At 34.7% G+C, this 57,671-nt stretch carries 57 protein-coding genes and 1 tRNA gene (2 of these 58 cut by a window edge); 22 read left to right on the plus strand and 36 right to left on the minus strand.

What is annotated here, in order from left to right; genetic code table 11:
• Positions 1-465 carry the 5' portion of a TrmH family RNA methyltransferase gene (locus H5V42_RS10290; RefSeq protein ID WP_185783086.1) on the minus strand. 261 nt of this gene lie to the left of the window's left edge, so only the first 465 of its 726 coding nucleotides appear in the window; its start codon is at positions 463-465; its stop codon lies off the left edge, out of view.
• A 24-nt stretch (positions 466-489) separates the two neighbouring features.
• Here H5V42_RS10290 and tamL point away from each other — a divergent pair, with 24 nt between their 5' ends.
• The 9 genes from tamL to H5V42_RS10335 all read left to right on the plus strand — a co-directional run bounded on the left by tamL (position 490) and on the right by H5V42_RS10335 (position 11,112).
• On the plus strand, positions 490-3,072 hold the full coding sequence (gene tamL / locus H5V42_RS10295; protein ID WP_185783087.1) for a translocation and assembly module lipoprotein TamL: 2,583 nt from the start codon (positions 490-492) through the stop codon (positions 3,070-3,072).
• Between the two features lie 52 nt (positions 3,073-3,124).
• Positions 3,125-4,192 (plus strand): class II fructose-bisphosphate aldolase, encoded by a 1,068-nt coding sequence (fbaA, locus tag H5V42_RS10300; protein ID WP_185783088.1) that lies wholly within the window; start codon positions 3,125-3,127, stop codon positions 4,190-4,192.
• 17 nt (positions 4,193-4,209) lie between these two features.
• Entirely contained in the window at positions 4,210-5,085 is an 876-nt protein-coding gene (gene accD / locus H5V42_RS10305; RefSeq protein WP_185783089.1) for an acetyl-CoA carboxylase, carboxyltransferase subunit beta, read from the plus strand.
• A 107-nt stretch (positions 5,086-5,192) separates the two neighbouring features.
• Entirely contained in the window at positions 5,193-5,462 is a 270-nt protein-coding gene (gene rpsO / locus H5V42_RS10310; protein ID WP_185783090.1) for a 30S ribosomal protein S15, read from the plus strand.
• Between the two features lie 204 nt (positions 5,463-5,666).
• Positions 5,667-7,907, plus strand: a complete 2,241-nt coding sequence (locus H5V42_RS10315) for a polyribonucleotide nucleotidyltransferase (RefSeq protein ID WP_185783091.1) — start codon at positions 5,667-5,669, stop codon at positions 7,905-7,907.
• Positions 7,908-8,075: 168 nt separating this feature from the next.
• Entirely contained in the window at positions 8,076-8,939 is an 864-nt protein-coding gene (locus H5V42_RS10320) for a sigma-70 family RNA polymerase sigma factor (protein ID WP_185783092.1), read from the plus strand.
• Positions 8,940-9,115: 176 nt separating this feature from the next.
• Positions 9,116-9,775 carry a ribulose-phosphate 3-epimerase gene (rpe, locus tag H5V42_RS10325; protein ID WP_185783093.1) on the plus strand — a complete coding sequence of 220 codons (660 nt, stop codon included), beginning with the start codon at positions 9,116-9,118 and terminating at the stop codon, positions 9,773-9,775.
• Positions 9,775-10,752, plus strand: a complete 978-nt coding sequence (locus tag H5V42_RS10330; protein WP_185783094.1) for a YpdA family putative bacillithiol disulfide reductase — start codon at positions 9,775-9,777, stop codon at positions 10,750-10,752. The genes rpe and H5V42_RS10330 overlap by 1 nt, the downstream gene beginning before the upstream one ends.
• Positions 10,753-10,824: 72 nt before the next feature.
• Positions 10,825-11,112 carry an EF-hand domain-containing protein gene (locus H5V42_RS10335; RefSeq protein WP_185783095.1) on the plus strand — a complete coding sequence of 96 codons (288 nt, stop codon included), beginning with the start codon at positions 10,825-10,827 and terminating at the stop codon, positions 11,110-11,112.
• Here H5V42_RS10335 and H5V42_RS10340 read toward each other — a convergent pair.
• The 16 genes from H5V42_RS10340 to H5V42_RS15350 all read right to left on the minus strand — a co-directional run bounded on the left by H5V42_RS10340 (position 11,109) and on the right by H5V42_RS15350 (position 28,679).
• On the minus strand, positions 11,109-12,242 hold the full coding sequence (locus tag H5V42_RS10340) for a glycerate kinase (RefSeq protein WP_185783096.1): 1,134 nt from the start codon (positions 12,240-12,242) through the stop codon (positions 11,109-11,111). The genes H5V42_RS10335 and H5V42_RS10340 overlap by 4 nt on opposite strands.
• A 406-nt stretch (positions 12,243-12,648) precedes the next feature.
• Positions 12,649-12,722 (minus strand) — tRNA-Arg (locus H5V42_RS10345).
• A gap of 5 nt (positions 12,723-12,727) precedes the next feature.
• Positions 12,728-13,177: a GatB/YqeY domain-containing protein gene (locus H5V42_RS10350; protein WP_185783097.1), complete on the minus strand. Its 450-nt coding sequence runs from the start codon at positions 13,175-13,177 to the stop codon at positions 12,728-12,730.
• Positions 13,178-13,281: 104 nt separating this feature from the next.
• Positions 13,282-15,249, minus strand: a complete 1,968-nt coding sequence (ftsZ, locus tag H5V42_RS10355; protein ID WP_185783098.1) for a cell division protein FtsZ — start codon at positions 15,247-15,249, stop codon at positions 13,282-13,284.
• 32 nt (positions 15,250-15,281) lie between these two features.
• Positions 15,282-16,607 (minus strand): cell division protein FtsA, encoded by a 1,326-nt coding sequence (ftsA, locus tag H5V42_RS10360; RefSeq protein ID WP_185783099.1) that lies wholly within the window; start codon positions 16,605-16,607, stop codon positions 15,282-15,284.
• Between the two features lie 2 nt (positions 16,608-16,609).
• Complete coding sequence (locus H5V42_RS10365) at positions 16,610-17,329, minus strand: cell division protein FtsQ/DivIB (RefSeq protein WP_185783100.1); 720 nt, start codon at positions 17,327-17,329, stop codon at positions 16,610-16,612.
• On the minus strand, positions 17,319-18,671 hold the full coding sequence (gene murC / locus H5V42_RS10370; protein ID WP_185783101.1) for a UDP-N-acetylmuramate--L-alanine ligase: 1,353 nt from the start codon (positions 18,669-18,671) through the stop codon (positions 17,319-17,321). The genes H5V42_RS10365 and murC overlap by 11 nt, the downstream gene beginning before the upstream one ends.
• A gap of 5 nt (positions 18,672-18,676) precedes the next feature.
• Entirely contained in the window at positions 18,677-19,765 is a 1,089-nt protein-coding gene (murG, locus tag H5V42_RS10375) for an undecaprenyldiphospho-muramoylpentapeptide beta-N-acetylglucosaminyltransferase (RefSeq protein WP_185783102.1), read from the minus strand.
• Positions 19,752-20,963 (minus strand): FtsW/RodA/SpoVE family cell cycle protein, encoded by a 1,212-nt coding sequence (locus tag H5V42_RS10380; protein ID WP_185783103.1) that lies wholly within the window; start codon positions 20,961-20,963, stop codon positions 19,752-19,754. Before H5V42_RS10380 ends, murG begins: the two co-directional genes overlap by 14 nt.
• Positions 20,964-20,967: 4 nt before the next feature.
• Complete coding sequence (murD, locus tag H5V42_RS10385) at positions 20,968-22,302, minus strand: UDP-N-acetylmuramoyl-L-alanine--D-glutamate ligase (protein ID WP_185783104.1); 1,335 nt, start codon at positions 22,300-22,302, stop codon at positions 20,968-20,970.
• A gap of 1 nt (position 22,303) precedes the next feature.
• A complete protein-coding gene (mraY, locus tag H5V42_RS10390) occupies positions 22,304-23,524 on the minus strand; it encodes a phospho-N-acetylmuramoyl-pentapeptide-transferase (protein ID WP_185783105.1) in 1,221 nt (406 codons plus the stop codon).
• 10 nt (positions 23,525-23,534) lie between these two features.
• Entirely contained in the window at positions 23,535-24,998 is a 1,464-nt protein-coding gene (locus tag H5V42_RS10395; RefSeq protein ID WP_185783106.1) for a UDP-N-acetylmuramoyl-L-alanyl-D-glutamate--2,6-diaminopimelate ligase, read from the minus strand.
• The gene (locus H5V42_RS10400) at positions 24,995-26,980 is read right to left on the minus strand and encodes a penicillin-binding protein (RefSeq protein WP_313792148.1); all 1,986 of its coding nucleotides are present in this window, start codon (positions 26,978-26,980) and stop codon (positions 24,995-24,997) included. Before H5V42_RS10400 ends, H5V42_RS10395 begins: the two co-directional genes overlap by 4 nt.
• A gap of 29 nt (positions 26,981-27,009) precedes the next feature.
• Complete coding sequence (locus tag H5V42_RS10405; RefSeq protein ID WP_185783108.1) at positions 27,010-27,321, minus strand: FtsL-like putative cell division protein; 312 nt, start codon at positions 27,319-27,321, stop codon at positions 27,010-27,012.
• 1 nt (position 27,322) lies between these two features.
• Positions 27,323-28,231 carry a 16S rRNA (cytosine(1402)-N(4))-methyltransferase RsmH gene (gene rsmH, locus H5V42_RS10410; protein ID WP_185783109.1) on the minus strand — a complete coding sequence of 303 codons (909 nt, stop codon included), beginning with the start codon at positions 28,229-28,231 and terminating at the stop codon, positions 27,323-27,325.
• Positions 28,206-28,679, minus strand: coding sequence for a division/cell wall cluster transcriptional repressor MraZ (locus tag H5V42_RS15350; protein WP_185783110.1), 474 nt, complete (start codon positions 28,677-28,679; stop codon positions 28,206-28,208). Before H5V42_RS15350 ends, rsmH begins: the two co-directional genes overlap by 26 nt.
• 197 nt (positions 28,680-28,876) lie before the next feature.
• Here H5V42_RS15350 and H5V42_RS10420 point away from each other — a divergent pair, with 197 nt between their 5' ends.
• The 3 genes from H5V42_RS10420 to H5V42_RS10430 all read left to right on the plus strand — a co-directional run bounded on the left by H5V42_RS10420 (position 28,877) and on the right by H5V42_RS10430 (position 30,583).
• Positions 28,877-29,641, plus strand: coding sequence for an alpha/beta fold hydrolase (locus H5V42_RS10420; RefSeq protein WP_185783111.1), 765 nt, complete (start codon positions 28,877-28,879; stop codon positions 29,639-29,641).
• 87 nt (positions 29,642-29,728) lie between these two features.
• Entirely contained in the window at positions 29,729-30,331 is a 603-nt protein-coding gene (gene yihA, locus H5V42_RS10425) for a ribosome biogenesis GTP-binding protein YihA/YsxC (protein ID WP_185783112.1), read from the plus strand.
• Positions 30,332-30,424: 93 nt separating this feature from the next.
• Complete coding sequence (locus H5V42_RS10430; RefSeq protein WP_185783113.1) at positions 30,425-30,583, plus strand: YqaE/Pmp3 family membrane protein; 159 nt, start codon at positions 30,425-30,427, stop codon at positions 30,581-30,583.
• Here the strand turns inward: H5V42_RS10430 and H5V42_RS10435 are convergent.
• The gene (locus H5V42_RS10435; RefSeq protein ID WP_185783114.1) at positions 30,580-31,101 is read right to left on the minus strand and encodes a DUF421 domain-containing protein; all 522 of its coding nucleotides are present in this window, start codon (positions 31,099-31,101) and stop codon (positions 30,580-30,582) included. The two genes, H5V42_RS10430 and H5V42_RS10435, sit on opposite strands and share 4 nt — an antisense overlap.
• Before the next feature lie 121 nt (positions 31,102-31,222).
• Between H5V42_RS10435 and H5V42_RS10440 the strand changes: the two genes are divergently transcribed.
• Both H5V42_RS10440 and H5V42_RS10445 read left to right on the plus strand, forming a co-directional pair.
• A complete protein-coding gene (locus H5V42_RS10440; RefSeq protein WP_185783115.1) occupies positions 31,223-31,951 on the plus strand; it encodes a pirin family protein in 729 nt (242 codons plus the stop codon).
• Positions 31,952-32,119: 168 nt separating this feature from the next.
• Positions 32,120-33,331, plus strand: a complete 1,212-nt coding sequence (locus H5V42_RS10445; RefSeq protein ID WP_185783116.1) for a sensor histidine kinase — start codon at positions 32,120-32,122, stop codon at positions 33,329-33,331.
• Here the strand turns inward: H5V42_RS10445 and gldC are convergent.
• Positions 33,321-33,656, minus strand: coding sequence for a gliding motility protein GldC (gene gldC / locus H5V42_RS10450; RefSeq protein ID WP_185783117.1), 336 nt, complete (start codon positions 33,654-33,656; stop codon positions 33,321-33,323). The genes H5V42_RS10445 and gldC overlap by 11 nt on opposite strands.
• Positions 33,656-34,630: a gliding motility lipoprotein GldB gene (gene gldB / locus H5V42_RS10455; protein WP_185783118.1), complete on the minus strand. Its 975-nt coding sequence runs from the start codon at positions 34,628-34,630 to the stop codon at positions 33,656-33,658. Before gldB ends, gldC begins: the two co-directional genes overlap by 1 nt.
• 65 nt (positions 34,631-34,695) lie before the next feature.
• On the opposite strand from gldB, the gene nadE reads away from it, so the two are divergent.
• On the plus strand, positions 34,696-35,484 hold the full coding sequence (gene nadE / locus H5V42_RS10460; protein WP_185783119.1) for an NAD(+) synthase: 789 nt from the start codon (positions 34,696-34,698) through the stop codon (positions 35,482-35,484).
• A gap of 163 nt (positions 35,485-35,647) precedes the next feature.
• Positions 35,648-36,277: a response regulator gene (locus H5V42_RS10465; RefSeq protein ID WP_185783120.1), complete on the plus strand. Its 630-nt coding sequence runs from the start codon at positions 35,648-35,650 to the stop codon at positions 36,275-36,277.
• Positions 36,278-36,326: 49 nt separating this feature from the next.
• Here H5V42_RS10465 and dnaG read toward each other — a convergent pair whose 3' ends face one another.
• Complete coding sequence (gene dnaG / locus H5V42_RS10470; protein WP_185783121.1) at positions 36,327-38,297, minus strand: DNA primase; 1,971 nt, start codon at positions 38,295-38,297, stop codon at positions 36,327-36,329.
• Positions 38,298-38,431: 134 nt separating this feature from the next.
• On the opposite strand from dnaG, the gene H5V42_RS10475 reads away from it, so the two are divergent.
• The gene (locus H5V42_RS10475) at positions 38,432-38,671 is read left to right on the plus strand and encodes a zinc-ribbon domain-containing protein (protein ID WP_185783122.1); all 240 of its coding nucleotides are present in this window, start codon (positions 38,432-38,434) and stop codon (positions 38,669-38,671) included.
• A 3-nt stretch (positions 38,672-38,674) separates the two neighbouring features.
• On the opposite strand, the gene H5V42_RS10480 is transcribed toward H5V42_RS10475, so the two are convergent.
• From H5V42_RS10480 to rsgA, 10 genes are all read right to left on the minus strand, one after another.
• Entirely contained in the window at positions 38,675-39,751 is a 1,077-nt protein-coding gene (locus tag H5V42_RS10480; RefSeq protein WP_185783123.1) for a hypothetical protein, read from the minus strand.
• A gap of 140 nt (positions 39,752-39,891) precedes the next feature.
• Positions 39,892-40,641, minus strand: a complete 750-nt coding sequence (locus H5V42_RS10485; RefSeq protein ID WP_185783124.1) for a hypothetical protein — start codon at positions 40,639-40,641, stop codon at positions 39,892-39,894.
• Positions 40,642-40,647: 6 nt separating this feature from the next.
• Positions 40,648-41,214 carry an RNA polymerase sigma factor gene (locus H5V42_RS10490; RefSeq protein ID WP_185783125.1) on the minus strand — a complete coding sequence of 189 codons (567 nt, stop codon included), beginning with the start codon at positions 41,212-41,214 and terminating at the stop codon, positions 40,648-40,650.
• Between the two features lie 71 nt (positions 41,215-41,285).
• Complete coding sequence (locus tag H5V42_RS10495) at positions 41,286-42,221, minus strand: polyprenyl synthetase family protein (protein ID WP_185783326.1); 936 nt, start codon at positions 42,219-42,221, stop codon at positions 41,286-41,288.
• 133 nt (positions 42,222-42,354) lie between these two features.
• Positions 42,355-43,395, minus strand: coding sequence for a 23S rRNA (adenine(2503)-C(2))-methyltransferase RlmN (rlmN, locus tag H5V42_RS10500; protein WP_185783126.1), 1,041 nt, complete (start codon positions 43,393-43,395; stop codon positions 42,355-42,357).
• A 76-nt stretch (positions 43,396-43,471) separates the two neighbouring features.
• Positions 43,472-44,521 carry a tRNA preQ1(34) S-adenosylmethionine ribosyltransferase-isomerase QueA gene (gene queA, locus H5V42_RS10505; protein ID WP_185783127.1) on the minus strand — a complete coding sequence of 350 codons (1,050 nt, stop codon included), beginning with the start codon at positions 44,519-44,521 and terminating at the stop codon, positions 43,472-43,474.
• Between the two features lie 79 nt (positions 44,522-44,600).
• On the minus strand, positions 44,601-45,830 hold the full coding sequence (locus tag H5V42_RS10510; protein ID WP_185783128.1) for a 3-phosphoshikimate 1-carboxyvinyltransferase: 1,230 nt from the start codon (positions 45,828-45,830) through the stop codon (positions 44,601-44,603).
• Between the two features lie 30 nt (positions 45,831-45,860).
• Positions 45,861-46,187: a nucleotide pyrophosphohydrolase gene (locus H5V42_RS10515; protein WP_185783129.1), complete on the minus strand. Its 327-nt coding sequence runs from the start codon at positions 46,185-46,187 to the stop codon at positions 45,861-45,863.
• Positions 46,188-46,191: 4 nt separating this feature from the next.
• Positions 46,192-46,644 carry a D-aminoacyl-tRNA deacylase gene (gene dtd / locus H5V42_RS10520; RefSeq protein ID WP_185783130.1) on the minus strand — a complete coding sequence of 151 codons (453 nt, stop codon included), beginning with the start codon at positions 46,642-46,644 and terminating at the stop codon, positions 46,192-46,194.
• 2 nt (positions 46,645-46,646) lie between these two features.
• Positions 46,647-47,594 (minus strand): ribosome small subunit-dependent GTPase A, encoded by a 948-nt coding sequence (gene rsgA / locus H5V42_RS10525; protein WP_185783131.1) that lies wholly within the window; start codon positions 47,592-47,594, stop codon positions 46,647-46,649.
• 101 nt (positions 47,595-47,695) lie between these two features.
• On the opposite strand from rsgA, the gene H5V42_RS10530 reads away from it, so the two are divergent.
• Together H5V42_RS10530 and H5V42_RS10535 are read left to right on the plus strand one after the other, a co-directional pair.
• A complete protein-coding gene (locus tag H5V42_RS10530) occupies positions 47,696-48,508 on the plus strand; it encodes a hypothetical protein (protein WP_185783132.1) in 813 nt (270 codons plus the stop codon).
• A 133-nt stretch (positions 48,509-48,641) separates the two neighbouring features.
• Positions 48,642-49,082: a hypothetical protein gene (locus H5V42_RS10535; protein ID WP_185783133.1), complete on the plus strand. Its 441-nt coding sequence runs from the start codon at positions 48,642-48,644 to the stop codon at positions 49,080-49,082.
• Positions 49,083-49,135: 53 nt separating this feature from the next.
• Here the strand turns inward: H5V42_RS10535 and H5V42_RS10540 are convergent, their stop codons facing one another.
• The 5 genes from H5V42_RS10540 to H5V42_RS10560 all read right to left on the minus strand — a co-directional run bounded on the left by H5V42_RS10540 (position 49,136) and on the right by H5V42_RS10560 (position 53,856).
• Positions 49,136-49,810 carry a head GIN domain-containing protein gene (locus tag H5V42_RS10540; RefSeq protein WP_185783134.1) on the minus strand — a complete coding sequence of 225 codons (675 nt, stop codon included), beginning with the start codon at positions 49,808-49,810 and terminating at the stop codon, positions 49,136-49,138.
• Between the two features lie 119 nt (positions 49,811-49,929).
• Positions 49,930-51,012, minus strand: coding sequence for a bifunctional 3-deoxy-7-phosphoheptulonate synthase/chorismate mutase type II (locus tag H5V42_RS10545; RefSeq protein WP_185783135.1), 1,083 nt, complete (start codon positions 51,010-51,012; stop codon positions 49,930-49,932).
• Position 51,013: 1 nt separating this feature from the next.
• Positions 51,014-51,880, minus strand: coding sequence for a prephenate dehydrogenase (locus H5V42_RS10550; protein ID WP_185783136.1), 867 nt, complete (start codon positions 51,878-51,880; stop codon positions 51,014-51,016).
• 6 nt (positions 51,881-51,886) lie between these two features.
• A complete protein-coding gene (locus tag H5V42_RS10555; protein ID WP_185783137.1) occupies positions 51,887-53,029 on the minus strand; it encodes a pyridoxal phosphate-dependent aminotransferase in 1,143 nt (380 codons plus the stop codon).
• Positions 53,026-53,856: a prephenate dehydratase gene (locus tag H5V42_RS10560; protein ID WP_185783138.1), complete on the minus strand. Its 831-nt coding sequence runs from the start codon at positions 53,854-53,856 to the stop codon at positions 53,026-53,028. The genes H5V42_RS10555 and H5V42_RS10560 overlap by 4 nt, the downstream gene beginning before the upstream one ends.
• Positions 53,857-54,187: 331 nt before the next feature.
• Between H5V42_RS10560 and gldA the strand changes: the two genes are divergently transcribed.
• The 3 genes from gldA to H5V42_RS10575 form a co-directional block, all read left to right on the plus strand.
• On the plus strand, positions 54,188-55,081 hold the full coding sequence (gene gldA, locus H5V42_RS10565; RefSeq protein WP_185783139.1) for a gliding motility-associated ABC transporter ATP-binding subunit GldA: 894 nt from the start codon (positions 54,188-54,190) through the stop codon (positions 55,079-55,081).
• 67 nt (positions 55,082-55,148) lie between these two features.
• Positions 55,149-56,579, plus strand: coding sequence for a pyridoxal phosphate-dependent decarboxylase family protein (locus H5V42_RS10570; RefSeq protein ID WP_185783140.1), 1,431 nt, complete (start codon positions 55,149-55,151; stop codon positions 56,577-56,579).
• A gap of 184 nt (positions 56,580-56,763) precedes the next feature.
• On the plus strand, positions 56,764-57,671 hold the 5' portion of the coding sequence (locus H5V42_RS10575; RefSeq protein WP_185783141.1) for a glycosyltransferase. 520 nt of this gene lie beyond the right edge of the window; only the first 908 of its 1,428 coding nucleotides appear in the window; the start codon lies at positions 56,764-56,766; its stop codon lies off the right edge, out of view.

A 57,671-nucleotide genomic window follows, 5' to 3' on the forward strand; every position in this document is an offset into this window, starting at 1 on the left:
TGTAATTGCTACCCTTGCTATAGAACCCATAGTGGCTTGTAAAACTTTAGGGTTGTAACAATCAACTGTATCTAAAGAACACACCAAGTTTTGTATACCAAACCAATCACACAATCTAATAATAGTACCCAAGTTTCCTGGGTCTTGAACAGCATCAAGCGCTAGTACCCAACTATTTTCAGTTAAAATTTGTTTTTTGGCCATTTTAAAAACGGCTAAAATTCCATTCGGATTTTTAAGTGCAGAGATTTTTCTCAAATCGCCTTCAGTTATTTCATACACGGAAGATACCGTTGAAAATAATTCTATATTTTCTTTGGTAGCACATAAGAATTCAAGTGTAAAACCCGACCTTAGGAGCTCATTTACCAATTTAAATCCCTCAACAAAAAAAAGTTCATGTTGATTTCGGTATTTTTTTTGATGTAGACTTTTAACAAGTTTTAATTGACTTTTCACAACCATGTGAAATGAGTAATTTTAGCCCTTATGAATATTTTTTCAGTGGTTTGGCGATTAGGGTCAAAAATAGCAATACTATTTCTTGCAATAGCAATGTTTTCTTGCAACGCTGTTAAAAAAGTGCCAGAAAATGATGTCTTACTTACCAAAAACAACATAAATATTGATGGTGAAAAAGAGTCTGACGAACTGATTGAAAACCTAATTTTACAAAAACCCAACACTAACGTATTGGGATATCCTTTACGATTAAACATTTACAATCTAGCTAAAGAAAACCCAGATTCTTTATATCAAGCGTGGTTGCAAAAAAAAGACAAAAGAGAAGAAAGACTCAATAGTTTTCTATCGCAAAAACAAGTTAAAAGATTAGGAGAATCTTTTATAGTGCGCGGGTATAGTAATTTGTTTAAGAGAATTGGTGAGCAACCAGCCATATTAGACACCTCTAAATCAAGAAAATCAACAGAACGTTTAGCAGCTTATTACGGCAGTAAAGGATACTTTAACGCCACCGCTGATTATGAAATATCAGGCACCAAAAAACCACAACGAGTAGAAGCAAATTATACCGTTATTAAAGGCAAGCCTTATTATATAGATTCTTTACAAACCAGCATAGATTCAAAAGATTTAGATAGTTTATATAGAAAATATAAAAATGATTCATGGGTAAAAGAAAACCAACAGTTCAATTTAGAAAATTTCAATAATGAACGCCAACGGCTTACCAATTTATTTAGAAACAATGGTATCTACAATTTTCAAGAAAGTTCTATTACATATACCATTTTAAGAGATACAACACAGGTTGCAGATGACCAAAAGTTAGAAGTAGAAATGGTGATAAAAAACCCGTCTAGTAACACTACTGAACAAAGCTCCAAACCTTATACCGTTCATAAGTTTAATAAAATTAATATTTATACTGATTATAGCTTTGATACACAAGAAGACTCTCTTAAATCAGTGGAATATGATGGCTACACTATTTTTTATGAAAACAATTTAAAATATAAACCCAAAGCTTTAACAGATGCTGTTTTTTTTGAAATTGACAGCGTTTATAGTGATTTAAATAGAACCCGTACGTTACGTCAAATCACCAATTTAAACACATTTAAGTATCCCAGTATACAGTTCGAAGCTGATAGCACTACCTCAAAACTTACTTCTAATATTTTTTTAGCGCCAAGACCTAAAAATTCACTGCAGTTAGATTTTGATGTATCTAGGTCAGATATTCAACAAATAGGCGTTGGACTAAGTTCATCAATCACCACTAGAAATGTTTTTGGTGGCTCAGAAACCCTTAGTTTATCGTTAAGAGGCTCAGTAGGTATTTTAGACGAACCCATTTCTGATGAAAACTTTACCTCCGAAATAGGTGCAGATATCAATCTAACATTTCCAAGAATTTGGCTACCGTTTAATACTGAGACTATTATACCCTATTATATGACGCCTCAAACACGATTTTCTGTAGGTACTAATTTTCAACAAAATGTTGGTTTAGATAGGCAATCACTAAACTCTATTTTAAGCTACAACTGGACTCCTTCAAATTTTGTAAAAAACACCTTTGAGTTACTTAATATAGAATTTGTACGAAACACAAATACAAATGCTTTTTTTAGAGAGTACAGTTCTACCTACTCACGTTTAAACAACATAGCTAGTAGAACTGAGTATACAAGCTTAACAGGTTTTGACGAATACTATGATGATGAAAACAACTTAAAAATTCCAGATGGTGCCGATGACTTTATAGCTGCGGTAACCGCTGATAATTTTAGTCTAAGTTATGATGGTTTTAAAGAAGACCTAAACGATATTGAAAGTATTGCAGAACGTAAACAAAGACTTACTGAGAACAACCTAATTTTTGCTTCAAATTTTGTTTATCAGAAAAATAACCGGACAGATATTAATGATAATGAGTTTTATCAATTTAACATCAAATTTGAAAGTGCGGGTAATTTTCTATCACTTGCTGAAAATATAATACCATTTAACCAGAGTGATACCGGTAAAGGTTTAGTTTTTGGTGTTCCTTATTCACAATACCTCAAAACAGAATTAGACTACATCAAACATTGGGATTTTAGTAACTCAAACGTACTTGCATTTAGGAGTTTCTTTGGTATAGCTATACCTTACGGCAATTCTGAAAGCATACCATTTGTTCGAAGTTATTTTGCAGGTGGCTCCAATGATAATAGAGCATGGAATGTTTACTCATTAGGGCCAGGAAGAACTAATAATGAAAATGATTTTAACGAAGCAAACCTAAAAATTGGTTTAAATCTAGAGTATCGATTTCCATTATTAGGAGATTTTAAAGGAGCTATTTTTGCAGATGCTGGTAATATTTGGAATGCTTTTGATAACGTAAATGACCCCGATGCCACATTTAACGGATTGTCATCATTAAAAGATATTGCACTTGGTACGGGTTTTGGCCTTCGATATGATTTTACCTACTTTGTTATTCGCCTAGATACTGGGTTTAAAACCTACAATCCTGCACTTTCAGATTCAAATCGTTGGTTTTCAAATTTCAACCTTAGCGAAGCAGTTTTCAATATAGGTATCAACTACCCTTTTTAGACCTGAATTATTTATTACTTTTGTTGCTTAATTTTAACGAAACCAACTTAAAATGGCACATAACATCAAGCCAGGTGTTGCTACCGGCGATCAAGTTCAAGAGATTTTTAAACTAGCAAAAGAAAAAAGTTTTGCATTACCAGCAGTAAATGTGATTGGTACCAATACAATGAATGCTGTTATGGAGACTGCAGTGGAATTAAACGCCCCTGTGATTATTCAGTTTTCTAATGGTGGCGCACAATTCAACGCAGGTAAAGGTCTTTCAAATGAAAACCAAAAAGCAGCAATTTATGGCGGTATTGCGGGTGCAAAACATGTACATGAAATGGCAAAAGCCTATGGTGCAACTGTAATTTTGCATACAGACCATTGTGCTAAAAAATTATTACCCTGGATAGATGGTTTGTTAGATGCCAGCGAAGCACATTACAAGGCTACAGGCGCTTCTTTATATAGTTCTCATATGATTGATTTATCAGAAGAACCATTAGAAGAAAATATAGAAATCTGTAAAAAATATTTAGAGCGCATGTCTAAGATGGACATGACATTAGAAATAGAACTTGGTGTTACTGGAGGTGAAGAAGATGGTGTAGATAATACAGATATTGACAGCTCAAAATTGTACACACAACCAGAAGAAGTAGCCTATGCTTATGAAGAGTTGTCTAAGGTAAGTCCTAAATTTACCGTAGCTGCAGCCTTTGGTAATGTTCATGGGGTATATAAGTCAGGTAACGTAAAACTTACACCAAAGATTTTAAAGAACTCTCAAGAATTTATTTCTAACAAATATGGTGTAGGCCATAATCATATTGATTTTGTTTTCCATGGTGGTTCGGGTTCAACTGTTGAAGAAATAAGAGAAGCTATTGGGTATGGTGTAATTAAAATGAACATTGATACAGATTTGCAATATGCATTCATGTCTGGTATAAGAGATTACGTTCAAGTAAATAAAGATTATTTACAAGCTCAAATAGGTAATCCAGAAGGTGCAGATGTACCAAATAAGAAAAAATACGATCCAAGAGTTTGGTTACGTGAAGGTGAAAAAGCATTCGCAACACGTTTAAAACAAGCTTTTGAAGATTTAAACAACGTAAACACACTGTAGTAACCAAATTTTGATTCATGACAGCTTGGTTTAAGAGAAAAGAAAAAGGAATACAGACTTCTACAGAAGAAAAAAAAGACACACCCAAAGGGTTGTGGTACAAATCTCCAACAGGAAAAATTGTAGAATCAGAAGATTTAGCAAAAAACTTTTATGTAAGTCCTGAAGATGATTACCACGTTAGAATAGGAAGCAATGAATATTTTGAAATCTTATTCGATGCTAAATACAAAGAATTGGATGAAAAATTAACAGCCAAAGACCCTTTAAAATTTGAGGATACAAAAAAGTATACTGATAGATTAAAAGCAGCCAAAGCAAAAACAGGATTAAATGATGCTGTTCGAACAGCTGTGGGCAAATCTATGGGTAAAGATTTAGTAATCGCCTGTATGGATTTTAGTTTTATTGGCGGTTCAATGGGTAGTGTTGTTGGTGAAAAAATAGCCAGAGCTATTGATTATGCTAAGAGAAGAAAACTTCCTTTTTTAATGATTTCTAAATCTGGTGGTGCTAGAATGATGGAGGCAGCTCAAAGTTTAATGCAAATGGCTAAGACTTCAGCAAAACTTGCTCAATTAGCAGAGGCTAGAATTCCATATATTTCGTTATGTACAGACCCAACAACAGGTGGTACAACAGCATCTTACGCAATGTTAGGAGACATAAATATCTCTGAACCAGGAGCTTTAATTGGTTTTGCTGGCCCGCGTATTGTAAAAGATACTACAGGTAAAGAATTACCAGAAGGTTTTCAAACAGCAGAATTCGTAAAAGAACATGGCTTTTTAGACTTTATAGTTCACAGAAGAGATTTAAAGAAAAAAGTTAACCTGTATATAGATTTAATTACAAATCAACCCGTACGAAGAGTAGAAGAGCCTGTTGAATAAACAGGCTTTTTTTTAAAGAATATTATGTACTCATAGAAAAAGAACTATCTTTACGCCCTGATTTTTAGCTAAATCAGGTACATAATAATCATTTTAATAATATTGGCATGTATTTAACCAAAGAAGTAAAAAAAGAAATTTTCAAGAAACACGGGGGCTCAGAAGGCAACACCGGTTCAACAGAAGGTCAGATTGCGTTGTTCACGCACCGTATCAACCATTTGACGCAACACTTAAGACAAAACCATAAAGATTACGCTACAGAGCGTTCTTTAGTGGCATTAGTAGGTAAAAGACGTAGTCTTTTAGATTACTTAAAGAAAAAAGATATTGCAAAATACAGAGCTTTAATTAAAGAGCTAGGTATCAGAAAATAAAAATTTTGGGGAGGCTTTAGCTTCCCCATTTTTTTTGCTTTTTCAATTAAAAAGTAATTTTAGTCCTGAAATTCGTAATTTTGGGCAACACAAAAAGCTACACTTAGTTTTTCATTGGTCTACACACAACAACACAACCCTATTGCCAGGACGGCAAAGACCAAATGTTTAATTAATCCCAACAATAGGGATACATTTTAATTTATGATTCCAAAAACTTTTAAAGAGGTCATAGACCTAGGTGATGGTAGAGAAATTTCTATCGAAACCGGAAAATTAGCAAAACAAGCACATGGCTCTGTAGTAGTTCAATGTGGCAAAAGCATGTTGCTTTGCACCGTAGTTTCTAACTACCACGCAGCAGATGTTGACTTTTTACCTTTAACAGTAGACTATCGAGAAAAATTTGCCGCTGCAGGTAGATATCCAGGTGGTTTTTTTAAGCGTGAAGCTAGACCAAGCGATGGTGAAGTATTAACCATGCGTTTAGTAGATCGTGTTTTAAGGCCCTTGTTTCCAAAAGACTATCACTCAGAAACACAGGTGATGATTCAATTAATGTCTCATGATGAAGACGTTATGCCAGATGCTATGGCTGGTTTAGCCGCATCTGCTGCGCTACAGCTATCAGATATTCCTTTTGAATGTGCAATTTCTGAAGTACGCGTTGGCCGTGTTAATGGTGAATTTGTTATCAATCCATCTTACAAACAATTAGAAGAATCAGACATTGATATGGTTATTGGTGCCTCTGCAGATTCTGTAATGATGGTTGAGGGTGAAATGAGCGAGATTTCTGAAGAAGAAATGGTAGAAGCTATCAAATTTGCTCATGAAGCTATTAAAGTTCAATGTGCCGCTCAGACCAGACTAGCAGAAGCCTTTGGCAAGAAAGAAGTAAGGGAGTATGAGCCAGAAGCTGCTGATGAAGAATTACAAAAGAAAATTCATGACCTAGCTTACGATAAAGTTTATGAAGTTGCAAAAGCAGGTTCATCTAAAAAAGAAAGAAGTCAAGCTTTTTCTGAAATCAAAGAAGCTATAAAAGAAAGTTTCACAGAAGAAGAACAAGAAGAATACGGGGCTTTAATTTCTAAGTACTATCACAAAGCTGAAAAAGAAGCAGTACGTAACTTAACGTTAGACGAAGGTTTACGTTTAGATGGTAGAAAAACTACTGATATTCGCCCAATTTGGTGTGAGATAGATTATTTACCATCCGTTCATGGTTCATCAATCTTTACACGTGGTGAAACTCAAGCATTAGCAACCGTAACTTTAGGAACTTCAAGAGAAGCAAATCAAATAGATATGCCTTCTTATGAAGGTGAAGAACGTTTTTATTTACACTACAACTTCCCGCCTTTCTCAACAGGTGAAGCCAGACCAATACGTGGAACATCTAGAAGAGAAGTTGGTCACGGTAACTTAGCACAACGTGCCCTTAAAAGAATGGTTCCAGAAGACTGCCCATATACCGTACGTGTTGTTTCTGAAATTTTAGAATCTAACGGTTCATCATCAATGGCTACGGTTTGTTCAGGTACAATGGCAATGATGGACGCTGGTGTACAATTAATTAAACCTGTATCTGGTATTGCTATGGGTCTAATTACAGACGCTGACTCTGGAAAATTCGCAGTATTATCAGATATTCTAGGAGATGAAGACCATTTAGGTGATATGGACTTTAAAGTAACTGGTACAGAAGATGGTATCACAGCTTGCCAAATGGATATTAAAGTAAAAGGGCTTTCTTATGAAATTCTTACGCAGGCTTTAAAACAAGCGCATGACGGAAGATTACATATCTTAAAGCATCTTACAGATACTATAGAAGCTCCAAGAGCAGAAGTTAAAGCGCATGCTCCAAAAATGGTAACCAGAGTAATACCAGGTGAATATATTGGTGCACTTATAGGTAAAGGTGGTGAAGTTATTCAAGAGCTTCAGAAAACTACCGAAACTACTATCGTAATTAATGAAGACCCAGATACTGAAGAAGGCATTGTTGAAATTTTAGGTACCAATCAAGAAGGTATTGATGCTGTTTTAGCAAAAATCGATGCCTTAATGTTCAAACCAGAAGTTGGTAGCATATACGAAGTAAAAGTTACCAAAGTAATTGAATTTGGAGCTGTAGTAGAATATGTTGATGCCCCGGGTAACGATGTATTATTACATATTTCTGAATTAGCTTGGGAACGTACCAATAATGTAGAAGATGTGGTAAAAGTTGGTGATGTTATCGACGTTAAATACTTTGGTTTTGACCCTAGAACAAGAAAAGAAAAAGTATCTAGAAAGGCATTATTACCAAAACCAGAAGGTTACGAAGAAAGAAAACCAAGAAGAGATAAAGACGGTGGTAACCGCAGAAATAATGATCGTAGAGGTGGTGGAAATCGTGACAATCGCGATAGAAAACCAAGAAATGAGGACTAAGTATCCATTAAATAAATGATTAAAAAGCCCCAACAAATTTGTTGGGGCTTTTTCTATTTACAATTTTTTTTTGAAATAAAGTTTACCAAAATGTAACTTTTTTAGTTTTTCTACGTATTACTATATGCAGGCATTTGCAAAATCAATTTTTAGAAAGGATTTTTTTAGATGAGACAGTTAAAAATTACAAAACAGGTTACCAATAGGGAAACCGCTTCGTTGGACAAATATTTGCAGGAGATTGGTAAGGTAGATTTAATTACCGCCGAAGAAGAAGTAGAATTAGCCCAACGCATTAAAGCTGGTGATCAACGTGCTCTAGAGAAGCTTACAAAAGCAAACCTAAGGTTCGTGGTATCAGTAGCTAAACAATACCAAAATCAAGGTTTAACCTTACCAGATTTAATTAATGAAGGTAACTTAGGTCTTATTAAAGCCGCACAACGTTTTGATGAAACACGTGGTTTTAAATTTATCTCTTATGCGGTATGGTGGATTCGTCAGTCTATTCTACAAGCATTAGCAGAACAGTCTCGTATTGTACGTCTACCGTTAAATAAAATTGGTAGTATAAATAAGATTAATAAAACGTTTGCATTTTTAGAGCAAGCCCACGAGCGTATGCCCTCTGCAGAAGAAATTGCAAAAGAATTAGATATGACCGTTGAAGATGTTAAGCAGTCGCTTAAAAATTCAGGTCGTCACGTATCTATGGATGCCCCGTTAATTGATGGTGAAGATTCCAACCTTTATGATGTTTTACGTAGTGGTGAATCTCCAAATCCAGATAAAGATTTATTACATGAATCTTTAAGAACTGAGATTGAACGTGCATTAGAAACCTTAACTCCTAGAGAGGCAGACGTAATTCGATTGTATTTTGGCCTAGCTGGTCAACATAGTATGACGTTAGAAGAAATTGGAGAAACCTTTGACCTTACAAGAGAAAGGGTTAGACAAATTAAAGAAAAAGCAATTCGTAGGTTAAAACATACATCAAGAAGTAAAATTCTTAAAACATACTTAGGATAATAGTATTTTTAAGTAGTTAAAGTTTACTTAAATTGCTTAACTGGCAGGAAAATTGTATTTTTACTAGATATAACAGTTTATCATGACTGTTCGTTTTTTGATTGATGAATAAACTCCGGCTGATTACCGGAGTTTTTTCATTTTTAGACCTTTGGTAGTTTAGCTACTTTTGTACTATGAAACAAAACCTAGTAGCACCCTCACTTTTAGCGGCAGACTTCGCCAATTTACAACGTGATATTGAAATGGTAAACCAATCAGAAGCAGACTGGTTTCATATAGATGTTATGGATGGGGTATTTGTTCCAAATATTTCATTCGGAATGCCTGTAATAAAAGCTATTTCTAAACATGCAAAAAAACCATTAGATGTGCATTTAATGATTGTTGACCCTGACAGGTACATCAAAGCTTTTGCAGATTTAGGCGCTACTATTTTAACAGTTCACTATGAGGCTTGCACACACCTACATCGAACATTACAGGCCATAAAGGCAAGCGGTATTAAGGCGGGAGTTGCCCTAAATCCACACACATCAGTAAAACTATTAGAAGATACAATTCAAGACATTGATTTGGTTTGTATGATGAGTGTTAATCCTGGCTTTGGAGGACAGTCTTTTATAGAAAATACTTACCAAAAAGTGAGTGATTTAAAAGAAATCATCATCAAAAAAAATGCGAACACCTTAATTGAAATTGATGGAGGTGTAAGTTCGAAAAATGCAAAACAACTTATAGCAGCAGGAGCTAATGTATTGGTAGCAGGTAGTTTTGTATTTGGCAGCGATAACCCTACAGCTACCATAAAAAATTTAAAAGAAATAATTGCTTAATGAAGCATTTTGATGTAATCATTATCGGAGGTGGACCTATTGGAATAGCATGCGGATTAGAAGCAAAGAAAAACGGACTATCCTATGCAATTCTTGAAAAAGGGCCTATAGTAAATTCGCTTTTTAACTACCCCATAAATATGCAGTTTTTCTCTTCTTCTGAAAAGTTAGAGATAGACCAGATTCCGTTTATAAGTAAAGAAGCAAAACCCAAAAGAAACGAAGCATTAGAATACTACCGAAGAATAGTAACCTCTAATGATTTAAATATGCATTTGTTTGAAAAGGTAGAGAAGGTTAGTAAAGTTGAACAAGAATTTCAAATTAACACTTCAATAAACAATTACATAGCAAGCAATGTTATCGTAGCTACTGGTTTTTATGATTTACCAAATAAAATTAATGTTCCTGGTGAAGATTTACCAAAAGTATCTCACTATTATAAAGACCCTCATTTTTATGCCAGTCAAAAATTAGCTGTAATTGGGGCAAGCAACTCAGCAATAGACGCAGCTTTAGAATGTTATCGAAAAGGTTCAGACGTTACTTTAATAATCCGTGGACCAGAAGTTGGCCAACGAGTAAAATATTGGGTAAGACCAGATATAATTAATCGTATTAAAGAAGGAAGCATAACGGCTTACTACAATTCTGAGGTTACATCGATTCTAGAAAAAGAAATCACTATAAAAACTCCAGAAGGTGAAAAGACAATAGCTAACGACTTTGTATTAGCCCTTACCGGTTACATGCCAAATTTTGAGTTTCTTGAAGCATTAGGAATTGAATTATCTAAGGATGAAAAAAGACTTCCTAATTATGACCAAGAAACCATGGAAACCAATATTGAAGGCTTATACCTAGCAGGTGTTATTTGTGGTGGTATGGAAACTCACAAATGGTTTATTGAAAATTCTAGAATACACGCTCCCATGATTATCAACCATATACTAGATAAGAATTCCGAAAAGGTTTAAAAGAAATATTTTACTATTGCTGGCGTTATTAGTCTAGACAACAATTAGTGTCTCTTAATTAAAGACTACATCATGAAAAAAAATATATTAAAAACGCTTGCTTTTTCGGCATTATTTTTTGGTTTCACGCAGGCTAAAGCGCAAATGAAAAAACAAGAAGCAGCCCTAGAAAAAGTTTCTGTAGAAAACGTTCTTGAACAAATGGATGAGAACAAAGATGAAAAAATTTCATTTGAAGAAGCTCAAGGACCAATGAAACTGCATTTCAACAAATTAGATGCCAACAAAGATGGTTTTCTAACAGCTGAAGAAATAAAAGATAAGAAAGTTCCTAAAATGCTTAGCAAGAAAGATAATTAGGCATTTTTAGAATTAAGCAACTGTAAAAAATTAAATGTTGCAAAAGACAAATTAGTAGAGGCATTTTCCAATGCCTCTTTTTTTGTGCTTATGCCTTTACTTACAGAAACGGCATAGTTTATTCCCATTTCTTGTTGTTCACTTACAGAAAGTTCTACGCCCCCACAAAACGCAGCTACTGGTATATTGAATTTCTTTGCAGATTCAATAACGCCACCAATTGTTTTACCAGATTTTGTTTGCGTATCTAAATTACCCTCTCCTGTGATAATCCAATCTGTATTTTTTAAATGCGATTCAAAGTTGGCTATATCTTTAACCAGGTTAATTCCGGAAACTAAAGTTCCATTTAAAAAAGCAACCGCACCTCCACCGAGTCCACCAGCAGCACCAGCACCTTTAATTTCTTGTAGATTTACGTTAAAGTTGTTAGCTATTATAGCGGCAAAACTTCGTAATCCGTTATCTAAATCTTCAATCTCTTGATCAGTTGCTCCTTTTTGTTTGGCAAAAACCTTTGCCGCTCCATTTTCTCCATAAAAAGGGTTAGTAACATCACAAGCAATTTTAACGGTAACCTGATTTATAACTGAATTTATTGGCCTTTCAATTTTTTCAACTTTAATCAGATTTTCACCAATAGGTTTTAACTCTTCACCTTTAGCATCTAAAAATTTAAACCCAAGCGCATTGGCAACTCCCATTCCAGCATCATTGGTTGCGCTACCGCCAATACCTAAAATAATTTCTTCAACCCCCCTAGTAATTGCATCTAAAATTAACTGTCCAGTGCCTAAAGTAGTGGCCTTTTTACAATCCAACTCATTGCTTTGTACTGTACGGTAACCAGAAGCTACAGACATTTCGATAAATGCGGTTTTACCATCCCCTGAAATTAAGTAGGTGGCTACTATAGGTCTAAAAAATGGGTCAGCCACAGTAAGGCTAATTTCACTGGCATTTAGATAAGTCTTTACTACTTCTAAAGTACCATCTCCCCCATCAGCAAGCGGAAGTTTTACTATTTCGGAATTAGGAAATACGTAACGAATTTCAGTAGCCACTAAGCTGCAAAACTCGTCTCCTGTTAAAGAACCTTTAAATTTATCTGGGGCAATAACAAACTTCATAAGATAAAAATAAACTAGAAATTTTTCATTAAACCTTATAATATTATTATAAAACTAGAATTCTCAATTTTTAATTCCTTTTCTGGCTTAAAATTTTATCATTTTTGGATTGAATTATTAAAGGATTTATAATCATTGACTTGGTAAGACGAGTTTATCTTTCAAGCCAATATTATATTTGAAAAAGAAATAATTTTAAATCGGGATTGGCTTCACCCATAACTCAAAGCTCTGCTTTGAAAATAAAAAACACCACTTACAAATTCCAGAAATCAAACTAATACAAAAGCTCAATATTAATTCGGGATTGGCTTCGCCCATCCCTCAAAGCTCCGCTTTGAAAATAGTTCAAACAAAAAAACGCTCAAGCAAGCTTGGCGTTTTTTCTTATTGAACTATTTATTCGTGACCACGGAGGGATTCAAACCCCCGACCGCTGGAGCCGAAATCCAGTGCTCTATTCAGCTGAGCTACGTGGCCTAATGTCATGAAAGTTTTTGTTTAACAATCGTTGATATGGTTTTTCCATCAGCTTGACCAGCCAATTCTTTAGAAACTATACCCATAACCTTGCCCATATCTTGCATACCGGTTACACCTAAAGCATCAATAGTTTGTACCACAACTTTTTCAATTTCTTCTTCGGTTAATTGCTCTGGTAAAAACTTTTCTATAACCGCAATCTGAGCCAATTCTGGCTCCGCTAAATCTGCTCTTCCCTGTTCTTGAAATATGGCAGCACTATCTTTACGTTGTTTTACTAATTTTTGAACGAGTTTAATTTCATCTTCTTCAGATAACTCACCTTCTGCACCTTTATCAGTTTTTGCTAATAAAATTGCTGATTTTATGGCACGTAACGATTCTAAAGCCACACTATTTTTAGCTTTCATTGCGGCTTTCATTTCTTCCATCACCTTGGCTTGCAGACTCATTTTCATATATTTTAAGGCTGCGAAGATAAAAAATAAAACCCGAAAGCATTAGATGCTTTCGGGTTTACCCTTTAGTATAATAATTATGAAAATGTTCTTTCTTATTAATCTACATTATCATGTAGAAAAGAGTTGTTAGATCGTAGTTGAATTTCATCATTACTATCTTCACTTAAGCTAGTTCTAGACACCTTGCCTTCTCTAGAACCTTCTTCTAAATTCACACCTTGTCTTTTGTAAGCGGGTTGCTTTTCAATTTCATCAATACTGTTCACGTTATTTTTGAACTTGTAGTTGAAATCTTTTAATTTTTTTCTTCGTTCATCAGCACGTTCTTTAAGCATTTCGCTTATTGGACTATTCATTGGATCTATTTCTCCGCTTGTATTTTCATCTCCTAAAGATGAGGCTTTTGGTTGAACTGTTTTCTTTTCAAAAACCAATTCATCTTCTAATAAAACAGGATCATGCGTTTCTGCGACTGATTTTGCACCAGTCAACTTTTGCTCAAGTTCCATATATTCTTGAAGGTCGTAACGTTTTTCACCTTGTTTTTCATATTCTAAAACTGGTGCTACCTCAATAAACTCATTGACCTCCATATCTTTTATATCATCAGTTAAGTCAAAAGTTACAGTGTTTGGTTTTTCGCTTTCAACTTCATTTAATGGCATATCAAAGCTTAATGTAATTTGCTCTTCTGACTTTTCTATTGGAGATAGTATTTCTGCATCTTTAACTTCAATATTAAAAATGTCTTTACTTTCTATAATAATAAAATCGTCTTCTTTGACTGGCTTTACATCAATTTTTTCTTCAACTGTTTTAGTTTGCACGGCAACTTCTTCGTAATTCACAAAAAAGTTTCTGATATAATCAGTAGTTGGAATTAAATCTGACTGTTTTTGAGGTGATTCTTTTGGTTCCTCTAATTGATGTTTAATCACTGGTTCATCTTGCAGCGGCTGATTAATATCAAACTTTTTAATTTGAGTTTCTGCGCCACTTAAATCATGAACAGCTCTTTGTTCATCTTCAAGGGTGTGTATTATTTTTTTTGATTCAGTATTAACAATATCATCTTGTTGGTCTACATTAAAACCCGTAGCAATTACAGTAACCGCTACTGCATCTCCAAGGTTTTCATCTTCACCAACCCCCATAATAATATTGGCACTATGACCAGCCTCTATTTGAATATGGTCATTTATTTCACCAATTTCATCGATGGTAATTTCTTCTGTACCAGAAACAATTAATAACAATACGTTCTTAGCTCCCGTAATCTTATTATCATTTAATAATGGTGAGTCTAGGGCTTTCATAATTGCTTCGTTTGCTCTGGAAGAACCTGAAGCTTGTGCAGAACCCATTATAGCTGTACCGCTATTAGACAGTACCGTTTTGGCGTCTCTAAGGTCAATATTTTGTGTGTAGTGGTGAGTAATTACTTCCGCTATTCCACGTGCGGCAGTTGCTAAAACTTCATCTGCCTTAGAAAAGCCTGCTTTAAACCCTAAATTACCGTATACCTCTCTAAGCTTATTATTATTAATAACAATTAATGAGTCTACATTAGCACGTAATTTCTCAATACCCAACTGAGCTTGTTTACAACGCATTGAACCCTCAAATTGAAATGGCGTTGTTACAATACCTACAGTTAAAATATCCATATCTCTTGCTACTTTAGCAATAACAGGCGCAGCTCCGGTACCTGTTCCACCACCCATGCCGGCGGTTATAAATGCCATTTTAGTTGAAGACTCAAGCATGCCCTTTATATCTTCCATACTTTCAATAGCCGCTTGTTCACCAACATCCGGATTTGCACCGGCACCCAAACCTTCTGTAAGTGAAACACCTAATTGAATTTTATTGGGCACTTGACTATTTTGTAAAGCTTGAGAATCAGTGTTACATACCACAAAATCAACGCCAACAATACCGGCTTGAAACATGTAGTTGATGGCATTACTACCGCCACCGCCAACACCAATAACTTTGATTACGTTGCTCTTGTTTTTAGGAAGGTCAAATGCAATGTTATCTAGTTCGTTACTCTTACTCATAATTTTTTCTTTTGTAGGGTTCTATGCTTTATTTACTCTGCGTTATCTAAAAATTCTTTTAGTTTTTCTGACCATTTGTCAAAAATTGACTTACGTTGCCCAAATCGTACGTCAGCTTTCTGCGTAGCCTCTTCACCTGCCACTACCTTTTCTGGCTCAGTATCTTCTATAATTTGTTCTGGCTGGGTCTTTTTATGTTCCGTTTCAATTGATTTCATAAGCAAGCCAATAGCGGTTGCATACACCGGGCTCGCTATATCGTCATCTGTGTCACCTGCTAAATGCTCGTTTGGATAACCAATACGCGTATCCATTCCAGTGATGTATTCTACCAATTGTTTTAAATGCTTTAATTGGCTACCACCACCAGTTAATACAATACCTGCAATTAGTTTCTTCTTTTGTTCCTCGTGACCGTAATTTTTGATTTCTACATACACCTGTTCAATTATTTCAACAACACGGGCATGTATTATTTTAGCTAGGTTTTTAAGGGTAATTTCTTTTGGTTCTCTACCTCTTAGTCCAGGAATAGAGACAATCTCATTGTCTTTATTTTCTCCAGGCCATGCGGAACCAAATTTAATTTTGAGTAGTTCGGCTTGTTTTTCAATTATCGAACAACCTTCTTTAATGTCTTCTGTAATTACATTACCACCAAATGGAATAACGGCGGTATGGCGAATAATACCATCTTTAAAAATTGCTAAATCTGTTGTACCACCACCTATATCTATAAGGGCTACACCTGCTTCTTTTTCTTCTTGGCTCAATACTGCATCAGCAGATGCTAAAGGTTCTAGGGTGATATTACCCATTTGTAGACCGGCACTTTTTATGCATCTACCAATATTTTTAATAGAAGATACTTGCCCAACCACTACATGAAAATTGGCTTCTAAACGGCCACCATACATTCCCATTGGGTGTTTAATTTCTGCTTGACCATCTACACGATATTCTTGCGGTAGCACATGTATAATTTCTTCACCAGGTAACATAACCAACTTGTACACCTGGTTACATAGCTTATCTAAATCATTATCATTGATAACCTCCTCGGCATCTGCACGTGTTATATAATCGCTATGTTGAAGGCTTCTGATATGTTGACCGGCAATACCAACAACAACAGAACCTATTTTTAAACCAGCATCTAATTCTGCTTGCTCAACCGCAATCTGAATAGATTCTATAGTTTGCGTAATATTATTTACTACACCACGGTGAACTCCAAGGCTTTTGCTTTTACCCATGCCAAGAATCTCAATTTTACCGTATTCGTTTTCTTGACCAATGATGGCCACTATTTTAGTGGTACCTATATCTAGTCCTACTGAATATTTTGCCTGTTCCATACTTATTTTTTTGTGCAAACCACTTGGTTATCAAATTCTAAACTAACTGTTGTATACTGTGTTAAGGTTTTGTCTTTTTTTGCTTTTAGATAAAAGGCCATGAAATTTTTAAATTTTTGATTTAAATCTTCCACGCCACCTAAGCGCAATTCAAAAGCATCTACTCGTAATTTCAACAAGTAGCTTCCTATATCTTCAATATGAATGCCTACTACATTTTTTCGTAGAAAATCATCTTGATTTATATACTCCAATATTTCATAACAGTCTTTAAGCGCTTCACCAGAAACTTTACCCGTTATTAACGGTACCCTAGCTGAATGAAATTTTGACAAAGGCATTTGTTTGCCTGAATCATCCAGATAAAAACTAGACCCAACTTCAATTCTAGCAATTGGTTTTTTTAGTTCAATTTCTGAGATAAGCTCCCCATTTACAGTTAGGTAGACTTGAGCTTGCTTAACCATAGCGTTGGTTTCTATAACCTCCTCTATAGTATTCAAAACTATTGCATCTCTAGACTGGTTTTTTACGCTTCCATGATTTTGTATTAACATTTTATTAACCGCGTCTTCGGTTAAATACAAGTTGTTGTCACCCAAAAACTTAATCTCAATATCTTCGATTTCTTTTTTCGCTGATCTATAGTTCGAAAAACCGTACAGACCTACAATTATGAACGCAAGCACAATTACCTTTAGGGGTGTCCAATTAATTTTCATAAGTCAATTGTTTTGTGAGTTTTACAATCTCTTGACCAATATCACCGGCACCTAGCATTGCATAAACTCCAGTTCTGTTTGCATTTATTTCATTGAATAATTCTTCTTTTGATACCAACTTTTTATCGCTTTTTGAAATTTTACCTAGCAACCATTCAGAAGTAATACCAGAAATTGGTTCCTCTCTAGCGGGATAAATATCTAAAAGTCTAACAGTGTCAAAAGCAGAAAGCGAAGCGGCAAATTCATCTGCAAAATCTCTTGTACGTGAAAATAGATGTGGTTGAAAAATTACATTTAATTTTAAGCTCGGATGCACATCTGTTAAAGCCTGATAAACAGCATTTATTTCTGTTGGATGATGCGCATAATCATCTATTAGCACAAAATTTTCCTCTTTAATACGATAAGAAAATCTACGCTGCACACCTTTAAAACTTTCTAAACCTTCAACAAGGCGGTCAATCGGGGTTTTGGTTTCAACCGCCATTGTAAAAGCTGCAAGAGCATTTAGCAAATTATGTTCACCTGGTTTATTAAATTTTACATTTTCAATAAGTTGCTTAGGCGTTTTTATATCAAACACATAAGAACCATTTTCTACACGTTTATTTTTAATGGAATAGTCAGAATTATCTTCAATACCATAGGTAATCCCTTTTATAGGAAGTCCATTACGCACAATTAGGTTACCTGCTTCTTCAATTTTATTAGCAAACTCATGAAACGAAGCAATTAATTCGCTATGCGAACCATAAATATCTAGATGATCAGCATCCATGGAAGTAATGCATGCTATGTTAGGGGATAGCTTTAAAAATGACCTATCAAATTCATCAGCTTCGACAACAGAAACTTCGTCACCCCTAAATACATAGTTACTATTAAAATCTTCAGAAATACCTCCTAAAAAGGCCGTGATGGGAATATTAGCTGTAGCTAATAAATGGGCCAAAATAGAAGACGTTGTTGTTTTACCATGAGTACCTGCAACCGCATAGCAAAAAGTGTCTTGAGTGATTAGCCCTAAAACTTCTGACCTTTTTTTAACTACAAAATTGTTATCTAAAAAGTAGTTTAGTTCACTATGGTTTTTAGGAACAGCGGGTGTATACACCACAAGCGTATCTTCTGATGACTTAAATTCATCTGGAATAAATTCAACAGTATCAGCAAAATGAATATTAACACCTATTTTTTTTAAGTCATTGGTAAGGGGTGTAGCAGTCTTATCATAACCCGCTACTTTCTTATGTATTTCTACAAAATAACGGGCAAGTGCAGACATGCCAATACCCCCGACACCAATAAAATAGACACTATTAAACTTTGCTAAATTCAAACTAATTACGCTATTATTTTTTCAATTTCATCTACGATATGAGCGGTTGCCATAGGCAACGCCAAATCTTTAATATTCTCTTTTAATTTTTCTTGTTTTTCGGTTGATTGCACTAAATCTTCAAAGGTTGTTTTAAACAAGGCCTCCAAATCATTTTCTTTAAGCATAAGGGCAGCATTTTTTTCAACTAAAGCTTCTGCATTTTTTGTTTGATGGTCTTCTGCCACATTTGGCGATGGTATAAACAATGTTGGCTTACCCACAATACATAATTCTGAAACAGAGCCCGCACCTGCTCTAGATATAATAAAGTCCGCTGCCGAGTACGCATAGTCCATTCTATTTAAAAAGGCAACAACCTTTACATCAGTAGCATTGTAATTTTTATACTCTTCATAGTAAAGCTTACCGCACTGCCATAAAACTTGTAGCCCTAAGGACTTAAAAAAGGGTAGTTCTTTTTCTATGAGCTGATTTACTCTTCTTGCACCAAGACTACCACCTAAAACTAATAAGATTGGTTGTTTTGAAGACAATTGAAATTGTGAGGCTGCAGATTCTTTATCCACTTGGGTTTCGTAAATATCTGTTCTTACAGGATTACCTGTTAATAGCACCTTATCACTAGGAAAAAACTTTTCCATTCCTTCATAGGCTACAAAAATCTTTTCAGCTTTTGCCGCTGATAGTTTGTTGGTGATACCTGCAAAAGAATTCTGTTCTTGCAGAACGTAAGGCACTTTCGACCAAGCAGCAGCTTTCATAGTGGGCCCACTTGCAAACCCACCCGTACCGATAGCTACATCTGGTTTAAATTGTTTTAGTATACTACGTGCCTTAATCAAACTATGAACTAATTTTATGGGAAACAATACGTTTCTCAATGTTAATTTTCGTTGTAAACCACTTATCCACAAGCCCTTTATTTTATATCCTGCTTGGGGTACTTTCTCCATTTCCATTTTATCTTTTGCTCCAACAAACAAGAACTCCGCATTTTTATGACGCTTTTTTAGTTCATTTGCTATAGCAACCGCCGGATAAATATGCCCTCCTGTGCCTCCTCCAGATATAATGAATCTATAATTGCGCACTTAATACTTCTAAAGGGTTACTATCATCTATTTTAGCCTCTGGTTGTTCTTCTTCTTCTTTTTTCTCACTAGCACTCAGAATAATTCCGATAGCCATACATGTCATCCAAATAGAAGTACCCCCTTTGCTTATAAAAGGTAATGGTTGGCCCGTTGTTGGAAAAAGTCCAACAGCTACAGCCATATGTACCAATGCTTGAAAAACAATTGGTAAGCCCACACCTATTACTAACAATTTTGAAAAAATCGATTTTGTAGAATTTGCTATGACCAAAATTCTAAACAATAAAAGCAGGTAAAAGAAAAGCAGTGCAAAACCACCTATTAAACCATACTCCTCTATAATTACTGCAAATATGAAATCTGACTCACTTTCTGGTAACAAGTTTTTCATTACACTTTTACCCGCACCTTTACCTATAATTCCACCCTCAGCTATAGCCATTTTGGCCTTATCAAGCTGCGATATATCTGCTGTATTTATCTCTTCTGCCGGATTAATAAATTTTTCAATACGGCCTTTCCATGTTAATGCACGTGAAAACGGAATAGCATCAGAAGGCATTTTTAGTAACGTAAAAAAGAACATTCCGCCAATAAGCAAACCTGTACCTACTATTCGAAGCAAATATTTTAAAGGATAACCGCCTAAAAAGCATAGCAAAAATGCCATGAATCCTACTATGAATGCCGTTGAAAAGTTAGCCGGTAATATCAACCCCACAACCAAAGCAATTGGCAACCAAAGCGGCAAAATACTCTCAGCAAACGTTATTTTTTTATCCTTGATTTTACTTAAGTATCTCGCAATCCAAACCATTAAAACTACTGAAGCAAGTGTAGAGGTTTGAAAACGTATACCCACAAAGGGTATAGGAATCCAACGATTAGCTTCAACACCACCAATTTCTGTCTTAACTGTTAGCGTATAGGCTAATAACAGCAATACAATAGGCAGCGCAATTAACGAAAGACCTTTAAAATAATGGGTTGGAACTCTATGCACCGTATAAACAATGGCAAAACCCAAAACCCATAACATAGCATGTTTAAACATTTGTACACCAAACGAACCTCCGTCAGAAAAAACAATTTTAGTTATAGCGCTATATACTGGTAAAAATGAAAATACAGCCATTAGGGCCAGTATGCCCCAAACAGCTTTATCTCCTCTTAAGCCTTTGACCAGTTTATACATTTATTTATAATTTTCTAATTGCAGCTTTAAATTGATTTCCTCTATCCTCGTAGTTTTCAAATAAATCGAAACTTGCACAAGCCGGAGATAATAAAACAGTATCTCCTCGTTCAGAGATTTTATATGCCATACCAACAGCTTCATTCATAGAAGAGGCTTCCACAATAAAGTCAATTACATTTCCAAAAGTTTCTTTCAGTTTTGTATTATCTACACCCAAACATATGATTGCTTTAACCTTTTCTCTAACCATTGGCATTAATGAGGTATAATCATTACCCTTATCAACCCCACCTACAATCCAAACAATTGGCTTTTGCATACCATCTAAAGCAAAATAGGTGGCATTAACATTGGTAGCTTTTGAATCGTTTATGTACTGCACATGGTTAATTCGCAACACTTTTTCTAAACGGTGTGGCGCCCCTTGAAAAGACTGGATACTCTGACGAATTGTCTCTTTTCTTACTCTCACTAACATCGCTGCCATACTAGCAGCCATAGCATTCTTTACATTGTGCTGCCCTTCTAAAGGCAAAATATCTGTACTCATTTCAAAGGTTTTAGGTTGTAGTTTTATTTTAATTGTTTGGTTCTCTAACCAAGCTCCGTATTCTTGTTTTTTAGTCAATGAAAACGGAACTAATTTTGATTGAATAGGATGTCTAGCTAACCAACTTGTTATCACTTCATCATCAGCATCATAAATCAGGTAATCATTCTCATCTTGATTAAGTGCGATTCTGAACTTAGAAGCGATGTAGTTTTCAAACTTATACTCGTAACGATCTAAATGATCCGGTGTAATGTTTGTTAGCACCGCAACTTTTGGTTTAAAATCTTTTATCCCATCTAACTGAAAGCTGCTGATTTCTAACACGTAGTGAGACAACTCATTTTCAGCCACCATTCTAGCATAGCTGTCACCTATATTACCTGCCATACCTACATTAAGCTCTTCTGACTGCAACAAATGATTGGTTAACATTGTTGTAGTTGTTTTACCGTTGCTACCAGTTATTCCTATTATAGTGGCATCTGTAAATTTTGAAGCAAACTCAATCTCTGAGATAACTTTAATATTGTTTTCCTTCAGTTGTTTTACCAATGGAACTTTGTCTGGTATACCAGGACTCTTCATTACTACATCAGCATCTAAAATTTTAGCTACCGTATGTTGGTTTTCTTCCCATTCAATTTCAAAATGTTCAAGAACGTTTTTATATTCTTTTTGAATTTTGCCTTTATCAGAGACAAAAACTTCATATCCTTTTTTTAATCCTAAAATGGCTGTACCTACTCCACTCTCTCCTGCACCAAGAACCACCAGTTTTTTCATCCTATCGTATTTTAAGCGTAACAATGCTTACAATTGCCAATAAGATTCCTATAATCCAAAATCGGGTTACGATTTTACTTTCGTGATATAATTTTTTCTGATAATGATGATGTAAAGGAGCCATTAAAAAAATGCGTTTACCCTCACCGTATTTTTTCTTGGTATGTTTGAAATACCCTACCTGAAGCATAACCGATAAGCTCTCTGCGAAGAAGATTCCGCAAAGCACAGGTATTAGTAATTCTTTTCTAACAATAATTGCTATTACGGCAATTATTCCACCTATTGTTAAACTACCTGTATCACCCATAAACACTTGAGCAGGAAAGGTGTTATACCACAAAAATCCTATAAGAGCTCCAATAAATGCACCTATAAAAATTACCAACTCACCAACTCTTGGTATGTAAAAAATATCGAGGTACGATGAAAACTGAATATTACCCGAAACCCAGGCAAATATGGCTAAGGTTACTGCTATAATTGCTGATGAACCCGCCGCCAAACCATCTATACCATCAGTAAGATTAGCACCATTAGATACTGCTGTTACAATAAGAATCACCACCGGTATAAAGATTAGCCATGCATAGGATTCTAAACCTTCACCCATCCAAGAAATAAAGTCAGCATAATCAAGCTCATTATCCTTAAAAAATGGCATATTGGTTCGTACTGCCTTAACTTCTTCACCAAATACTTTTTCAACTTTAAATTCTTGGGTTATGGTTGTAGCATCTTTTTCTTTGATAGTTACCTGTGGATGAAAATAGAGTACGGTACCCACGATTAAGCCAAGAACAACCTGACCCATTACTTTAAACTTACCTTTTAACCCCTGCTTGTCTTTTTTAAAAATTTTAATGTAATCATCTATAAAACCAATGGTTCCCATCCAAACCGTAGTTATGATTAAGAGAATAACATAGATATTAGTTAAGTTCCCAAACAGTAAAACAGGAATTAAGGTTGACATTATTATGATGATACCACCCATGGTTGGGGTTCCCGCTTTTTGCTTTTGCCCTTCTAAGCCTAAGTCTCTAACGGTCTCACCTATCTGCTTTTTCTGAAGGAATAAAATGATTCTTTTACCATAAACCATTGCAATAAGCAATGATAAAATCACAGCCATACCTGCTCTAAAAGTTAAAAACCTAAAAAGCGATGCCCCCGGTAATTGGTAAACTTCCTCTAAGTATTCAAACAAATGATATAGCATGGTTGGTTGGTTATTTTTCCAGTTCTTTTAGTGCTGATTTAACTTCGTTAAAGTCGTCGAATTCTGTTCTTACTCCGTTAGATTCTTGATAAGTTTCATGGCCTTTACCTGCCACAAGAATAATATCATGAGCTAGTGCCAGTTTGCAAGCTGTGCGTATAGCTTGCTTTCTATTTTCAATGGCAATCACCTTTTTTACATTTTGGGGTTCTACGCCAGCTTCCATCTCTTCAATTATTGCAGAGGGGGATTCACTGCGAGGGTTGTCAGAAGTAAAAATGGCTTGGTTACTCATTTCTGAAGCTATATGACCCATAACCGGACGCTTAGACTTGTCTCTATCACCACCACACCCCACTACGGTGATGACGTTTTCATTTCCAGTCCTCAACGAGTTAATTGTACTTAACACGTTTTTTAATGCATCCGGCGTATGGGCATAGTCAACTATTGCCGTTATTTTACTTTCTGAAGTAAAATGCTGAAATCTGCCAGTTACGGTTTCTAACTGACTTATCAATTGCAGAATTTCAATTTTTTCTAGACCTAATAATATGGCTGTAGCATAGATTGCCAAAACATTATAAGCGTTGAAATCTCCTATAAGTTTTGACCAAATTTCACTATCATCAATCTTAAGCAATTGCCCATCTAATTGATGCTCTAAAATTTGGGCTCTAAAATCTGCGAAAGATTTTAGAGCGTAGGTATTCTTTTTAGCTCTAGTATTTTGCAGCATCACCATCCCATTCTTATCATCTAAATTGGTTAATGCGAAGGATGATTTAGGCAAATCATCAAACAATACTTTTTTAGTATCTCTATACTCAGCAAAAGTTTTATGATAATCTAAATGGTCATGAGTTAAATTGGTAAAAACAGCACCTTCAAAAAACAATCCTTTAGTACGTTTTTGATGAATGCCATGAGAGCTTACCTCCATAAAGCAAAACTCAACGCCCTCTTCATTCATCAAACCCAAATACTTATTTATGGTTAAAGAATCTGGAGTGGTATGTGTTGTGGGATATGCTTTATCATCTACCAAAATCTTAATGGTAGAAATTAATCCAACCTTGTACCCTGCTTTTTTAAATAAATTGTAGAGTAAAGTAGAAACTGTTGTTTTGCCATTAGTACCCGTTACTCCAACTAATTTTAGGTTTTTAGAAGGTGTATTATAAAAATTACTAGCCATTATAGCTAGAGCAGCAGCGCTATCTTCGACTTTAACATAGGTGACACCATTCACTAAAATTTCTGGCAAGTTTTCACAAATAACTGTATTTGCACCAGCATTTAAAGCCTGTTGAATATAGTTGTGACCATCTGTCAATAATCCTTTTACAGCTACAAAAACATCATCAAAAGCCACTTTACGAGAATCAAATTGAATCTCGTTCACCATAATATTGGTATCACCATTCACTACAGAAAGGCTAACCCCAAACAATATGTCTTTTAATGACTTCATGAAAGTTTTAATACTATTTTATCTACATCTTTTAAAGCAGTTCCAGAATTCACTGATTGCTCTACCACTTTGCCGTTACCTCTTACCTCTACTTTAAGACCAAGATTTTCAAGAATTGAGACTGCATCCATTCCACTCATACCTTTTAAATTAGGTACAGTGCTATGGTTTTTACGCATTTGAACAAAGTAGGATTCGTAGGTATGGTCTAACTTTTCATCTTTCTGATGCGCAACTTGAACCTCATCCACAGTGGGCGACGAGCGATATATTTTTTGAGCCATTGATTTAAAAACGGGTCCGGCAACCTCTGCACCATATTTACCTTTTTCTTGGTTAGGCTCATGAATTACAACAATGCAGGAATACTGTGGGTTTTCTGCCGGAAAATATCCTACAAAAGATGAAATATAATCACGCTCTTCTGCATTTGCCCAATAATTCTTCCAACATGTACCTGTTTTACCAGCCATTGAAAAATTGGGGTCGTACAGCGCATGGCCAGTACCGTTCTTTTTTGTGATAACATATTTTAATAAATCTTGAGCTACCCCAATATTCTCTTTTGAGGCAATTCTATCTAACAAGACTTCTTTTTCAAATTGCTTTTCAACCTTATTACCTACTCTAGCAGTTTCAATAAAACGAGGTTTAACCATTTCACCATCATTTGCAATGGCATTGTAAAAAGTTAAGGTTTGCAGTGGTGTTAACGCAACTTCATAACCATGAGACATCCACGCTAGAGAAAGTCCAGACCAGCCTTTTTCTCCAGGCTGTCTTATCACAGGTTTACCCTCACCAACTATTGGTAGGTCTAATTTTTCATGTAGTCCCCAACGCATTAAATGATTGACAAACTTCTGTGGATTTTCCTTATAATTTTCATGAATTATTTGCGCAAAAACAGTATTAGAAGAAACCGTAAAGCCTTCTGCTACAGAAATTTCTCCGTAACCTCCCCAACGCGAGTCTTTAACACGCTTATTGTAAACCTTCCATCTACCCTTGTGCGTATCAAAAACAGTGGTAGTATCTACCAGTTCATCTTCAAGAGCAGAAAGTAGCGATGCCATTTTAAAGGTAGAACCTGGCTCATGAGACTCCCAAACCGCATAATTTCGAAGCTCTACATAATTACCTTTTGCATTTCTACCTAAATTTGCAATGGCTTTAACAGCACCTGTTTCCACCTCCATAACCACAACACAACCATGGTCTGCGTTATAAGCCTCTAATTGTTTTTTTAATTCAAAATGCGCTATATCTTGTATATTGGTATTGATAGTTGAAACAATATCCATCCCATCTTTTGGCTCAATAATATTGTTTACGCTTACCGGTTTCCAAACGTTACCCCCGCCTGATTTACGCTCCCATCGTTGACCAACTACGCCGCTTAAAAAGTCTTTACCAAAAGCACCATCTAACCCAACACGAATACTATCGCCATTTTCGGTTAATTTTTCATAGCCTATACTACGCCAAGCAATCTCACCTAAAGGATATTCTCTAACCACTTTGTAATCAGAAATCATTCCGCCCGTAACTTGAGACCTCTTAAACATTGGAAAAGTCTTTAAACGAGCATAGTCAGGATAATCTAGATTTTTAGCAATCAATACATAACGTTTTCCTGCATTTCTGGCCTTTCTGAACTTTTGCTTGTAGAAAGATGCTGGTTTTTTAAACATTACCCCTAAAGAATCACATAAACCTGTTAACTCTTTTTCCCAGACATTAGCAGAAGGTGTAATAGGGTCAAAATGAACTGAATACTTAGGAATTGATGAAGCCAATAAACTACCATCATCAGAGAAAATATTTCCTCTTATAGACGGAATACTATTTACCCTTTCGGTCTTTTGAAGTGCCAGCAACTTTAATTCACCGCCCTCAACTGCAGCAATGCTAATTAGTCTAAACACTACCATACCCATTAATAGAATGAGCAACCCAGCAACTAGGTACAAACGGCTCATTATATTTTTTTCGGTAATTGGCATACTATTTATTTTTTAACTATAATTTTATGTGGCGGCACATTAGAAGCTTTTAAACCTCTGTCAACCACTTTTTGAGTTAAACTTGACTCCATTTTTAATTGCTGAACAGACCTTCTGTTTGCAAAAAATGAACTTCGCAATCCGTTGATTTCTTTTTTCAGTTTTTCAATCTTATGCACTTTTTGGTCCGCTTGATGACTACTAGAAATCATCATAACAGCTAAAAGCGAAGCAAAAAGGATAAAACGCCAATTTTTAGGCGCATCTCCACTGACTAGGAATTTTGCTTTTAATATGTCTAAGAGTCCTTTTTTCATTTTAAAGCTTTTCAGCGATTCTCAATTTTGCACTACGTGCTCTATTATTTCGTTTAATTTCCTCGGCAGAAGGAACAATTAGCCCACCAACTTTTTTAAAGGGTACGTCTATATTTCCGTAAAAATCTTTTTCAGCAACACCATCAAATTTTCCTTCACGTATGAACCTTTTTACTAGTCTATCTTCTAAAGAGTGATAACTAATCACACTTAACCTTCCACCTTGTTTAAGAAGCGATGGGGACTGTTCTAAAAACGCTTTTAAAACTTCAACCTCTTCATTAACCTCAATTCTAATTGCCTGAAAAAGTTGTGCTAATATTTTATTCTCTCTGTTTTTAGGAAGAAATCTTTTTAAAGCAATTTTTAAATCTTCTGTAGTCTTGATTGGGTTATTTTGACGTGCCTTAACCAACTCACTTGCCATTGCACGCGCAGAGCGCAATTCTCCATATTCTTTTAACACCCGTTCTAAATCTGCTTGAGCATAGGTATTAACAACATCTAGCGCACTTGTTTGAGCCCTTCTATCCATACGCATATCTAACTCAGCATCAAAACGAATTGAAAAGCCTCTTTCCGCTTCATCAAATTGATGTGAAGACACTCCAAAGTCAGCTAAAATTCCATCTACTTCAGTAATGCCATAGAACTTTAAATAGCGCTTGAGGTATCTAAAGTTTTCGTTTATCAATTGAAATCGCTCGTCTTCAATTGCATTAGCTAGAGCATCCTCATCTTGATCAAAGGCAAACAATTTGCCATTTGGCCCTAGCCTATTTAATATTTCTCTTGAATGCCCTCCACCACCAAAGGTGACATCAACATATACTCCGCCTTCAATTATATTAAGACCATCTACCGTTTCTTTTAACAGAACCGGGTCATGGTAAAATTTGTCCTCCTCCATTAAAAATTTCTTCAGAAATTTCATCATAACGCTCATCACTCATAGAGCCGAGCATTTCTTCGTATTTGGATTTATCCCAAATTTCAATCATGGTATGCGCCGCATTTAACACCACCTCTTTACCTAAGCCAATGTGGTCAAAAAGGTTTTTTGGTATCTGCATACGCCCAGATTCTTTATCTATGGCAACATCATCTTTTAAGCCAGCTGTAAATTTTCGCAACCAAATTCTAAAGTCTTTTCCTTTATTAGGATGAGACATTACCATCTTCATCATTTCATCAAACTTCTCTTGAGGGTAAAGCTCCAAACAGTCTGTATCTAATGAACGTTTAATCACAAAATCATTACCCATAAAGGGCATGAGTTTGTTCTTAAGAGATGCCGGGAGGGTTATACGCCCTTTAGCATCGGCTTTACATTCATATTGTCCAACGATTGAAGTCACTCTAACTCTGATAATTGCAATTACAGTTCAAATATGAGAAATATTTTGCAGAATTTTCCACTTTCTACCACTTTGTTAATAAATTTTCCACTTATTTTGACACAAAAATCCACTTTTGAATTTGGATTACTCGTAAATACCTGGTGTTGATTCCATTGCGAATTGCCTATATTTGCGCTCGATTTTAACCGAACTGGATGGAAGGCCAAATAACTAAAGATGGTAAATACCGTTACTTAGAGGTAGGTGAAGGAAAACCCATGATTATACTTCATGGTCTTATGGGTGGTTTAAGTAATTTTGAAGGGGTAACCCAGCACTTTCCGCCAAAAGGCTATCGGGTACTAGTACCAGAGCTACCTATTTATGACATGCCGATGTTGAAAACAACGGTTAAGAATTTTGCTAAGTTTTTAGAGGAATTTATTGAGCATAAAAAGTTAGAAGAAGTTATTCTTTTAGGAAATTCTTTAGGTGGCCATATTGGTTTATTACATACCAAAATGTTTCCAGAAAAAGTTAAGGCTTTGGTTATCACGGGTAGTTCAGGTTTGTATGAAAGTGCGATGGGTGACGGTTACCCTAAACGAGGTGACTATGAGTTTATAAAAAAGAAGGCTGAAGATGTGTTCTACGACCCAAAAGTGGCAACCAAAGAAATTGTTGATGAAGTATTTGCTACGGTTAATGATCGTATGAAATTGGTAAAAACTCTTGCTATAGCTAAAAGTGCAATTAGACACAATATGGCCAAAGATTTACCAAAAATGGATACACCCACCTGTATTATTTGGGGAAAACAAGATAATGTTACGCCGCCTAACGTTGCCGAAGAATTTCATGAATTGTTACCAGACGCTGATTTATTTTGGATTGATAAATGTGGGCATGCTCCAATGATGGAACATCCAAATGAATTCAACGAAATATTAGATTCTTGGTTAGAAAAAAGAGGTTTTTAATTTTATCTTAAAAATTTACTTCTTTTAAGTAATCGCTTATTTTTAAAAGCATATCAACGTCAACTATTCTAAAGTAGAATTATACTTATGAAAATTTCTTCTGCTGAATTTGTAATGAGCAACACAGAAGTTGCTAAGTGCCCTAAGGATCCTATTCCAGAATATGCTTTTATTGGAAGATCTAATGTGGGTAAATCATCTTTGATTAATATGTTGGTAGACAACAAAAATTTAGCAAAGACTTCTGGCAGACCTGGAAAGACACAACTAATAAATCACTTTAAAATAAATAATCAATGGTTTCTGGTTGATTTACCAGGCTATGGTTATGCACGCGTTTCTAAAAAAGAGAAGAAAACATTTCAAAAGTATATTACGCAATACTTTTTAAAAAGAACACAATTGGTAAGTGCTTTTGTATTAGTAGACATAAGACATAACCCACAGCCAATAGACCTTGAATTTATGGAGTGGCTCGGTACAAATAGTATACCGTTTGCAATTGTTTTCACAAAGGCAGATAAACTCAAAGAAACCGAAATTGAACCCCAAGTAACAAACTACGTAAACAAACTCTTAGAAGGCGTTTGGGAAGAAGCGCCTCCCTACTTTATTACGTCATCTTCTAAATATATTGGTAGAGATAGTTTGCTAAACTATATTGAAGAAATAAATGCTAGTTTAAAATAAAATTTTCTATAAATTGTATTTCAATCAATCTTAGGCTGAAATGAATTAATATGGGCATTCAGTTTTTTAGAACTTGCAATAAAAATAAAAAACATGTCAATAGTTTCTATAATACTCACACTGATTTTACCCCCACTTGCCGTATTTTTAAAACACGGTTTAAATGCCAACTTCTGGATTAATTTACTCCTCACCCTTTTAGGTTGGTTACCAGGCGTTATTCATGGCTTTTATGTAAATAGCAAAGTTTAAACTTGAACTCCATCTAAGAGATAATCTTCCAATTTCAAAGACTTATCTTGAGCATGCAGCACAGAAATATCTCCGGTAGATTCAAAAACTACAGCTTTAACCTGTGCTAATTGTGTTACGTTAGCCTCTCTCAACTTTGCTTTTAAATCAGATTCTGTAATTTTTGCTTTTTTTAAATTTTCATGCAAAATAGTTTCTTTTTTCATTAGAAGTAACGGTTTATTATCCACTATTTGTGCTATGATAGCGAACCTTCTTAAATATGCTACGGTCATTTGAATTGCGTAGACTACAACCAATCCAACCACACCTTGTATTAAGCTTACCGATTTAGACAATATTGCAGTAGCTAATATTGACCCTATTGCTACTGTAATTGCAAAATCAAAGCTAGACATCTTAGAAAAACTACGTTTACCAGAAATTCTAGTTATTAGTATTAAACTAATGTATATACCTATACTGGTTAACGCAATTGCCAACAACTCTTTTGGGGAGGCTAAAAACCATTCACTCATAATTATATTTTTAGTGAATGTAAGCGTACTAAAGCTTTAAGATTACTTTTAAACAATTAAATATTGTTTCTTTTACTTTAGTGGTAGGTAATGCTCAATTTCTTTTTTAGCTAAAAATTATATGAAAACAACACTACATAAAGCTACTACGCGAGGCTACGCTAATCACGGGTGGTTAAAAAGTTATCACACCTTTAGTTTTGGCGGGTATCATAACCCAGAACGTAATCATTTTGGTGTTTTACGCGTCTTAAATGATGATGAAGTATCAGAATCCAAAGGTTTTGGGTCTCATCCTCATGACAATATGGAAATTGTATCTATACCATTAGAGGGCGATTTAGAACATAAAGACAGCATGGGAAACACCACCATTATTAAAGAGGGTGATGTACAAGTAATGAGTGCTGGTACCGGTATATATCATAGTGAATACAATAAGAACTTAGATAAGCCTGTAAAGTTTTTACAAATTTGGATGTTTCCTAATCAAAGAAATGTTGTGCCACGCTATGATCAAATAGCTATACGTGATATAGCCAAACAAAATGAATTCTATCAAATACTTTCACCTAACCCCAACGACCAAGGAGTTTGGGTCCACCAAGAAGCATGGTTTCATTTAGGCCAATTTAATCAAGGTATTTCATCAGAGTATACCCTTAAGAAAGAAGGCAACGGTGTTTATGCCTTTGTTATAGAAGGTAATGTTGAACTAAATGGTTTTAATTTAGATAAAAGAGATGGTTTAGGTATTTGGGAAACAAATAAGCTAAAGCTTACATCAAATTCTGAAAGTAAGGTTTTATTGATGGAAATACCCATGGCGTTACCCCGAATAGGAAGATAAAAACAAGAACAACTTAACCAGTTTAATACTAATAAATAGAACAACCCTGTTAGAGGGTTAACAAACGTCTTGTATGCTATTTTGATACTTCTAAAATAAGTTTAACACCTTGACGTTGTTTACTTAAGTAGTATTTTTCTTACTACTTATTTAAAATGTTTCAAGGCTATGGTAAAACCAGAAATACCGGTAAATGAAATAGAAAGGCTTAATGAGTTAGATAGCTACAATATTTTAGATACACTTTCAGAAAAAGAATATGATAGTATAACTAAATTGGCCTCCATTATTTGTAATACACCTATTTCATTAATATCACTTATTGATGAAAAAAGGCAATGGTTTAAGTCAAAAGTTGGTATTGATGCAACAGAAACACCTCGAGAGTTAGCATTTTGTGCCCATGCTATAAATGAGCCAAACCAACTCCTAGAAGTCTCAGATGCTCGTAGCGATTTTAGATTCAAAGACAATCCGTTAACCGTTGAAGACCCACACGTAATTTTTTATGCTGGTATGCCTTTAGTAACTACTTCTGGCAACCCAATGGGAACTTTGTGTGTTATTGACCATAAACCTAGGAAGTTAAATCAAACACAAATAGAAGCGCTACAGGCATTGAGTGTACAAGTAGTTCAATTGTTAGAAAATAGACGATTAATTGTTCAATTGGATACAAAGAACAATAAGATTGAAAAACTAGTAAACCAGTTAAACGATTACAGTCATAGCTTTGCCCACGAGTTACGAACACCAATCAGAGGTAATCATTCAATTTTACAATGGTTTAAAGAAGACTATGGTGAAAAGTTTGACGAACACGGAAAAAGTCTAATTGACTACATGCAAGATAACTTTAGTTATATGGATGCTTTAACAAGAGGCATGCAAGAATACCATGAAGTTAGCATGTCTAATTTTATCTTAGAGCATTTTAATTTAGAAAAACAATTTGTTCAATTTTTAGATACCAATCAAGAAAAAATTGAAGGTTTAGAGCTAGAAACTGTTAATTTAAACCATGATATTTACCATTATAAAAAAGGGTTAGAACTGACTCTAAAACATTTGCTGACTAATACTAGACTGCACGCGGGTGCTAATTCAAAAATTAGGGTAGAGTATTCTACAAATGAAGAAAAACATCACCTAATTTATGAGGATGATGGACCTGGTATAGAACCAAAATATCATAATAAGGTATTTGAACTATTTACTTCTTTAGAAAAAATTGGTAAACACAATTGTGGAATGGGCTTAGCAATTATCAAAAACCTAATTACACAATTTGAAGGAACAATAAGGTTAACAAAAAGTGACTATTTGGGAGGATTAAAAGTTACAATTACCGTTCCTATAGAAAAACCTACTACTTTTTAAGCTCTAGCTTTTCAGCAAAATATTCGCAAAAATCTTTCATGGTAGCCGTCATTTTTTCGTCTTGGGTTGCTCTCATAAATGTGTCACTTAACGATACTAATGTTTGATGAAAAAATATTTTCATTTCATCTAAAGGCATATCCTTAGTCCATAAATCTATTTTCAATGATTCTTTATTGGCGCTATCCCAAACAGATAATAACATTGCCTTTGCCGTTTCATCATTAATACCACCATCTTGTGCAGACCAAGACAATTCTTCCGGTACTCTATTCTCATCTAATCCTACTTTCAACTTAATTTCAGAAGTATGTTTAACCGCCATTATCGTTTTGGTTTATAATTTGATTCTTTTAAAATTCTATCTGCTGGCATAGCCAATAAGTTTTTCAACTTGGTGTCGCTATGTTTTTCCATATATGCTTTTATTATTTGATAGCCTATAAATCGGCCCAGCCTACCGGGAGATTCACTATCAAGTTCTAGTCCAAATTTGGAAAAGGGTGCGGGGTCTAAAAACCTTCTATCTAATTCAGAATCGGTACTATATACGAATTCATTCTCTACAATAAAACGCCACATTTGTTCTTCATTGGCAATAGCCCAGTTGAAATCCTCTTCTGAATAATTGAACCTTATATGTATTGGCTCTGATGGTAATAGCAATTCTTTTAAATAAAGTTCTTTACCATAATATACCATCCTAGACAGAAAAGAACGGTCTCGAGGGTACGAAATTAATTTTCTAGTGTAAGCACTAGCCACATCAGAAAGCAAATAATCAGCTTGTAAGCCTTCGGCTATATAATTAGAAAAACCCCCATAGAACTTATGGTTAGAACCCAAATAATTATCTAAGCCAATTAACATTAAAGAGTCTGACAGTATAATTCTATTGTTATAATCTACCTCTGAAATAACCGTTATCACCTTTGGTACAATTACCTCTGGAAAGTAATATTTTAGGTGTTTGTAAAACAATTGTAATTCTGAAGATTCATTTTCAAAATCAGGAAATGCTTTAAAAACCTCTTCTTCTAGTTCCTTTTGCAAGGTATCAGATTCAATTTTAGCTATCCATAAACTGTCAGAAAACTGCGAAGGAAACAAATAAGGATAATCGTTTTTTAATTTTGAAAGGTCAGTTACGTTGGCTTCTGCAAACTTTTTTTCAAAACGTTCTATCGTTAAATCAATAGGTATTTTACTAATTTCTGTCGCAATTTTATTGTCATCATTGCAAGCCCATATAAGACTTACCAATGCCATTATTAAAAAGTAATACTTGGTACACTTCATTTTTTAATTCGTAGCCCTTATTTTTAATGACTGCAAATGTAACTAATGCTACAATTTTAAATCTCATGCAAACAGAAAAGGTAATAGAACATATTGTTAAATGGCTAAAAGGCTACGCTGAAAACGCGAAAATGAAAGGATTTGTAGTAGGTGTTTCTGGCGGAATAGATTCGGCAGTAACTTCTACCCTTTGTGCTAAAACAGGACTAGACCTACTGGTTCTAGAAATGCCTATACACCAAGGAAAAAACCAAGTAACTAGAGCAGATAAGCATATTGATTGGCTACAATCAAATTTTAAAAATGTTAAAAGACAACCTGTAAATCTTACTCCGGTTTTTGATAGCCTTGTAGAAACGTTGCCGCCAGTAGATAATGAGGAAGAACGCTTTATGTCTTTAGCGAATACTCGTGCACGATTACGAATGACCACACTATACTATTTTGCAGCGCTAAAAAAATATCTGGTTGCGGGCACAGGTAATAAAGTAGAAGATTTTGGTGTTGGTTTTTACACTAAATATGGAGACGGAGGTGTAGATTTGAGTCCGATAGCGGATTTAGTTAAAACCGAAGTCTACGCAGTAGGTGGTGCCTTAGGGGTTATCCAAGAAATTATGGAAGCTGCTCCAACAGATGGCCTTTGGGGAGATAATAGAACAGATGAAGACCAAATTGGCGCCTCTTACCCTGAACTTGAATGGGCCATGGAAATGGATGAAAAAGGAAAGACAGCTGATGACTTTTCTGACAGAGAGCGAGAAGTATTTACAATTTACAAAAGGCTAAATTCTGTCAACCAGCACAAGATGGTTCCGATACCAATCTGTCATATTCCTGCAGAATTAAAGTAGCATTTTAACCCATTTATACGAAAGTAAACGAGAAAAACCATACAAATTCTAGGGTTTCACAAAAAAAACTACAAATTTGTGTAAAGAAAATGCTATATTGCTGTCAGATAATGTAAGCATTATACTACACCCGTTAACTAATTTGTTTATAAACCCTTAACTAATGATTAAAATTTTGATTGCTGACCACCATCCCATAGTAAGGTATGGTATTAAGCAGGTCTTAAATGCAACACAAGAATTTGAAGTAGTTGCTGACGTTTCAACCACAACAGAATTATTTGAGACGTTAAATAAAGTTACCCCAGACGTTGTTATGTTAGAGATGGATATACCAGAAATTAATGGTATTGCGACTCTAAGAAAAATTAAGCAAGATTTTCCAAACACTAAAGTCTTGATGTTCAGTGGACAGTCTGAAGATGTGTATGCCTTAAGCACAATTAGAGCTGGAGCCTTTGGCTACCTTTCTAAAACTTCTGACCTAGATTATTTAATGTCTGCATTAAAGAAAGTTGCAGAAGGCAATATGTTTATTACAAACGAACTAGCGCAACGTTTAGCTTTTGATGAAGGAACTCAAAAACCTAGAAGATTCTTTAGAAAATTATCTACTAGAGAAATAGAAGTTCTAAAATTATTGGCGAGCGGTAAGCGTAATAAAGAAGTAGCTGAAGGGCTTAATTTAAATGAGAAAACGGTAAGTACGTATAAAGCTCGTTTAATGCGTAAGCTTAATGTAGATAATTTAGTGGATTTACTTCAGCAAGCAAAAGCTTTAGAACTATATTAAAAAGCTATACATAACATTATAAAAAAACCTCAATTAAATTGAGGTTTTTTTATGTAATTACGCGTGCTAACTTGTTATGAAGCAACTTTTTTAACTGCAAGTAATTAATTATTTCTTGTAAGAGTTCATCATTACTTATACTGTTTTGGGTAGCTTCTTGTAGCTTTGCTATACGAGCTTTAATAAGTAAACTCCTTAGACTCAAAATTGTTTCTGATACCAATTGTGCTATACCAATCTCCTTATCTTTTGGGTAAATATCTTTTCTTTCCCAATCGTGTAAGGTGTATTTTTCTTCTTCCATTAGAATTGAAGAAACCTCATTTATTAATTCTTGGTCTAAAGCATTTACAAAAGTGTTAATTGTAAACTCTTCATCTTGATTTAGTTTAGTTATTAGCTGTACGTAAATGTTTTGAAATCTTTCATTAGCCAATTCAATCTCATCATCCTGTAAATCCAAGTAAATTTTTTCATAAACCTTTGCTTGATAGGTTTCTGGCTCCAAAATCAATTCCCCATTTTCATTCTCTTTTAACACCAAATCTTCAAAGTCCTCAGTTTTATCACCGTAGAGTAAAAGCAGTTCTATTATTTTGCGTTCTAACTCGTACTGCGGGTCAACCTTTTCACTAATTTCATCTTGTTTAACAACTTCAAAAGCTTTTTGTGTTGATTTCGTTTTTTTGGCCGCATCAGCTTTAAACTTTTTGTCTAATTGTGCCAGCGAATTATACAGCGTTGATTCAGAAACCTGCATAATTTTAGCACACTCTTGCACATAAACCTCTTGTTGAATGCGGTCAGGTATTTTGGCAATACTGCTTATTATTTCTCTAATGGTTTCGGCACGTTTTATAGGGTCGTTTGCTGCTTCTTCTGCTAAAAGCGATGTTTTAAATTGAATAAAATCTTTAGCATTAGATTTTAAATAAGCTAGAATATCTTCAAGAGCATGATGTTTTGCAAAGCTATCTGGGTCTTCCCCTTCTGGAAAAGTGCAGACTTTTACATTCATACCTTGTTCCAGAATTAAATCAATTCCTCGTAATGAAGCTCGTAAACCGGCAGCATCCCCATCAAAAAGTACGGTAATATTTTTAGTAAGCCTATTAATTAAACGTATTTGCTCGGGTGTAAGGGCTGTACCGCTAGAAGCCACAACATTCTCAACTCCGCGCTGATGCATTTGAATAACATCTGTATAACCTTCAACCAAATAACAATTATCCTCTTTAGCAATGGCCTGTTTAGCATAAAAAATACCATACAAGACCTTACTTTTATGGTAGATTTCACTTTCTGGCGAGTTTAGATATTTGGCCGCTTTTTTATCATTAGTTAGAATTCTTCCCCCAAAGCCTAAAACTCGGCCACTCATAGAACGAATAGGAAATAAAACGCGACCCTTAAATCTATCAAAGGTTTTTTGAACACCGGCTCCCTGATTTTTTACAATAGTTAAACCAGTTTTTTCTAAATACTCTAATTTGTAACCGGCTTCTAGAGCGGTTTGGGTAAATGCTTCCCATTGGTCTAGATTATACCCTAAACCAAATTTTTTAATAGTTTCTTCTGTAAAACCTCTTTCTTTAAAGTACGTAAGACCAATAGCCTTACCTAATTGGGTTTCCCAGAGCGTTTTTACAAAATAGTCTTGAGCAAATTCTGAAACCAAATACATACTCTCACGTTCATTGGCTTGCTCTTTTTGCTCATTAGTCTGTTCTGTTTCCTCGATTTCAATATTGTACTTTTTGGCTAAATATCGAATGGCTTCCGGATAGCTAAAATGCTCATGTTCCATTAAAAAGGCTACCACATTACCGCCCTTACCGCTACTAAAATCTTTCCAGATTTGCTTTACGGGAGATACCATAAAACTGGGTGTACGCTCATCAGAAAACGGACTCAACCCTTTAAAGTTTGAACCCGATTTTTTAAGTTGTACAAAATCACCAATCACCTCCTCTACACGAGCAGTTTCATAAACTTGATCTATGGTGGTTTTTGAAATCATGAGTCTATCCTTAGCCCCCTCCTAAGGAGTGGGTAATATTATTTTAGCCGTTAAAAATATGGAAAAATAACCCCTTCCCCTAGCCTCCGCCTTAAAGAGGAGAAATTGATTGTTGTTTTGTTTAATTTTACCCTATGATTCTTTTTTTTGGAACTAGAAATGGTAAAGCTACCCAGCAGGCATTAAATAATGTAAGGTGTTCTCATTGCCAACAAGAAAACACCTTAGCATTAGTTGAACAAGGCAATTATTTTCACTTGTTCTGGATAAAACTTTTTAAAATACAAACCAATAGGTTTACTGAATGTTCACATTGCAAACGAGTATATTTTGAAAATGAATTTACACCTGCAATGAAAAGTGAGATAAGTTAGATTTTAATCCAAATCAAAACGTAAGCCTAAAGAAATGTTGTGTTGGTCAACAACAGCGTCTTTAAATATGGGGTTTAAATCATATTTAACATACAATACGGTGTTATCAAAACCTGCATAGGCACTTAAACCATAAATTAAGTCACTAGTGTTGTAATCTCGCTTAAGTTTATCTTTAATCTTTTCCCCATCGAGAGAATACTTTAACTTTTGTCTTGTGCCAATATTAAATCCACCATAAGCGCCTAGGCCAACTCTAAATTGTTTACGTAAACTATAACGAATCTTTTCTTCTGATTTAAATAATCTTGAAGGACCAAATTCAAAGTGTATTGGAAAAACCAGATTATCCATTCTTAATTTAGATTTGGTTAGTTCTCTATCGAATTCTTGCAATGTTGTTTGGTTTCCGTTTTGTACAAAAAATTGATTGTTATCTGGTTTTAAACCGTTGAATTGAAATGAAAATCCGTAATGAAAACGTAACCAATTAGATTCTTTAAAAACACGTGTTCGCCATTGCACCCCCATTTCAAAAAATCGACTTCCGCCAATTTTATAAGGAGAATCACTTAAAGATTCGCCATCTATTAACGCATTGTTTAAACCTATAGCCATTACAAAATCAGAATAGGTTCTACGGTCGTATTTAACAGGTTTGTTTTTTCTATCATCAAAACGGATTCCAAAAATTTTGGTTCCTTCACCGTCATCTCCACCAATGCTTATCATAAGTCTCTCTACATTTTGTAGAGAATCTAGCTCTAAATATTCTCCATTATTACGCTCCAATAGTGCTATTTTATTATCGATAATGGCCAAGCGGTTTTCAATATTCATGGCTCGTTTTTTAGCCACTTCTTCTTTTAATTGTTGAGCTTCTTGTTCAGTAATCTCACCTAAAGTAAGTTTATCATTAATGGCTTTAACTTCTTCTTTTAATGCCTTTTTTTCTTGTAACGTAATTTTTTCTTTCTGTTTTTCTAAGTCAGTTAATTTTTCTTGAGCTGTTTTTTGGCCAAATCCATTTAAAGGAATTGCCAATAAGAGTACAAATACTAGTGTTGTAATTAGTTTCATTTTTAATTAATTTTTAGTCCGTACTTTACCTGCCCCCTTGCTTCGACTACGCTCAGCACAGGGGCTAAATAAAGCAGGCTTTGATTGATGAATAAGCTCTCACCCGACCTCACCCAAAGGGAGAGGAAGTAAGGAGTTTTTTACTGATTTCTGTCTGCGACGGCCGTTCGCAGTTTAAAAAAGCTATTTTTTAATGTATTAAACAATTGATCTCTGTCATCTTCAAAAAGTTCAAGCTCTACCTCATTTAATAGGGTTAATGCATCAACTTCTGTATTAGAATTTAAAAGCTTATCAGTTAACAATTCTCGCTGCGCTTGCAGTAATAGAGAATCTATTTCTTGGTCTGTTACCGTAATGCTATCATTTTCCATAGCGGTCACTAAAGCTAAAACCTCTTGTAATTTATCTTCAATGAGCATAGTACTTGCAACTTCTTCATCAGTTGCATAAGGTGTTTTAGAAAACGATTCTGTTTCATCAATTTCAACATCTTTCTTAATGCCCTGCTCTTCTTCAAAAACTACCGAATTTTGTTTCATTAAATGCTCAGTTTCGGCTATGGTAGGCAAAGAAGCAGCTTCTTGGTTGCTAATGGGCGTATCTACATTTACCAATTGTGGTGTTTCGTTTATATTTTCTAAAGATGAATCTTGGTTTACTACAACTGGTGATTGTTCTACACTTTCCATTTCATTTTTAGTAAAGAACATTACTGAAAGCGTTAATAATAATGCTGAAATTGCTGCTGCAATAAACCATATATTAGTTTTAGAAGTACTCTTTTTTTCTTCGCCGAGCTCTTCTGCAATACGTTCCCAAGCACCAGCCGAAGGAGTCAACTCACGTTGCCCTAACTTTTCTTTAATGCGTTTTTCTAACTTGCTCATAGTTTTTTATTTGTTAACTACACTTGTAGTTACCCCTTGTAATTTTAAATTTTCTTGAAGCATTTTTCTAGCTTTTGAAAGCTGAGATTTTGACGTACCCTCGCTAATATTCAAAAGTTTTGCTATTTCAGTATGCTTATAACCTTCGACCACATAGAGTACAAATACCATTTTGTAACCTTGTGGTAAATCATCTATCAAAGACTGAATGTATTCTACATCTTCAAAAGCATTATTGTCATTAACGGCTACCGCTTTATTGGTAATAATCTCATCATCATAGACTACAAACTGACTTTTTCTGAGATAAGAAATACTTTCTCTAATCATTATCCTTCTAATCCACCCTTCAAAACTTCCTCTATTTTCAAAACTTTCTAGGTGTTTAAAAACTTTTACAAAACCACCAACCATAACATCTTCAGCAAAATGTAGATCCTTGATATATTGTCTACATACACTCAACATTTTAGGCGCATACTTGTCATAAATTGTTTGCTGCGCAATTCTGTTGCCTGCTTTTGCTTTCTTTACAAGTTGCTTTTCGTTACTATAAAATGAGATAACTTTCAATGTCTACCGTTTTGGTCTCTATTAAGATAGACGAGATAATTAGGAAAAGGGTTGTCTGAACTAGAAAAAAATTATTTTTTTCGGTCTACAACGTAGTTAACCATTAGTGTAAGTGCCTCTTTATAAGGCGATTCTGGATATTTTGCTAGAAGACTTAAAGCCTCATCTTTAAAGGCTAACATTTTAGTTACGGCATAATCTAAGCCACCTTGTTCTTTAACATAGGCTATTACTTCTTTTACGCGTTTTTTATTTTTATTGTGGTTTTTAATAGAGTTAATTAACCAACGTTTCTTCTCTTTACTACTATTGTTTATTGCATAGATTAAAGGCAATGTCATTTTTTGCTCTTTAATATCTATACCTGTTGGTTTACCAATTTGTTCTGATCCGTAGTCAAACAAATCATCTTTTATTTGAAAAGCCATTCCGCAGAGTTCTCCAAATTTTCTAAACTCTTTTACCTCTGGTGACCCAGGAAGTACAGATGCTGCACCAATACTACAACATGCAGCAATTAGCGTTGCCGTCTTTTGCCGAATAATATCATAATACACATCCTCTGTAATATCTAGCTTTCGGGCTTTTTCAATTTGCAGCAACTCGCCTTCACTCATTTCTCTAACTGAATTGGAGATAATTTGCAATAAATCGTAATCACCTCTATCTAAAGCCACCAGTAAACCACGTGAGAAAAGAAAGTCACCCACTAAAACAGCTATCTTATTTTTCCAAAGGGCGTTTACTGAGAAAAACCCACGCCTTTTATTACTATCATCAACAACATCATCATGAACCAAACTTGCTGTATGAATTAACTCAATAATGGTAGCGCCAGTATAGGTACGTTCTGCCACATTACCTTCATTAAGCAATTTTGCTGTTAAGAAAACAAACATGGGTCGCATTTGTTTTCCTTTTCTATTGGCAATGTAATACGTTATTCTATTGAACAAAGCTACCTTTGAAGCCATGGCGTCACGGAACTTGTTTTCAAAACGTTCCATTTCCCATTCTATGGGTTGTCTTATCTGAACAACTTCCTTCTTCAATTAGTTTGGTGCTTTTTTGGAAAAAATTCTAAGGGTAAAAGTAGGGAAAATGTACCGAAGCAAGAGTTATTTAAAATATTGATAACATTTAAGATTTATTTGCTAATTGACCGCAAGCAGCATCGATATCTTTTCCACGAGAACGACGCACCGTAACGGTAATTCCATTTCTTTCTAAAGTCTGAATGTACATTTGAATGGCATCATCATTAGCCTGTTGAAAATCACCATCATCAATTGGGTTATATTCAATTAAATTCACCTTTGACGGTGCAAACTTACAGAACTTCACCAGCGCATTCACGGCCTCTTGAGTATCGTTAATACCTTTCCAAACTACATATTCGTAAGTAATTCTGTTTTTGGTTTTACTGTACCAGTATGCTAAAGCTTCACGTAAATCTTTTAATGGAAAAGTGCTATTAAAAGGCATTATAGAAGTTCTCACTTCATCTATTGCCGAATGTAAAGAAACAGCAAGGTTAAACTTAACCTCATCATCTGCCATTTTCTTAATCATTTTAGGAACGCCAGAAGTTGAAACTGTAATTCGCCTTGGCGACATTCCTAAACCTTCTGGGGAAGTTATTTTCTCTATTGACTTAATTACATTATTGTAATTCATGAGCGGTTCTCCCATCCCCATAAAAACAATATTACTCAAGGGCTTACCATGGTAGAGTTTACTTTGTTCATCAATAGCTACTACTTGGTCATAAATCTCATCCGGATTTAAATTACGCATACGTTTTAAACGCGCGGTAGCACAGAATTTACAATCTAAACTACAACCCACCTGACTAGATACACAAGCAGTTGTTCTGGTTTTAGTTGGTATTAAAACAGATTCTACTATAAGGCCATCATGAAGTTTTACTGCATTTTTAATTGTACCATCTGAGCTGCGTTGCATTTGGTCAACCAAGGTATGATTGATAACAAAATTGGCTTCTAGCATTTGGCGCGTTTCTTTTGATAGATTGGTCATTACATCAAAAGAATGTGCTGATTTCTGCCATAACCATTCATAAACTTGATTACCCCTAAAGGCTTTATCACCATTATCAGTAAAAAAATTTCGTAATTGTTCTTTACTTAAAGCTCTAATATCTTTCTTCACCACTGCCATATTGCAAAATTAGAAAAGAAAAAATCCCGATGACAACATCGGGATTTTTTAATTCTGTACACGCTAGAAAAGCGAATTATATAATTAACATAGCATCACCATAAGAGTAGAATTTATACTGCTCTAAAATGGCTTGCTTGTATGCTTTTTTCATTAAATCGTGACCCATAAACGCTGAAATCATCATTAAAAGCGTTGATTTAGGTAAATGAAAATTGGTAATCATTGCATCTGCAATGCTAAATTCATAAGGTGGGAAAATAAATTTATTTGTCCATCCTTCGAATGTATTTAATTGATGGTCAGAAGAAACTGCGCTTTCTAGACCTCTCATAACTGTGGTACCAACAGCACAAACCTTTCGTTTTTGTGCTTTAGCGTTGTTTACAATTTCTGTAGCTCTTTCATCGATAATAAGCTCTTCACTATCCATTTTATGTTTGGATAAATCTTCAACCTCAACTGGATTAAAAGTTCCTAAACCTATGTGTAGCGTCACTTCAGCAAAATCAATTCCTTTGATTTCTAATCGCTTTAATAGGTGTTTAGAAAAGTGTAAACCTGCTGTAGGAGCTGCTACTGCACCTTCATGCTTTGCATAAATTGTTTGGTAGCGTTCTTCATCTTCAGGAGTTACATCTCTTTTGATATATTTAGGTAGCGGTGTTTCGCCAAGTTCTCGAAGCTTTCTTCTAAAATCAGTATAGGAACCATCATATAAAAAACGAAGTGTTCTACCTCTAGAAGTGGTGTTGTCTATAACCTCAGCAACTAGACTTTCATCTTCTCCAAAGTACAATTTGTTACCAATTCTTATTTTACGTGCTGGGTCTACCAAAACATCCCAAAGACGTTGTTCTTCATTAAGCTCGCGTAATAAAAATACTTCAATACGTGCTCCAGTTTTTTCTTTATTACCGAACATACGAGCAGGAAATACTTTAGTGTTATTCAACACCATAACATCACCTTCATCAAAGTAATCTATCATGTCTTTGAACAACTTGTGCTCAATTTTACCAGTTTCTCTGTGAATCACCATTAATTTTGATTCATCACGATTTTCTGCTGGGTATTCGGCTAAGAGCTCTTTAGGAAGCTCAAAATTGAAGTTCGATAATTTCATGTTTTGATTTCGATTTTAGTCAAAGGCTGCAAAGATACGATTAGGAAGTAGGGGTTGTCAAGTATTTACTAGATAAATACTACGCCTCTTCTATTTTATACCCTAAAATTTTAAAATCTGACCAAAAATCTGGATAAGATTTTGAAACCACCCCAGCATCATTAATTACAAAAGGCACTTTTAACGCAAGTGGTGCAAAAGCCATTGCCATTCTGTGGTCATGATACGTATCTACTGCTATATTTTTTTTAAAACTAGAATTAGCTACAAGTTGTAAACTCTCATGGTCGATAATTACTTGTGCGCCAAATTTTTCCAATTCTGTTTTCATGGCAGCCAAACGGTCTGTTTCTTTAATAGGTAATGTATGTAAACCTCTTAAATGGCAAGCAATACCCAGTCCAAAACACGTTACTGCAATAGTTTGCGCAATATCTGGTGCATTTGCTAAGTCTAATTTTAAGTCTGTGGTCTTGGCGTCTTCTACCTTGGTTAGGGTAATAGTGTTATTTTTAAAAGCAGTTTTAACTCCCAGACTCTTATAAATATCAGCCAATACACTGTCTCCTTGTAAAGAACTTTCTTTATAGGCGCTAAGTTTTATGGTACTACCAATTTCTGCTAGGGCTGCAACACTGTAGTAATAACTTGCTGCACTCCAGTCTGACTCTACAACTAACACTTTATCTTCAACGCTTTTCTTGGAAAGTATTTTAATGATATTACCTTCAAACGTTGAGGCTATTCCCACTTCTTGCAGTAACGCCAAGGTCATTTTTATATAGGGTACTGAGGTAACCTTACCCACCAATTCTATTTCTAAACCATTTTCTAGACCGGCAGCTACTAAACACAATGACGAAATGTATTGACTACTTATGTTTGCTGGTAAACTAACCTTGTTTTTAGCTATTTTTTTTCCAGTTATTTTTAATGGTGGAAAACCTTCATTTTCCACATAAGAGATTGAAGCCCCCAAACTGTTTAACGCATCTACTAGAATGCCAATTGGCCTCTCTTTCATACGATGAGAACCTGTTAGCACCACTTCTCTACCTTCTTGGGTAGCAAAGAAAGAGGTTAAAAAACGCATGGCCGTTCCTGCATGATGTATATCAGCAATACCATTTGTAACTAACAATCCTTTTTGCATTACCTGAGCGTCATCAGAATTAGAAATATTCTCAATTTTTAAATTGGGATACAGTGCTTGTAGTAAAAGCAATCTATTAGTTTCACTTTTAGAGCCTGTTATTCTAATTGAAGCCTCAATTTTGGCTAGTTCTGGAGCAGCTATAGATAAATTCAAATCTCAAAAAATTAGGCGTCAAATATAGCTTTATTTCAACTTTTCATTATTGTGATGGCGGTCGTGATCTCGCTTGGTTTTAATATCCAACTTTTTTTCAAAAGAATGTTGCAAATTAACCCCTGTCTGATTGGCTAAACACAGTACCACAAAAAGAACATCAGCAAGTTCTTCACCTAAGTCTTTGTTTTTATCAGACTCTTTTTCACTTTGCTCCCCATAACGTCTTGCTATAATACGAGCTACCTCCCCTACCTCTTCGGTAAGTTGAGCCATATTAGTTAGTTCGTTAAAATAGCGTACACCATGGTTTTGTATCCACTCATCTACCGCTTGTTGCGCGTTTTGTATGTTCATTTAATTACTCTTTGTTTTTTGTATCAATTACAATTGTTACTGGGCCATCATTTAATAGTTCAACTTTCATATCGGCACCAAAAACTCCTGTACCTACCTTTTTACCTAAATCTTTTTCTATTTGCGCTACAAATTTTTCATAAATAGGGACGGCAATTTCTGGTTTAGAGGCTTTTAGATAGGAAGGGCGATTGCCTTTTTTCGTAGAAGCATGTAAGGTAAATTGACTAACCACAATAGCATCACCATCTACGTCTATTAATGATGTATTCATAACCCCATCCACATCATTAAAAATTCTAAGATTTACAATTTTTCTAGATAACCATTCAATATCTGTGGCATTGTCTGCATCTTCTATACCAATTAATATTAAAAGACCTTTATGTATAGCTGCTGTAATAGAACCTTCAACGGTTACACTAGCTTTAGAAACTCTTTGAATTACGGCGCGCATTTCTAGTTTTTATAAATATCAGTTCTATAATTTTCGTCTACATCTTCCTCTAGCATTTGCACATAATTTTTGTATCTACTCCAAGACAACTTACCTTCTTCTAAAGCCTCTTTAACAGCACATTTGGGCTCATCTAAATGCAAACAATTATTGAATTTACAAGCTGATTTTAGTTTAAAAAACTCCGGAAAATAATCTCCCAATTCTTCTTTTTCCATATCAACCACCCCAAACCCTCGAATACCAGGAGTATCTATTATTTTACCTCCAAAAGAAAGGTCATACATCTCTGCAAAGGTGGTAGTGTGCTGACCTTGCATGTGTTGTTCAGAAATTTCAGCTGTCTTAATTTCTAGTCCGTCTAAGGCGTTCACTAAAGTAGATTTACCTACACCAGAATTACCAGAAAACATGCTGGTTTTATCTTTCATTAAATCTTTAACAGCTTCAATATTTTCACCATTTTTCGCTGAAATAGCTAAGACCTCATATCCAATATCTTCATACATTTTCATTAAATAATTAACCTCTTCTAATTCTTCCCCGTTATAAGAGTCTATTTTATTAAAAAGTAAGATTGCAGTTATATCATATGCTTCTGCTGTAACCAAAAAACGGTCTATAAAAGCAGTATATGTAATTGGATTATTTAAAGTAACCAGTAAAAATGCTTGATCTACGTTGGCTGCAATAATATGAACTTGTTTAGAAAGGTTTACAGATTTTCTGACTATATAATTCTTACGTTCAACAATTTTAGTTATTACACCATTGCCTTCTTCACCATCTGCTTCTAGTTCAAACTCAACAATATCACCTACCGCAATTGGATTGGTACTTTTTATACCTTTTATTCGAAATTTACCTTTTATTCGGCATTCGAAAAATTCGCCATTTTCGGCCTTTACGGTGTACCAACTACCGGTTGACTTATATACTGTTCCTTGCATTCTATTACCTCTCAGCTGCCATTTATACAATAACAAAGAAACAATTTTCTTTTTTTAAGTAATTAGCGTTATTTTGATAAAAATGATAAATCAACTTTAAAATGAAACCATTCAAAATTCTCCTAACAATTACTGCCTTATCTTTTTTCATTACCACAACGGCTCAAGAAACCATTACCAACGAAAGTGTTGTACAAATGGTTGAACTGGGTTTTGATGATTATATGATAATGGACAAGATTAATACTTCCGATGTAAAATTTGATGCAAGTATTGCGGCACTAGGTGACCTTAAAAAAGCTGGTGTGTCTTCAGAAGTTATCTCTTTGATAATGGAAAAATCAAAACAAAACACAAAGTCTAAAACAGGTATTTATTTTGTAAATGAAGACGGTGAAGACAAGTTAATACAGCCAGCTGTCTTTTCTGGTAATAACAGTAATAGAGTAGCACAAGTATTAGTCTCTGGTTTAATAAACTCAAAAGAAAAAGCAAGATTACCCAATACGGTATCTAACAATGTAATTAGAACAACGCAGCCAGAATTTACATTTAAGTTTAACCCTGCTACCACAGAAGTCGATAACCTTCAAACAAATCAAGGTAGTCAAGCTGGTTTATTAAACTGGTGGTTTAGAGTGGCTAGCAATCCTAACGAATTTGTTCTTGTTAAGTTAAAAGTTAGAGAAAAACAAAATCTAAGAGAAGTTATTACTGGTAAAAGCAATTGGTTATCCAGTAATGAAGGTATTGACCCAAAATTATCTATACGATTTGATATTGAAGAAATTGAAGGTAATGTTTTTAAAGTAACACCTACAACTTTAGAGCCTGGTGAATATTGCTTTATTTACCAAGGTCAAGTACCACAAGGAAGACAAAATCAATCTGTATTTGATTTTTCAATTCAATAAAAACCACAACCAATCAAAAAGGAGAGCCTCGTTTATACGAGGCTTTACTTTTTTATAACCTTTTGAGATAAAACATCTTACCAAGAAATTGTATTTTTCTGAACTAACAAAATGTTTTTAAAACACTTACATTATGAAAAAAATATTTGCAGTTGCTTTATTGGGTTTGACAATAGTATTCACAACTCAAGCGCAAGAGTATAAAGTAATAACTAGCGTAGAATCAATTGTACCTAATGGTTTAGGTAGGTCTAGAATCATTAATGCACAAGAAGAAAAAGATTATAAAGAATACACTAGTGAACAAACTAATGAGGATAATACCCGTAACAAATCTAAAAGAGGTGATATTCGTGTAAAAAACTTTGAGGAAACTAAACTTTTAAATTTTTACAATTTAGGAGGAATTCGTTTTCAGAATATTGCAGCTAATGATGCCGTAATTACCTCTATGATTAATGATATGATTAGTAACGGATGGGAGCTTGCCTTTGTTACCAGTGCTGTTGAGAGCGATAGTGGAAACACAGATGGCCAAGGTATTTTTATTACCCGATACATTTTTAAACGATAGCAAAAAAAAGCCCCTAACTTAACTGTTAGGGGCTTTTTAATACAATCAACTTTCTAATCCAATATACGAATTCTACCTCCTGCGAAGGTTTTCTTATTAACTACTTTAGGGTTACCATAAACAACTACATCACCCCCAGCTTTTAAATTTATATCAACCCGTTCAGAGGCAAATACCTCTGCTTCTCCACCTGCTTGAATTTTAATTTCTGAAACTGCGGTTCTTAAATCGCTACCTTCAAAAATTCCACCGGTATTTAGAACTACCGTTTGGTTTTCAGCTAAACCAGATGCTTGTATTATACCGCCAGTTACAGCTCGTATTTCGGCAACAGCTACATCCATACCTATATTAATTCTTGCTCCTTCTTGTGCACGCAACTCAATTTTATTCTTCTTTACCAACTCGTTGCAAGTTATTTGAGAACCTTCATTGGCATCTATTACATCAATGTCTGTATAATACACTTCAATAAAAGTATCTTCTCCTCTAAATTTTTTATCAAGCTGCATTCTAAGTTTTAAAACGCCTTCTTTATTAATCCAATTAATATCGCTTACGTTTTCACCTTTAATTACAATTCTATTTTCGTTAGACTGAATTAAATTAACTTCTATCAAATCAAAGACTTTAATTTCATTAAAATCGCCGACTTGTGTATCTATTGTGCGCTGTGCGTTTAGCTGCAATGCTATTGTAAAAAGTAGAAACGTAATTATGTTTTTCATTATTCTTGTTTTAAGTTCTTTGTTTCTAGAGAGATGAATAAAAAAGTTAATTGTTACACTAAAACTAAAAAAGAGGATGTTTCCATCCTCTTTTTAGTTTAATACCACTTAATATAATCTTATGCGTTTATAATCTTTTCTTGATGATTAATAGATTCTTGGTGAATTGCTTTAAACATACGTAATACAAACTCTTCACTTAAGCCTTTTTCTTCGCCTTCTAGAATCATTTTACCTAAGATTTCATTCCATCTATTGGATTGCAAAACAGCTACATTTCTTTGCTTTTTTAATTCTCCAATACCATCAGAAACCTTCATACGATCACCTAACAATTCTATTAATTGATTATCTAGCACATCTATTTGAGCTCTTAGATTATTCAATTTATTGTTGTATTCCGCTTCAGGGTCAGACTCTTTTCTAATTTTTAAGTCTTTCATGATTTGTACAAGTCTATCTGGAGTTACTTGCTGTTTAGCATCACTCCACGCATTGTCTGGATCCCAATGCGTTTCAATCATTAATCCATCAAAATTTAAATCTAATGCGGTTTGCGAAACATCAAAAATTAAATCTCTACGGCCAGAAATATGTGAAGGGTCGTTAATTAATGGTAAATCTGGAAACCTATTTTGAAATTCGATTGCCAATTGCCATTCTGGTATATTTCTATACTTTGTTTTTTGATATGTAGAGAAACCTCTATGAATTGCCCCTAATTTTTTAATACCGGCAGAATGTAACCGCTCAATACCGCCTAACCACAATGCTAAATCTGGATTCACAGGATTTTTAACCAATACAATTTTGTCTGTACCTTCTAAAGCATCTGCTAATTCTTGCATTATAAATGGGCTAACAGTAGAACGAGCACCAATCCATAACAAATCAACATCATGCTCTAAAGCCAAATCTACATGAGCTTTGTTAGCTACTTCTGTTGCAGTTTTTAGTCCGGTTTCTTCTTTTACTTTCTGAAGCCATTTTAAACCAATTGCACCTACGCCTTCAAAATTACCAGGACGTGTTCTTGGTTTCCAAATACCTGCACGGTAATAATTTACATCTGTATCTTTTAACTGATGGGCAATTTTTAAAACCTGTTCTTCTGTTTCGGCACTACATGGCCCTGCTACAACTAGTGGATGCGGTAATTCCATGGCATCCAACCATTTTCTCATTTCTTTAGAGTTTTCCATATCAATCAAGTGTTTTGGTAAGTGGTATTCCTTTTAAAATTTGTTTTATTCTATTTGTATTATTCATTTGGTTATAAATTCCTTCAAAATCATTTTCAGAAATCATTTCTTTAAAAGATTCTAAGTTTTTTATATACTCTTCTAAACTTTTAAGCACATTATCTTTATTCTGCTTAAATATTGGTGTCCACATATCTGGAGAACTTTTAGCAAGACGAACGGTGCTCTCAAATCCACTACCCGCCATGTCAAAAATATCGTGTTCATTTTTTTCTTCCTCTATTACCGTTTTTCCCAACATAAAAGCACTGATATGTGAAAGATGAGAAACATACGCAATGTGTTTGTCATGAGCTTCTGGATTCATGTAACGAATACGCATGCCTAAGTCTTGAAATAGCTTTAACGCTCTTTCTTGAAGTTTGAAGGTAGTTTTTTCAACCTCGCAAATGATATTTGTTTTACCGTCATACAAACCATCAAAGGCTGCAGAAGGCCCTGAAAACTCAGTTCCTGCTATTGGGTGAGCTGCTAAAAAATTTCGCCTCTTAGGGTGATTTGCAATGGTATTACAAATTAATGTTTTGGTTGAACCGGCATCAAAAACAACACAATCTTCTTTAACAGCGTCTAAAATTGCTGGTAATTGTTTTACCATTACATCTACTGGAATACTTACCACCACCATGTCGGCTGTTTTTAGGGCATTAGTATCTCCCTTTGCATCAATAAATCCAATTTCTAAGGCTTCTGTTAAGTGGTCATTATTAGTGTCAATACCAATTAAAGTAGCATTTGGATGCAGGCGTTTGATACCTTTAGCAAAAGAACCTCCTATTAATCCTAAACCTATAATTACAACTTCCATGGGTATTTACAATCTTTGAATTGCTTCTTTAATTTTTTCTTCTTTCACACATAACGAGAACCGAATATAGCCTTCGCCATTACTTCCAAAAATTGTACCCGGAGCAATAAAGATGTTCTTGTCATACAATACCTCATCCACCACTTCCTCTGCTGTTTTTGAATCTTTGGGTAATTTTGCCCATACGAACATTCCTACCGCATTTTTATCATAAGTACATCCTAATTTTTCTACAAGTTCAAAAATTAATTGGCGCCTTTTAGTGTAGGTATCATCTAAATGTTGGAACCACGCATCTCCACTCTGTAGCGCAGCTATGGCCCCTTTCTGAATACCGTAGAACATACCAGAATCCATATTACTTTTCACTTTTAAAATAGCATTGATGTTTTTAGCGCTACCTAAAACCATACCTACTCTCCAACCTGCCATATTAAATGTTTTACTTAAACTATTTAATTCTAAGGCTACGTCTTTTGCCCCTTCTAGCGCAAGAATGCTGGTAGGATTTTTACCTAACACAAAACTGTAGGGGTTGTCATTTATTAAAAGTATATGATGAGCTTTAGCAAAAGCAATTAATTGTTGTAGTTGTTCTTTGGTGGCAGTTGCCCCCGTTGGCATATGTGGATAACTTACCCACATCAACTTAACATTAGACAGGTCTTGTTTTGCTAGATTCTCTAAATCTGGGAACCAACCATTTTCAGCTTTTAAATCGTAAAAAAACGGTTGGGCTTCCACTAGTTTTGTAACTGACTCATAGGTGGGGTAACCAGGGTTAGGTAATAATACAGCATCACCTTTATTTAAAAAGGCCATACTTATGTGCATAATACCTTCTTTAGAGCCCATTAATGGTAGAATTTCTGTGGCAGGGTCAGCCTTTACCCCAAACTTATTGGCGTAAAAGGTTGCAATAGCTTCTCTCAACTCTGGTAAGCCTTGATAACTTTGATACTGGTGCGCACTACCATGCTTTATGGCATCTATTAAAGTATCTAAAACTTTTTGAGAAGGTGCTAAATCTGGACTGCCAATACCCATGTTAATTATGGGTTTACCATCGGCAATTAAACCTCTTACTTCTCGTAACTTTCTAGAAAAATAATATTCTTGAACGGTATGTAGCCTATCTGCTATGGTCATGGTACTAATGCGTTTTTATATTCGCCAAGAACTAAAAAATCTTCAGCCATTATATCTAATAAAGATTTTGCCTTTGCAAAATTTTCGTATTTATCAAAAGTTACGTCAACAAAAAAGGCGTATTTCCAAGGGGTTTCAATAACTGGTAACGATTGTATTTTAGTTAAACTTAGATTACAATCACTCATTACATTTAATACTGTTGCTAAGCTGCCCCTTTTGTGGTCTGTAATAAACCTAACCGATGCTTTATTGATTTCTGATTTTGGTAATTCTTTATTTTGCCTTTTAAGAATAATAAACCTAGTTGCGTTGTTTTTAATGGTTTGTATGTTTTCAGCAATAATGTCTAAATCATACAAATCTGCTGCAACTCTAGGAGCAATAGCCGCCACATTGGTCAAATTCTTTTCTTTGATTTGTTTGGCTGTTTCAGCAGTATCTACATCTTCAACAAGTTTAATTTCCGGGTATTGACTCAAAAATTCTTTACACTGTAGCAAGGCCATTGGATGCGTACGAACTTCTTGCACATCAGCCAGTACGTTACCTTTTTTTACCATCAAATGATGGTGAATGTTTAAGTAGTGCTCGCCAATAATGTGAATCTTATTATGGTAAACCAAATTATAATTAGGAATTATTGAACCGGCAATAGAATTTTCAATAGCCATAACCGCTTTATCAGCAGTTCCAGAAAGTAACTGCGCAATTAGATTATCAAAAGAAAGGCATTCTACCAATTCTATTTCTTCACCAAAAAACTCTTTAGCCACTTGATGATGGTTACTTCCTTTAATACCTTGTATGGCAACTTTTAAGTTCATCGCAAAAAAAAATCCCGATTTTACATCGGGACTTTATATCTTATATTATTAATTATAACTATACCAGTCCCGTTCCTCTTCGGTAGAAGAAGTAGAAATAAAAACCAGTAAAGAAATAATTCTTGTTCATTTTGTAATAATTCTTGGCTAAGATTAGCTATTCCATTTTAATTTCAAAAGAAATATTGAAAATTTCTGAATATTTCTATGAATTTAAGTTTTAACTGAAAATATGTAATCGAAATTTATTCTTTTTTAGGGATATGAGATTACAATTGGCCAATACAGACGATAAAGAAAACCCTATTTTTGAAATAAAATAATTCGTTGCATGTCTATTTCTGCAAAAAACATCACCAAATCTTTTGGGGAACAAAAAGCACTAGATTCGGTTTCTTTTGAAATCAATAAAGGAGAAATTGTTGGGTTTTTAGGTCCTAATGGAGCCGGTAAATCTACAATGATGCGTGTATTAACATCGTATCATTTAGCTGATTCTGGTTCCGCTTTAGTTAATGGCTTTGATGTTGTAACAGAACAGAAACAGGTGCAAGAGAGTATTGGTTTTTTACCAGAACACAATCCGCTTTATGTAGATATGTATGTTAGAGAATACCTCTCTTTTAACGCCCAAGTTTTTAAAGTAGATAAACCACGTATACAAGAGGTAATTGAACAAACTGGTCTCACCCCTGAGGCTCATAAAAAAATTGGCCAATTATCTAAAGGATATCGTCAACGTGTTGGATTGGCAGCAGCTTTATTGCACGACCCTGAAGTTTTAATTTTAGATGAACCCACAACAGGCTTAGACCCTAATCAGTTGATTGAAATACGAAAACTCATTAGAAACATAGGTAGTAATAAAACTATTTTACTTTCTACACATATAATGAAAGAGGTAGAAGCCGTATGTGACCGCGTGCTAATTATAAATAAAGGTGAATTAGTGGCAGATAAAAAATTAAACGACTTGCGAGAAAATACTACACAGGTATTAGAAGTTGAGTTTGATTATAGGGTAGAAGATGTTTTGCTATTTAAACTACCGCATGTTAAAGCAGTAAAGAATACTGGTGGTTTTGTTTATGAGATAACCTTTGATACTGAAAAAGATATGCGACCAACCGTTTTTGATTTTGCTCATGACAATGAATTAAAAACACTTCAACTCAGTAGAAAAAATAAAAATTTAGAGAGTTTATTTACAGAACTTACTTCCTAAACTTCACCATTAGATAACTTTAGTATCTCTTCTTTTAAAAATATCTTTGCAGTTCTAAATCTAAAGCATGCAAGAGAAAAAGGCACGTCTTGAGTTAAGTGAAAAAGAAATGAAACAATTTGGATACCAAATTGTAGATGCAATTGTAGAACATCATGTAACACAAGACAAAAAATTACCCGTTGCACATGCCACTAGAAAAGAAATGGATTCTATTTTTTTAGAAGCCGCTCCAGAAGATGGTATGCCAACTAAAGAGCTTCTAGATTTTGTTTTGAAAAAGGTAATGAGTAATAGTACATTAATGTCTCATCCTAAATCCTATTCTTTTGTACCAGGACCTAGTAATTATGTAAGTGTAATGGCAGATACACTTGCAACCGGATTTAATATTTTTTCTGGTGGATGGGCCTCTTCTCCTGCAGCGGCTGAATTAGAAATTGTGTGTATTCAATGGTTGTTGAAAATATTTGGTTTTCCGCCTAAAAAAGGAGGTGGCATTTTTACTAGTGGCGGTTCCATGGCAAATTTAACGGCTGTGGCTACTGCTCGTAATATCAAATGTGGAAAAGACTTTTCTAAATCAATTATTTATTTATCAGACCAAGCACATTCTAGTAACATTAAAGCAATTAGAGTATTAGGTTTTACAGAAGCTCAGGTACGTATTATACCAACAGATTCAGAATTCAATTTTGCATTGAATAAGCTAAAAAATTGTATCGCCAAAGATAGATTAGAAGGTCTACATCCTTTTTGTTTAATTGCCTCAGCAGGTACTACAAATACTGGAACTGTTGACCCTTTGATGGACTTAGCAGCAATTTGCAAAAAAGAAGACTTGTGGTTTCATATAGATGGTGCGTATGGTGGGGCAGCAATATTAGCTCCAAAAGGAAAACAAGCCTTAAAGGGTATTGATAAAGCAGACTCTCTTACTATTGACCCCCACAAGTGGTTGTATCAGCCTTATGAAATGGGATGCTTACTTGTTCGAAACCATAAAAATTTGAGCCATACGTTTACTGAAAAACCCGAATACTTGCGAGATATTGAGGGTAATACATCTGAAATCAATTTTTACGATTTAGGAATACAGCTTACAAGAAGGTTTAGGGCCTTAAAATTTTATATGAGTATAAAAACCTTTGGTTTAGATGCTTTTAGAAAAGCAGTAACGTATAATATAGATTTAGCAGAACAACTGGAAGATTACTTGCGCACAAGTAAAAAATGGGAAGTGGTGCATTCCGCTACATTAGCTATAATCAACTTTAGGTACAACCCAATAGCAAAAAACTACAATAACAAACACTTAGATAGTTTAAATCAGCAGATATCTAAAAAAGTAGTAGATTCTCAGCAAGCTTTATTAGTAACTACTTTACTTAACAAGCAAGTTGTATTACGTATGTGTTTAATAAACCCAAGAACAACATTTGATGATGTAAAAGAGACCATTGCATTGTGTGAATCTTTTGCTGAAAAAATAGACTAGCTAATTTTTTTAAGCTTCAATATTTTATAGCCTTAAATCCCAATTTTTCTAAAGGAATTGTTTTGCTTTTGTTAATGTAAGATGAATAAACTTGCCTTTGTGTTAATTCTTCAAACTATAGTAGTCTAAAAGATTCGAATGCTCGTATAACCTTGTGAAATGAAAATCAACAACGAGACACACTATGAGCAAAAACCTAACCTTACCTTCTGAAAAAGGCAGAAAATCAAAAGAAAAGAACATTCTTAAAAAAGCAGCTAATAGCATTCAAAACTTTTTTGACACTGCTGATGCTTGGCAAATATTTGTGCAAGGTAGTACAGTAGTTTTACTGCTTGGTGCCGCTTACATGGTGTACATTTTACAAAGCGATTTTGAACAATATAATTTGGAGCGCGTAAATAGTGCTATAGGTACAGTATTCTTAGTAATTTCTGGAGGACTATTTTTATTTAAAGCTTTTTATTTTGCGTTTATTCTATTCAGATATTTTAAGTACAAACCCGTAGCTTCTGTATCTGATGAAGAATTACCAGTAGTAACTATAATTGTACCCGCATATAATGAAGGTAAGCAGGTTTGGGCCACACTAAAAAGCTTAGCTAGAAGTAAATACCCTAAAGAAAAACTTCAAATTATAAGTATTGATGATGGCAGTAAAGACGACACGTGGTCTTGGATGCAAAAAGCCAAAGAAGAATTAGGTGATAGCATAGAAATCTACCAACAACCTAAAAACAAAGGTAAAAGACACGCCTTATACAGAGGTTTTAACATTGGTCATGGCGAAGTTTTTGTTACAGTAGATAGTGATTCAGAAGTAAAAACAGATACGTTAAGAAATCTTGTTAGTCCGTTTGTGACAAATAAAAAAGTAGGAGCCGTTGCTGGTAATATCAGAGTTTTAAATAACAAGAAAGCACTATTACCAAAAATGTTAGATGTAAGCTTTGTTTTGAGTTTTGAGTTTGTACGTTCTGCAGAAAGCACGTTAAATACTGTACTTTGTACACCTGGTGCATTAGCAGCATATAGAAGTGAAGCCGTATTCAATTGTCTAGAGACTTGGATAAATCAAAAATTTATGGGGCA

Origin of the sequence: Croceivirga lutea (genome assembly GCF_014235875.1) — a bacterium.
Lineage (GTDB): Bacteria > Bacteroidota > Bacteroidia > Flavobacteriales > Flavobacteriaceae > Croceivirga > Croceivirga lutea.

Excerpts from the sequence above, each read along its gene's own strand:
- H5V42_RS10335 (WP_185783095.1), top strand. The coding sequence starts at position 10,825 with ATGAAAAAAAATATATTAAAAACGCTTGCTTTTTCGGCATTATTTTTT.
- murD (WP_185783104.1), bottom strand. The coding sequence starts at position 22,302 with ATGAAAAAACTGGTGGTTCTTGGTGCAGGAGAGAGTGGAGTAGGTACA.
- H5V42_RS10550 (WP_185783136.1), bottom strand. The coding sequence starts at position 51,880 with ATGGAAGTTGTAATTATAGGTTTAGGATTAATAGGAGGTTCTTTTGCT.
- H5V42_RS10420 (WP_185783111.1), top strand. The coding sequence starts at position 28,877 with ATGGAAGGCCAAATAACTAAAGATGGTAAATACCGTTACTTAGAGGTA.
- ftsA (WP_185783099.1), bottom strand. The coding sequence starts at position 16,607 with ATGGAACAGGCAAAATATTCAGTAGGACTAGATATAGGTACCACTAAA.
- H5V42_RS10330 (WP_185783094.1), top strand. The coding sequence starts at position 9,775 with ATGAAGCATTTTGATGTAATCATTATCGGAGGTGGACCTATTGGAATA.
- dnaG (WP_185783121.1), bottom strand. The coding sequence starts at position 38,297 with ATGATTTCAAAAACCACCATAGATCAAGTTTATGAAACTGCTCGTGTA.
- H5V42_RS10380 (WP_185783103.1), bottom strand. The coding sequence starts at position 20,963 with ATGTATAAACTGGTCAAAGGCTTAAGAGGAGATAAAGCTGTTTGGGGC.
- gldC (WP_185783117.1), bottom strand. The coding sequence starts at position 33,656 with ATGGCGGTTAAACATACTTCTGAAATTAAGTTGAAAGTAGGATTAGAT.
- H5V42_RS10480 (WP_185783123.1), bottom strand. The coding sequence starts at position 39,751 with ATGAAACTAATTACAACACTAGTATTTGTACTCTTATTGGCAATTCCT.
- rlmN (WP_185783126.1), bottom strand. The coding sequence starts at position 43,395 with ATGGCAGTGGTGAAGAAAGATATTAGAGCTTTAAGTAAAGAACAATTA.
- H5V42_RS10495 (WP_185783326.1), bottom strand. The coding sequence starts at position 42,221 with ATGGAACGTTTTGAAAACAAGTTCCGTGACGCCATGGCTTCAAAGGTA.
- H5V42_RS10545 (WP_185783135.1), bottom strand. The coding sequence starts at position 51,012 with ATGGAAAACTCTAAAGAAATGAGAAAATGGTTGGATGCCATGGAATTA.
- H5V42_RS10340 (WP_185783096.1), bottom strand. The coding sequence starts at position 12,242 with ATGAAGTTTGTTATTGCCCCAGATAAATTTAAAGGTTCTTTAACAGGA.
- nadE (WP_185783119.1), top strand. The coding sequence starts at position 34,696 with ATGCAAACAGAAAAGGTAATAGAACATATTGTTAAATGGCTAAAAGGC.
- tamL (WP_185783087.1), top strand. The coding sequence starts at position 490 with ATGAATATTTTTTCAGTGGTTTGGCGATTAGGGTCAAAAATAGCAATA.
- H5V42_RS10560 (WP_185783138.1), bottom strand. The coding sequence starts at position 53,856 with ATGAACTTAAAAGTTGCCATACAAGGTATTAAAGGAAGTAACCATCAT.
- H5V42_RS10530 (WP_185783132.1), top strand. The coding sequence starts at position 47,696 with ATGAAACCATTCAAAATTCTCCTAACAATTACTGCCTTATCTTTTTTC.
- H5V42_RS10315 (WP_185783091.1), top strand. The coding sequence starts at position 5,667 with ATGATTCCAAAAACTTTTAAAGAGGTCATAGACCTAGGTGATGGTAGA.
- dtd (WP_185783130.1), bottom strand. The coding sequence starts at position 46,644 with ATGCGCGCCGTAATTCAAAGAGTTTCTAAAGCTAGTGTAACCGTTGAA.
- H5V42_RS10365 (WP_185783100.1), bottom strand. The coding sequence starts at position 17,329 with ATGAAAATTAATTGGACACCCCTAAAGGTAATTGTGCTTGCGTTCATA.
- H5V42_RS10445 (WP_185783116.1), top strand. The coding sequence starts at position 32,120 with ATGGTAAAACCAGAAATACCGGTAAATGAAATAGAAAGGCTTAATGAG.
- H5V42_RS10320 (WP_185783092.1), top strand. The coding sequence starts at position 8,076 with ATGAGACAGTTAAAAATTACAAAACAGGTTACCAATAGGGAAACCGCT.
- gldB (WP_185783118.1), bottom strand. The coding sequence starts at position 34,630 with ATGAAGTGTACCAAGTATTACTTTTTAATAATGGCATTGGTAAGTCTT.
- H5V42_RS10430 (WP_185783113.1), top strand. The coding sequence starts at position 30,425 with ATGTCAATAGTTTCTATAATACTCACACTGATTTTACCCCCACTTGCC.
- rpe (WP_185783093.1), top strand. The coding sequence starts at position 9,116 with ATGAAACAAAACCTAGTAGCACCCTCACTTTTAGCGGCAGACTTCGCC.
- H5V42_RS10440 (WP_185783115.1), top strand. The coding sequence starts at position 31,223 with ATGAAAACAACACTACATAAAGCTACTACGCGAGGCTACGCTAATCAC.
- rsmH (WP_185783109.1), bottom strand. The coding sequence starts at position 28,231 with ATGGAGGAGGACAAATTTTACCATGACCCGGTTCTGTTAAAAGAAACG.
- H5V42_RS10465 (WP_185783120.1), top strand. The coding sequence starts at position 35,648 with ATGATTAAAATTTTGATTGCTGACCACCATCCCATAGTAAGGTATGGT.
- queA (WP_185783127.1), bottom strand. The coding sequence starts at position 44,521 with ATGAAATTATCGAACTTCAATTTTGAGCTTCCTAAAGAGCTCTTAGCC.
- accD (WP_185783089.1), top strand. The coding sequence starts at position 4,210 with ATGACAGCTTGGTTTAAGAGAAAAGAAAAAGGAATACAGACTTCTACA.
- H5V42_RS10535 (WP_185783133.1), top strand. The coding sequence starts at position 48,642 with ATGAAAAAAATATTTGCAGTTGCTTTATTGGGTTTGACAATAGTATTC.
- H5V42_RS10395 (WP_185783106.1), bottom strand. The coding sequence starts at position 24,998 with ATGAAGTCATTAAAAGACATATTGTTTGGGGTTAGCCTTTCTGTAGTG.
- H5V42_RS10405 (WP_185783108.1), bottom strand. The coding sequence starts at position 27,321 with ATGAAAAAAGGACTCTTAGACATATTAAAAGCAAAATTCCTAGTCAGT.
- ftsZ (WP_185783098.1), bottom strand. The coding sequence starts at position 15,249 with ATGAGTAAGAGTAACGAACTAGATAACATTGCATTTGACCTTCCTAAA.
- rpsO (WP_185783090.1), top strand. The coding sequence starts at position 5,193 with ATGTATTTAACCAAAGAAGTAAAAAAAGAAATTTTCAAGAAACACGGG.
- H5V42_RS10475 (WP_185783122.1), top strand. The coding sequence starts at position 38,432 with ATGATTCTTTTTTTTGGAACTAGAAATGGTAAAGCTACCCAGCAGGCA.
- H5V42_RS10570 (WP_185783140.1), top strand. The coding sequence starts at position 55,149 with ATGCAAGAGAAAAAGGCACGTCTTGAGTTAAGTGAAAAAGAAATGAAA.
- H5V42_RS10555 (WP_185783137.1), bottom strand. The coding sequence starts at position 53,029 with ATGACCATAGCAGATAGGCTACATACCGTTCAAGAATATTATTTTTCT.
- fbaA (WP_185783088.1), top strand. The coding sequence starts at position 3,125 with ATGGCACATAACATCAAGCCAGGTGTTGCTACCGGCGATCAAGTTCAA.
- H5V42_RS10485 (WP_185783124.1), bottom strand. The coding sequence starts at position 40,641 with ATGAGCAAGTTAGAAAAACGCATTAAAGAAAAGTTAGGGCAACGTGAG.
- mraY (WP_185783105.1), bottom strand. The coding sequence starts at position 23,524 with ATGCTATATCATTTGTTTGAATACTTAGAGGAAGTTTACCAATTACCG.
- H5V42_RS10540 (WP_185783134.1), bottom strand. The coding sequence starts at position 49,810 with ATGAAAAACATAATTACGTTTCTACTTTTTACAATAGCATTGCAGCTA.
- H5V42_RS10515 (WP_185783129.1), bottom strand. The coding sequence starts at position 46,187 with ATGAACATACAAAACGCGCAACAAGCGGTAGATGAGTGGATACAAAAC.
- H5V42_RS10435 (WP_185783114.1), bottom strand. The coding sequence starts at position 31,101 with ATGAGTGAATGGTTTTTAGCCTCCCCAAAAGAGTTGTTGGCAATTGCG.
- rsgA (WP_185783131.1), bottom strand. The coding sequence starts at position 47,594 with ATGCAAGGAACAGTATATAAGTCAACCGGTAGTTGGTACACCGTAAAG.
- gldA (WP_185783139.1), top strand. The coding sequence starts at position 54,188 with ATGTCTATTTCTGCAAAAAACATCACCAAATCTTTTGGGGAACAAAAA.
- H5V42_RS10400 (WP_313792148.1), bottom strand. The coding sequence starts at position 26,980 with ATGAGCCGTTTGTACCTAGTTGCTGGGTTGCTCATTCTATTAATGGGT.
- H5V42_RS10350 (WP_185783097.1), bottom strand. The coding sequence starts at position 13,177 with ATGAGTCTGCAAGCCAAGGTGATGGAAGAAATGAAAGCCGCAATGAAA.
- yihA (WP_185783112.1), top strand. The coding sequence starts at position 29,729 with ATGAAAATTTCTTCTGCTGAATTTGTAATGAGCAACACAGAAGTTGCT.